Origin of the sequence: Burkholderia cepacia, from assembly GCF_001039005.1 — a bacterium.
GTDB classification, from domain to species: domain Bacteria; phylum Pseudomonadota; class Gammaproteobacteria; order Burkholderiales; family Burkholderiaceae; genus Burkholderia; species Burkholderia theae.
In genome coordinates this window covers 169,204-226,107 of record NZ_LDWR01000046.1, presented here as the reverse complement: position 1 = coordinate 226,107, position 56,904 = coordinate 169,204, and the positions used below count along the sequence as shown (strand labels likewise).

At 66.8% G+C, this 56,904-nt stretch carries 50 protein-coding genes, 1 other RNA gene and 1 riboswitch (2 of these 52 cut by a window edge); of the genes, 30 read left to right on the top strand and 21 right to left on the bottom strand.

The features are described 5' to 3' along the window. On the bottom strand, positions 1-772 hold the 5' portion of the coding sequence (locus tag VL15_RS26925) for a class 1 fructose-bisphosphatase (RefSeq protein WP_048249666.1). 242 nt of this gene lie to the left of the window's left edge; only the first 772 of its 1,014 coding nucleotides appear in the window; the start codon lies at positions 770-772; its stop codon lies off the left edge, out of view. Positions 773-1,052: 280 nt separating this feature from the next. After that, positions 1,053-3,746, bottom strand: coding sequence for an aminopeptidase N (gene pepN / locus VL15_RS26920; protein ID WP_048249664.1), 2,694 nt, complete (start codon positions 3,744-3,746; stop codon positions 1,053-1,055). 186 nt (positions 3,747-3,932) lie between these two features. On the opposite strand from pepN, the gene VL15_RS26915 reads away from it, so the two are divergent. Further along, positions 3,933-4,631: a DUF4136 domain-containing protein gene (locus VL15_RS26915; protein ID WP_048249663.1), complete on the top strand. Its 699-nt coding sequence runs from the start codon at positions 3,933-3,935 to the stop codon at positions 4,629-4,631. Positions 4,632-4,683: 52 nt separating this feature from the next. Here the strand turns inward: VL15_RS26915 and VL15_RS26910 are convergent, their stop codons facing one another. Both VL15_RS26910 and guaD read right to left on the bottom strand, forming a co-directional pair. After that, positions 4,684-5,256, bottom strand: coding sequence for a TMEM165/GDT1 family protein (locus tag VL15_RS26910; protein ID WP_048249662.1), 573 nt, complete (start codon positions 5,254-5,256; stop codon positions 4,684-4,686). A gap of 78 nt (positions 5,257-5,334) precedes the next feature. Beyond that, positions 5,335-5,472, bottom strand: a riboswitch (yybP-ykoY riboswitch). Positions 5,473-5,634: 162 nt separating this feature from the next. Continuing rightward, positions 5,635-6,951 carry a guanine deaminase gene (gene guaD, locus VL15_RS26905; RefSeq protein ID WP_048249661.1) on the bottom strand — a complete coding sequence of 439 codons (1,317 nt, stop codon included), beginning with the start codon at positions 6,949-6,951 and terminating at the stop codon, positions 5,635-5,637. 66 nt (positions 6,952-7,017) lie between these two features. On the opposite strand from guaD, the gene VL15_RS42150 reads away from it, so the two are divergent. Further along, the gene (locus tag VL15_RS42150) at positions 7,018-7,323 is read left to right on the top strand and encodes a hypothetical protein (protein ID WP_048249659.1); all 306 of its coding nucleotides are present in this window, start codon (positions 7,018-7,020) and stop codon (positions 7,321-7,323) included. A 32-nt stretch (positions 7,324-7,355) separates the two neighbouring features. Here the strand turns inward: VL15_RS42150 and VL15_RS26895 are convergent, their stop codons facing one another. The 5 genes from VL15_RS26895 to VL15_RS26875 form a co-directional block, all read right to left on the bottom strand. After that, the gene (locus tag VL15_RS26895) at positions 7,356-8,381 is read right to left on the bottom strand and encodes an adenosine deaminase (protein WP_048249658.1); all 1,026 of its coding nucleotides are present in this window, start codon (positions 8,379-8,381) and stop codon (positions 7,356-7,358) included. Between the two features lie 18 nt (positions 8,382-8,399). After that, positions 8,400-9,404 carry a xanthine dehydrogenase accessory protein XdhC gene (gene xdhC / locus VL15_RS26890; protein WP_048249656.1) on the bottom strand — a complete coding sequence of 335 codons (1,005 nt, stop codon included), beginning with the start codon at positions 9,402-9,404 and terminating at the stop codon, positions 8,400-8,402. 640 nt (positions 9,405-10,044) lie between these two features. Next, positions 10,045-10,557, bottom strand: coding sequence for a disulfide bond formation protein B (locus VL15_RS26885; RefSeq protein ID WP_048249655.1), 513 nt, complete (start codon positions 10,555-10,557; stop codon positions 10,045-10,047). A gap of 138 nt (positions 10,558-10,695) precedes the next feature. Then, on the bottom strand, positions 10,696-12,072 hold the full coding sequence (locus tag VL15_RS26880) for an amidase (RefSeq protein ID WP_048249653.1): 1,377 nt from the start codon (positions 12,070-12,072) through the stop codon (positions 10,696-10,698). 7 nt (positions 12,073-12,079) lie between these two features. Continuing rightward, on the bottom strand, positions 12,080-12,760 hold the full coding sequence (locus VL15_RS26875) for a GntR family transcriptional regulator (RefSeq protein WP_048249652.1): 681 nt from the start codon (positions 12,758-12,760) through the stop codon (positions 12,080-12,082). A gap of 280 nt (positions 12,761-13,040) precedes the next feature. Between VL15_RS26875 and VL15_RS26870 the strand changes: the two genes are divergently transcribed. Next, entirely contained in the window at positions 13,041-14,216 is a 1,176-nt protein-coding gene (locus VL15_RS26870) for a gamma-glutamyl-gamma-aminobutyrate hydrolase family protein (protein ID WP_048249651.1), read from the top strand. Positions 14,217-14,331: 115 nt separating this feature from the next. Beyond that, a complete protein-coding gene (locus VL15_RS26865; protein ID WP_048249650.1) occupies positions 14,332-15,030 on the top strand; it encodes a DUF2968 domain-containing protein in 699 nt (232 codons plus the stop codon). A gap of 75 nt (positions 15,031-15,105) precedes the next feature. Here the strand turns inward: VL15_RS26865 and VL15_RS26860 are convergent, their stop codons facing one another. Beyond that, positions 15,106-16,383: a hypothetical protein gene (locus tag VL15_RS26860; RefSeq protein ID WP_329955966.1), complete on the bottom strand. Its 1,278-nt coding sequence runs from the start codon at positions 16,381-16,383 to the stop codon at positions 15,106-15,108. A 20-nt stretch (positions 16,384-16,403) separates the two neighbouring features. Here VL15_RS26860 and VL15_RS26855 point away from each other — a divergent pair, with 20 nt between their 5' ends. Further along, a complete protein-coding gene (locus tag VL15_RS26855; protein WP_048249731.1) occupies positions 16,404-17,699 on the top strand; it encodes an MFS transporter in 1,296 nt (431 codons plus the stop codon). A gap of 83 nt (positions 17,700-17,782) precedes the next feature. Here VL15_RS26855 and VL15_RS26850 read toward each other — a convergent pair whose 3' ends face one another. After that, positions 17,783-19,621: a tetratricopeptide repeat protein gene (locus tag VL15_RS26850; RefSeq protein WP_419188698.1), complete on the bottom strand. Its 1,839-nt coding sequence runs from the start codon at positions 19,619-19,621 to the stop codon at positions 17,783-17,785. 130 nt (positions 19,622-19,751) lie between these two features. On the opposite strand from VL15_RS26850, the gene VL15_RS26845 reads away from it, so the two are divergent. Then, a complete protein-coding gene (locus VL15_RS26845; protein WP_048249646.1) occupies positions 19,752-21,398 on the top strand; it encodes an FAD-dependent monooxygenase in 1,647 nt (548 codons plus the stop codon). A gap of 8 nt (positions 21,399-21,406) precedes the next feature. On the opposite strand, the gene VL15_RS26840 is transcribed toward VL15_RS26845, so the two are convergent. From VL15_RS26840 to VL15_RS26825, 4 genes are read right to left on the bottom strand one after another with little or no spacing between them, the layout of a single operon-like run. Further along, positions 21,407-21,658, bottom strand: coding sequence for a formate dehydrogenase subunit delta (locus VL15_RS26840; protein ID WP_048249644.1), 252 nt, complete (start codon positions 21,656-21,658; stop codon positions 21,407-21,409). A 7-nt stretch (positions 21,659-21,665) separates the two neighbouring features. Then, positions 21,666-24,617 carry a formate dehydrogenase subunit alpha gene (fdhF, locus tag VL15_RS26835; protein WP_048249643.1) on the bottom strand — a complete coding sequence of 984 codons (2,952 nt, stop codon included), beginning with the start codon at positions 24,615-24,617 and terminating at the stop codon, positions 21,666-21,668. Between the two features lie 17 nt (positions 24,618-24,634). Continuing rightward, positions 24,635-26,212 carry a formate dehydrogenase beta subunit gene (locus VL15_RS26830; protein WP_048249642.1) on the bottom strand — a complete coding sequence of 526 codons (1,578 nt, stop codon included), beginning with the start codon at positions 26,210-26,212 and terminating at the stop codon, positions 24,635-24,637. Next, a complete protein-coding gene (locus VL15_RS26825) occupies positions 26,209-26,709 on the bottom strand; it encodes an NAD(P)H-dependent oxidoreductase subunit E (RefSeq protein WP_048249641.1) in 501 nt (166 codons plus the stop codon). The genes VL15_RS26830 and VL15_RS26825 overlap by 4 nt, the downstream gene beginning before the upstream one ends. Positions 26,710-26,840: 131 nt before the next feature. On the opposite strand from VL15_RS26825, the gene VL15_RS26820 reads away from it, so the two are divergent. From VL15_RS26820 to VL15_RS26810, 3 genes are all read left to right on the top strand, one after another. Beyond that, positions 26,841-27,947 carry a substrate-binding domain-containing protein gene (locus tag VL15_RS26820; RefSeq protein ID WP_048249639.1) on the top strand — a complete coding sequence of 369 codons (1,107 nt, stop codon included), beginning with the start codon at positions 26,841-26,843 and terminating at the stop codon, positions 27,945-27,947. A 101-nt stretch (positions 27,948-28,048) separates the two neighbouring features. Further along, complete coding sequence (locus VL15_RS26815; protein WP_048249638.1) at positions 28,049-28,318, top strand: hypothetical protein; 270 nt, start codon at positions 28,049-28,051, stop codon at positions 28,316-28,318. A 377-nt stretch (positions 28,319-28,695) separates the two neighbouring features. Then, positions 28,696-29,049, top strand: a complete 354-nt coding sequence (locus VL15_RS26810) for a DUF4148 domain-containing protein (protein ID WP_048249636.1) — start codon at positions 28,696-28,698, stop codon at positions 29,047-29,049. Positions 29,050-29,325: 276 nt separating this feature from the next. Here the strand turns inward: VL15_RS26810 and ssrA are convergent. The 4 genes from ssrA to ompA form a co-directional block, all read right to left on the bottom strand. Next, positions 29,326-29,695, bottom strand: a transfer-messenger RNA (tmRNA) gene (ssrA, locus tag VL15_RS39260). A gap of 17 nt (positions 29,696-29,712) precedes the next feature. Further along, positions 29,713-30,429, bottom strand: coding sequence for a phosphoglycolate phosphatase (gph, locus tag VL15_RS26805; protein WP_048249635.1), 717 nt, complete (start codon positions 30,427-30,429; stop codon positions 29,713-29,715). A gap of 13 nt (positions 30,430-30,442) precedes the next feature. Beyond that, positions 30,443-31,141: a bifunctional 2-polyprenyl-6-hydroxyphenol methylase/3-demethylubiquinol 3-O-methyltransferase UbiG gene (gene ubiG / locus VL15_RS26800; protein WP_048249634.1), complete on the bottom strand. Its 699-nt coding sequence runs from the start codon at positions 31,139-31,141 to the stop codon at positions 30,443-30,445. Between the two features lie 154 nt (positions 31,142-31,295). Then, on the bottom strand, positions 31,296-31,967 hold the full coding sequence (ompA, locus tag VL15_RS26795) for an outer membrane protein OmpA (protein WP_048249633.1): 672 nt from the start codon (positions 31,965-31,967) through the stop codon (positions 31,296-31,298). A gap of 534 nt (positions 31,968-32,501) precedes the next feature. Between ompA and gyrA the strand changes: the two genes are divergently transcribed. The 16 genes from gyrA to cysM all read left to right on the top strand — a co-directional run bounded on the left by gyrA (position 32,502) and on the right by cysM (position 50,261). Further along, positions 32,502-35,105, top strand: coding sequence for a DNA gyrase subunit A (gyrA, locus tag VL15_RS26790; protein WP_048249632.1), 2,604 nt, complete (start codon positions 32,502-32,504; stop codon positions 35,103-35,105). Between the two features lie 83 nt (positions 35,106-35,188). Continuing rightward, positions 35,189-35,788: a DUF2059 domain-containing protein gene (locus VL15_RS26785; RefSeq protein WP_048249730.1), complete on the top strand. Its 600-nt coding sequence runs from the start codon at positions 35,189-35,191 to the stop codon at positions 35,786-35,788. A 156-nt stretch (positions 35,789-35,944) separates the two neighbouring features. Further along, entirely contained in the window at positions 35,945-37,027 is a 1,083-nt protein-coding gene (gene serC / locus VL15_RS26780; protein ID WP_048249631.1) for a 3-phosphoserine/phosphohydroxythreonine transaminase, read from the top strand. A gap of 33 nt (positions 37,028-37,060) precedes the next feature. Further along, positions 37,061-38,143 carry a prephenate dehydratase gene (pheA, locus tag VL15_RS26775; RefSeq protein ID WP_048249630.1) on the top strand — a complete coding sequence of 361 codons (1,083 nt, stop codon included), beginning with the start codon at positions 37,061-37,063 and terminating at the stop codon, positions 38,141-38,143. A gap of 186 nt (positions 38,144-38,329) precedes the next feature. Beyond that, a complete protein-coding gene (locus tag VL15_RS26770; protein WP_048249728.1) occupies positions 38,330-39,256 on the top strand; it encodes a prephenate dehydrogenase in 927 nt (308 codons plus the stop codon). A gap of 13 nt (positions 39,257-39,269) precedes the next feature. Beyond that, positions 39,270-40,574 (top strand): 3-phosphoshikimate 1-carboxyvinyltransferase, encoded by a 1,305-nt coding sequence (gene aroA / locus VL15_RS26765; RefSeq protein ID WP_048249629.1) that lies wholly within the window; start codon positions 39,270-39,272, stop codon positions 40,572-40,574. A gap of 13 nt (positions 40,575-40,587) precedes the next feature. Then, positions 40,588-41,274 (top strand): (d)CMP kinase, encoded by a 687-nt coding sequence (cmk, locus tag VL15_RS26760; RefSeq protein WP_048249628.1) that lies wholly within the window; start codon positions 40,588-40,590, stop codon positions 41,272-41,274. Positions 41,275-41,416: 142 nt separating this feature from the next. Then, positions 41,417-43,129, top strand: coding sequence for a 30S ribosomal protein S1 (gene rpsA / locus VL15_RS26755; protein ID WP_048249727.1), 1,713 nt, complete (start codon positions 41,417-41,419; stop codon positions 43,127-43,129). Between the two features lie 22 nt (positions 43,130-43,151). After that, positions 43,152-43,475 (top strand): integration host factor subunit beta, encoded by a 324-nt coding sequence (locus VL15_RS26750; RefSeq protein ID WP_006486894.1) that lies wholly within the window; start codon positions 43,152-43,154, stop codon positions 43,473-43,475. 210 nt (positions 43,476-43,685) lie between these two features. Then, positions 43,686-43,979 carry a lipopolysaccharide assembly protein LapA domain-containing protein gene (locus VL15_RS26745; RefSeq protein WP_048249627.1) on the top strand — a complete coding sequence of 98 codons (294 nt, stop codon included), beginning with the start codon at positions 43,686-43,688 and terminating at the stop codon, positions 43,977-43,979. Between the two features lie 53 nt (positions 43,980-44,032). Continuing rightward, positions 44,033-45,205, top strand: coding sequence for a lipopolysaccharide assembly protein LapB (gene lapB, locus VL15_RS26740; protein ID WP_048249626.1), 1,173 nt, complete (start codon positions 44,033-44,035; stop codon positions 45,203-45,205). A gap of 90 nt (positions 45,206-45,295) precedes the next feature. Beyond that, complete coding sequence (locus VL15_RS26735; RefSeq protein ID WP_048249625.1) at positions 45,296-46,696, top strand: UDP-glucose dehydrogenase family protein; 1,401 nt, start codon at positions 45,296-45,298, stop codon at positions 46,694-46,696. Positions 46,697-46,703: 7 nt separating this feature from the next. Beyond that, on the top strand, positions 46,704-47,654 hold the full coding sequence (rfaE1, locus tag VL15_RS26730) for a D-glycero-beta-D-manno-heptose-7-phosphate kinase (RefSeq protein WP_053077705.1): 951 nt from the start codon (positions 46,704-46,706) through the stop codon (positions 47,652-47,654). A 63-nt stretch (positions 47,655-47,717) separates the two neighbouring features. Further along, positions 47,718-48,710 (top strand): ADP-glyceromanno-heptose 6-epimerase, encoded by a 993-nt coding sequence (rfaD, locus tag VL15_RS26725; protein WP_048249624.1) that lies wholly within the window; start codon positions 47,718-47,720, stop codon positions 48,708-48,710. A 74-nt stretch (positions 48,711-48,784) separates the two neighbouring features. Then, positions 48,785-49,144: a ComEA family DNA-binding protein gene (locus VL15_RS26720; protein ID WP_048249623.1), complete on the top strand. Its 360-nt coding sequence runs from the start codon at positions 48,785-48,787 to the stop codon at positions 49,142-49,144. A gap of 214 nt (positions 49,145-49,358) precedes the next feature. Continuing rightward, positions 49,359-50,261, top strand: a complete 903-nt coding sequence (cysM, locus tag VL15_RS26715; RefSeq protein ID WP_048249622.1) for a cysteine synthase CysM — start codon at positions 49,359-49,361, stop codon at positions 50,259-50,261. A gap of 77 nt (positions 50,262-50,338) precedes the next feature. Here the strand turns inward: cysM and mltB are convergent, their stop codons facing one another. Then, a complete protein-coding gene (mltB, locus tag VL15_RS26710; RefSeq protein ID WP_048249723.1) occupies positions 50,339-51,556 on the bottom strand; it encodes a lytic murein transglycosylase B in 1,218 nt (405 codons plus the stop codon). Between the two features lie 168 nt (positions 51,557-51,724). Between mltB and VL15_RS26705 the strand changes: the two genes are divergently transcribed. Beyond that, complete coding sequence (locus tag VL15_RS26705; RefSeq protein WP_011351344.1) at positions 51,725-52,648, top strand: histone deacetylase family protein; 924 nt, start codon at positions 51,725-51,727, stop codon at positions 52,646-52,648. A 23-nt stretch (positions 52,649-52,671) separates the two neighbouring features. Here the strand turns inward: VL15_RS26705 and VL15_RS26700 are convergent, their stop codons facing one another. Then, a complete protein-coding gene (locus tag VL15_RS26700; RefSeq protein WP_048249722.1) occupies positions 52,672-53,592 on the bottom strand; it encodes an alpha/beta hydrolase in 921 nt (306 codons plus the stop codon). A gap of 218 nt (positions 53,593-53,810) precedes the next feature. On the opposite strand from VL15_RS26700, the gene VL15_RS26695 reads away from it, so the two are divergent. From VL15_RS26695 to VL15_RS26680, 4 genes are all read left to right on the top strand, one after another. Continuing rightward, positions 53,811-54,845, top strand: a complete 1,035-nt coding sequence (locus tag VL15_RS26695; protein WP_048249619.1) for a methionine ABC transporter ATP-binding protein — start codon at positions 53,811-53,813, stop codon at positions 54,843-54,845. Beyond that, positions 54,835-55,488: a methionine ABC transporter permease gene (locus VL15_RS26690; protein ID WP_048249617.1), complete on the top strand. Its 654-nt coding sequence runs from the start codon at positions 54,835-54,837 to the stop codon at positions 55,486-55,488. The genes VL15_RS26695 and VL15_RS26690 overlap by 11 nt, the downstream gene beginning before the upstream one ends. Before the next feature lie 29 nt (positions 55,489-55,517). Beyond that, complete coding sequence (locus VL15_RS26685; protein WP_048249616.1) at positions 55,518-56,312, top strand: MetQ/NlpA family ABC transporter substrate-binding protein; 795 nt, start codon at positions 55,518-55,520, stop codon at positions 56,310-56,312. A 228-nt stretch (positions 56,313-56,540) separates the two neighbouring features. Then, a protein-coding gene (locus tag VL15_RS26680; protein ID WP_047900131.1) for an electron transfer flavoprotein subunit beta/FixA family protein crosses the window boundary here: on the top strand, positions 56,541-56,904 show its start. It continues 386 nt past the right edge of the window; 364 of the gene's 750 nt are visible here — the first part of the coding sequence; its start codon is at positions 56,541-56,543; its stop codon lies beyond the right edge, outside the window.

The following is a 56,904-nucleotide window of genomic DNA, read 5'->3' as shown; positions in this document are numbered from 1 at the left end:
GGTTCAGGATACGGTGCACGTCGGCGACCATCGACGCGATCCAGCGCATGTTGAAGTTGTCGCCGCGCGGGCCGTCCTTGCCGGCGTTCAGTTCGTCGACGTAGCGCTTGACCGGGTCGTACCAGTGGCGCGCGTTCGATGCGTTGATCGCGTATTCGCGCGTGTCGGCCGGGATCTGCATGTTGCTTTGCGTGAGCACCCACGAGCCGACTTCGCGGTCGAGCGTGAAGCAGTTCACGCCGTTGCCGGTCGTCAGCACGAACACCGTCTGCGGGCCGTAGACGGCGTAGCCGGCCGCGACCTGCTGCGTGCCGGGTTGCAGGAACGACTCCTCGGTGGCCTGCTTGCCGTCCGGGCAGCGCAGCACCGAGAAGATCGTGCCGATCGACACGTTCACGTCGATGTTCGACGAGCCGTCGAGCGGGTCGAACACGAGCAGGTATTCGCCGCGCGGGTAGTTCGCGGGGATCGGGAAGAACGTTTCCATTTCTTCCGACGCCATCGCGGCGAGGTTGCCGCCCCATTCGTTCGCGTCGAGCAGGATCTCGTTCGACAGGATGTCGAGCTTCTTCTGCACTTCGCCCTGGACGTTCTCGCTGCCGGCGGTGCCGAGCGCTTCTCCGAGCGCGCCCTTCGACACGTTGTAGCTGATCGCCTTGCACGCGCGTGCGACGACTTCGATCAGCAGGCGCAGGTCGGCGGGGAGGTTGTTGGTCTCACGTTGCTGTTCGATCAGGAATTTCGACAGCGTGGTGCGGCGGGCAATGGACATGACAGACTCCGAAAGGCCAAAAGAATCCTTGAATGGCCGTAATTTTACCCGCCGCGCTTTCCGTGCCGCCGGCTTTTTTCGTCCGGTTACATGGCCGGGCGGCCGAGTCGGCCCGGTTTCAGGCGTCGGCGCCAGGCGGAATGCGCATGGCCGCGGCGGCCAACCGTGCGGTCGGACCCCGCGATCGGCCCCGGTGTCGGTTGCATTCGTGCAATAAAAAAGCCGGCGCCGCGACAGGCGGCGCCGGCTGTATCGCGCGTGCGCGATGCGGTCGATTGCGTTATGCGAGCGCCTTCTCGACGATCTCGCGCACGTCACGCGATTTCGCGCCGGCGGCGACCTGCTCGAGCGCTTCGCGCATCCGGTCGCGCAGGGCAGGCGTGTAGCGGCGCCACAGTTCGAGCGAGCGGGCGAGGCGCGCCGCGACCTGCGGGTTGATCGCGTCGAGCGCGAGCACCTGTTCGGCCCAGAACGCGTAACCCGAGCCGTCCGCCGCGTGGAATTGCGCGGGGTTGGCCGCGCAGAAGCTGAAGATCAGCGAGCGCGCGCGGTTCGGGTTCTTCAGGTTGAACGCGGGGTGCGCGAGCAGCTTGCGAACCTTCGCGAGCGTCGGCTGCGCGGGCGTGCCGCGTTGCGCAGCCTGCATCGCGAACCACTTGTCGATCACGAGCGCTTCCTTCTCGAAGCGACGATAGAAGTCGTCGAGCGCATGCTCGGCCGACCCGTTCCCGCCCGCGGCCGCCGCGGACAGCAGCGCGCCGAGCGCAGCCGCGCGATCGGTCATGTTGTTCGCCGCGTCGTACTGCGCGGTCGCGAGGCGCACGGCATCGGCCGGGTCGTCGAGTTCGGCGAGATACGCGAGCGCGAGGTTCTTCAGCGCGCGGCGGCCGGAGGCCTCCGGCGTCGGCTCGTATGCACCGGGCGTCTGGTGCTGTTCGTAGGCGGCGAGCCAGTCGGCGCGCAGCGCGGTCGCGAGCTGGCGGCGCACGAACAGGCGTGCGCGATGCACGGCGGCCGGGTCGGCCTCGGCCATCTGGTCCGCGAGATAGGTTTCCGACGGCAGCGTCAGCGCGAGTTCGCGGAACGCCGGCGACAGCGTCGCGTCGGTCAGTACGCGGCGGAACGCGGCGACGAAGTTCGCGCCGAGCGTGAGCGGTTCGTTCGCGGCGGCGCGTGCGGCGAGCGTCAGCAGCGCGCGCGTCGCGAGGCGCTGGCCGGCCTCCCAGCGGTTGAACGGATCGCTGTCGTGCGCGAGCAGGAACGCGAGATCGTCGTCGCTGTAGTCGTACTCGACGATCACCGGCGACGAGAAGTTGCGCAGCAGCGACGGCAGCGGTTGTTCCGGCACGTCGACGAACGTGAAGGTCTGCTCGGTATCGGTGAAGTCGAGCACGCGCGTCGTGCCCGCTGCAGCGGCTTCGCCGTCGAGACGCAGCGGCAGGTCGCGGCCGTCGCGGCCGATCAGGCCGATCGCAAACGGAATCAGCAGCGGCCCCTGCTGCGTTTCGCGCGCGGCCGATGACGCGTCGCCGTAACCCTGCGAGAGCGTGACCGTATAGCGGCGCGCGGCCGCGTCGTACGCGGTCTTCACCGTCACGCGCGGCGTGCCGGCCTGGCTGTACCAGCGCTCGAACTGCGCGAGGTCGCGGCCGTTCGCGTCGGCCATCGCGTGACGGAAGTCGTCGCAGGTCACCGCATGGCCGTCGTGGCGCTTGAAGTACAGGTCCATCCCCTTGCGGAAGCCGTCGCGGCCGAACAGCGTCTGGTACATCCGCACGACTTCCGAGCCTTTCTCATAGACGGTCATCGTGTAGAAGTTGTTGATCTCGACGTAGCTTTCCGGGCGCACCGGGTGTGCCATCGGGCCCGCGTCCTCGGCGAACTGCAACTGGCGCAGCACGCGCACGTCCTCGATGCGCTTGACCGCACGGGCTGCCGATTCGACCTCGTCGCCCGCGGCCATGTCGGCCGAGAATTCCTGGTCGCGGAACACCGTCAGGCCTTCCTTCAGGCTCAGCTGGAACCAGTCGCGGCAGGTCACGCGGTTGCCCGTCCAGTTGTGGAAGTACTCGTGGCCGACCACCGATTCGATGTTCGCGAAGTCGGTGTCGGTCGCGGTCTCGGGGTTCGCCAGCACGTACTTCGTGTTGAAGATGTTGAGCCCCTTGTTCTCCATCGCGCCCATGTTGAAGTCGCCGACCGCGACGATCATGAAGCGGTCGAGATCGAGTTCGAGGCCGAAACGCTTCTCGTCCCAGCGGATCGAGTGGATCAGCGAATCCATCGCGTGACGCGTCTTGTCGAGATCGGCCGGCTCGACCCACACCTGCAGCAGTTTTTCCTTGCCCGAGCCGGTTGTGATCTTCTCCTCGATCGCGACGAGCTTGCCCGCGACGAGCGCGAACAGGTAGCTCGGCTTGCGGAACGGGTCTTCCCATGTCGCGAAGTGGCGGCCGTCGGGCAGGTCGCCCGAGTCGACGAGGTTGCCGTTCGACAGCAGCACCGGGTACGCGGCCTTGTCGGCGCGCAGCGTCACCGTGTACGACGCCATCACGTCCGGGCGGTCGAGGAAGTAGGTGATGCGGCGGAAGCCTTCGGCTTCGCACTGCGTGAAGAAGTTGCCGCTCGACACGTAGAGGCCCGACAGCGTCGTATTCTGGTCGGGTGCGCAGGCGCTTTCGAGCGTCAGTTCGAATGCATCGGGGACGTTCTCGACGGTCAGCCCGTGCTCGTGTGCGCGCACGGCGCCATGCGGCGCGCCATCCAGCCATGCGCCGACGAATTCGAGCGCTTCGCCCAACAGCTCCAGGTGCGGCGCGGGTGCGGCGTCCGGGTTGCGGCGCACGCGCATCGTATTCCTGACGATCGTGCGGGCCGGCGCGAGATCGAATTCGAGCGCGACGGAGTCGATGAGGAAGGCCGGCGGCGTGTAGTCGGCGCGGCGGATCACGGTGGAGGAAGCGTTGTCGGACATGGTCGTCGAGATCGGTGGAGTGGGGGACGGGCCCGCGGCACGGGCCGGGCGAACCGGGCCATTGTACAAAGGCTTGCGGCTGCTTGCCGTGCGAACTTTTTACCGGTTCCGGGAGTCCGCGTATTATCGGCATCCCGTCCGGTTCGCGCGGTGCGACCAACGGGTGACGGATCGACGAGGATCAACATGAAACGCGAATGGATTTTTCGCGGTGCGGGCTGGGCGGCGGCGCTGTGCGTGGCGCTGCTGACGGGCTGCACCAGCTACGTGACGACCCAGGTCACGGCCTTCTCCGACTGGAGCGGCAGCGACGCGACACGCACCTATGCATTCACGCGCACCGATGCGCAGAAGAACAGCATCGAGCAGTCGACCTACGAGCCGATCGTCGCGAACGAGCTGTCCGCGTATGCGTTCCGGCAGGTCCCGCAGGCGCAGGCACGGTATCTGGTCGGGCTGACCTATGCGGTCGGCAGCGATCTCGTGACGGTGCCGCAGCCGGTCTATTACGACCCGTGGTTCGCGCCCGGGCCGTACTGGGGGCGCGGGCCGTGGGGCCCGTGGGGGCCCTGGGGGCCGATGCCGGCCGGCTATGTCGCGCAGACGTACCAGGTGTTCGATTACACGCTCGGCATCCGCATCACCGAGCGCGCGACGGGCAAGGAGGTCTACAACGTGACCGCACGCACGACCGGCGACAACGGCACGCTGCTGTACGCGATGCCGTTCCTCGCGCGCAGCGCGCTCGCCGATTTCCCGCTGTCGAACGGTGCGGTCCGCTCGGTCCGGCTGCCGGTCGACAAGCGCGGCGGGCCGGCGGCGCCGTCCGCCAACGAGCGTGCGGTGCCGGCTGCGCCGGCTTCGGGCGCGGCCGTCGCGAAATAACGCGGCGTTTGCCTCGGCGCGGCCGCCCGGCCGCGCCGGCCACCTCCGTTCGTCAGGCCCCGATGCCCAGCAGCGCCAGTGCGCCGAGCACGACGAACAGCACGGCCGCGATCCCGTGCACGAGCTTCGTCGGCAGACGGTGCGCGAAGCGGTCGCCGAGCAGGATCGCGGGCACGTTCGCGAGCATCATCCCGAACGTCGTACCGGCCACGACACCGATGTAGTCCTGGAAGCGCGCGGCAAGCGCGACGGTCGCGATCTGCGTCTTGTCGCCCATTTCCGCGAGGAAGAACGCCACGAGGGTCGCGCCGAACACGCCGAGCCGCGAACGGTTGGCATTCGCTTCGTCGGCATCGAGCTTGTCCGGCACGAGGATCCACAACCCCATCGCGATGAACGAGAACGCAAGCGCCCAGCGCATGATCGACGGCGTGACGAGCACGCCGAGCCATTCGCCGAGCGCGCCTGCGAAACCGTGGTTGACGAGCGTCGCGACGAGCACGCCGAGGATGATCGGCACCGGCTTGCGATAGCGCGCGGCCAGTACGAGGGAAAGCAGTTGGGTCTTGTCGCCGATTTCAGCGAGGGCGACGGCGCCGGTGGAGATCAGGAAGGCTTGGGACACGTATGGGGTTCCGCGGGCCGATGTTGTGCGTGCGAGCGACGATCCACGGTGCGCCGGGCCCTGATGCGGCGCACTGTGAACCATCGGTCTCGCCAGGCCTAGGTGGCTGCGCCCGCCATGGCCAAATGGCCAAGTCTGTTGACGGACGCCTCCGTCACGATGCGCGCCGGGGGCGCGGGACATCGAGCGGAGCGGCTACTCCCCAATGAGGGGCGAATTCTAGCACGGTGCGCGATGCGCGCGAAAGCGTGCCGGGTAGCGCCGTGCGAAGAGGCGGGGCGCGATCGGCGCGTGGCAGGCTGCGCGCTGCCCGGCATGCGCGGTGACGGGTGTGCCGCCGCGCCTGCCGGGACGAGCGCCCCGGCGCGCAGTGACGTGTTACGCGGTGGCGCGGCGTGCGGCGCCGCGCTCGTGGACGAGCTCGCCGGCCGCGTAGGTGCGGTACACCGCGCGGTCGTCGCCGAGCAGCGCGAACGCGAACAGCAATTCCTCGAGCGAATCCGCGCGTTTTGTGCGGCGCGCGAGCAGCGGCGTGGCCTGCGGATCGAGCACGACGAAGTCGGCCTCGGTGCGCGGCGCGAGCGTGCCGACCGTGTCGGCGAGGTCGAGTGCCTGCGCGGCGCCGGCCGTCGCGAGCCAGAACATCCGCGTGGCGGTCAGGTGGTGGCCCGACAGCCGCGCGACCTTGTGCGCCTCGTTCATCGTCTGCAGCATCGAGAACGACGTGCCGCCGCCGACGTCGGTGGCGAGCGTGACGGGCACGTCGTATTCGCCGGCCTTGTCGAAATCGAACAGCCCGCTGCCGAGGAAGAAGTTCGACGTCGGGCAGTGCGCGACGACGGTGCGCGTCTCGGCCATCCGGCGGCGGTCCTCATTGTCGAGGTGGATGCAGTGGCCGTACACCGCGCGCGGACGCAGCAGCCCGTAACGGTCGTAGATGTCGAGATAGCTGCGATGACCGGGGAACAGCTCGGCCACCCATTTCACCTCGTCGACGTTTTCCGCGACGTGGCTCTGCACGAACACGTCCGGATGGCGGCGCGCGAGTTCGCCGCACGCCTCGAGCTGCGCCTCGGTCGACGTCGGCGCGAAGCGCGGCGTCAGCGCGTACATCTGGCGGCCCTTGCCGTGCCAGCGGTCGATCAGCTCGGCGCTGTCGTCATACCCCGATTGCGCGGTGTCGCGCAGGAATTCGGGGCAGTTGCGGTCCATCAGCACCTTGCCGGCGATCATCCGCAGGTCGCGCGCGTCGCTCGCCGCGAACAGCGCGTCGGCCGACTGCTTGTGCACCGTGCAGTAGACGAGCGCGCTGGTCGTGCCGCAGGCGAGCAGTTCGTCGACGAAGAAGTCGGCGACTTCGCGCGCATGCTCGGGATCGCCGAACTGGCGCTCGGTCGGGAACGTGTACTTGTCCAGCCACGGCAGCAGGCCCGGCGCCGGCGACGCGATCATGTCCGTCTGCGGATAGTGGATGTGCGTGTCGATGAAGCCGGGCACGATCAGCTTGTCGCGCAGGTCATGGACGATCGCGTCGCGCGCGAGCGTCGCGGCGAGCTGCGCATACGGGCCGGCCGCGACGACCTTGCCGTCGTCGACGATCAGGAGGCCGTCGGTCTCGTAGTTCGCGGCCTGGCTCGATTGTGCCGGGTCGCCGTTGAAGGTCAGCAGTTGGGAACGAAAAGCGGTTTGCGTCATGACGAATGGTCCTGCATCAAGGTAAGGCGAACAGAAGAAAGCGATCGACGCCGCGCGGGCGACGGCATGGATGACGCCGTCCGCGCGGGGGCGGGACGGCGCTTCGCGAGCGGCCGCGGCGCACGGTGTGCGACACGGCCGGATGCGATTGCGCGGGCGTTCGTGGCGGCCGAAGCCGCCATCGCGTGGTTGCCGGCGAACCTCGCAACAATCGCGATCGCGACCGGTGCGGCGGCGCACGGAACGGCAAGCCGCGACGGCACGCGCGGGCAGGCGACGATCGCGCCGCATGCGTTCGCGCCGGGCGCACGCTTGCGATCGGCCCGGCGCATGGCCGAACCGGTTGTCGCGAAGCGGATGCCGTTGCCGTGATTCATCTGTCTAGCGCGCCTCGATGCCGGCCGTCACGCGGCCTGCCAGTACGCGTCGAGGCGCGCGTACAGTGCGTCGCGCTGCGCCGGGTCGATGAACGACGCCTCGAAGCCGTTGCGGATCACCGCATGGACTTCGGCATCCGTGAGGCGCAGCCCTTCGGCCGTCGCGAAGTAGTTTTCATTGACGTAGCCGCCGAAATACGCCGGATCGTCGGAGTTGATCGTCACCGCGACGCCGCGCTCGAGCAGCGCCTTCAGCGTGTGCTTCGCCATGTCGTCGAACACGCACAGCTTCAGGTTCGACAGCGGGCAGACGGTGAGCGCCGTGCGCGTCCTGGCGAGGCGTTCGACGAGTGCCGCGTCCTCGATGCTGCGCACGCCGTGGTCGATCCGGTCGACCTTCAGCACGTCGAGCGCTTCGTAGATGTAGGCGGGCGGGCCTTCCTCGCCCGCATGCGCGACGAGCTTCAGCCCGAGCGCGCGCGCCTTCTCGAACACGCGTGCGAACTTCGTCGGCGGATGGCCGAGCTCGGACGAGTCGAGGCCCACGCCGATCAGCCGGTGGAGATAGCGCTCGAACAGCGGCAACGCGGATTCGAACGTCGCGAGCGCGTCCTCTTCGGACAGGTGGCGCAGGAAGCACAGAATCAGTTTGCTCGACAGCCCGCGCTGTTCGGCATCGGCGAGTGCGCGCTCGATGCCCGCGACGACCGTCTCGATCGGCACGCCGCGCTCGGTGTGTGTCTGCGGGTCGAAGAACAGTTCGGTGTGGACGACGTGGTCGGCGAGCGCGCGTTCGCAGTACGCGGCCGTCATGTCGTAGAAATCCTGCTCGGTCAGCAACACGCTCGCGCCTGCGTAATAGATGTCGAGGAACGACTGCAGGTCGGTGAACGCGTAGGCGGCGCGCAGCGCGTCGATCGAGTCGTACGCGAGCTTCACGCCGTTGCGCTGCGCGAGCGCGAAAATCAGTTCGGGCTCGAGCGAGCCTTCGATATGGATATGCAGCTCCGCTTTCGGCGCGCGGGCAATCTTGTCCTTGAATGTCGGGGTCATGGCGTCGTTCTTGGTCGGTCAGTGGGTAGGGGAAGCCTGCGCGGGCGCGTTCGCCTCGACGGCCTGCAGCAATTGCGCAGCCACCGAGATCGCGATCACTTCGGGCGCCTTGTCGATGATGCCTTCGACACCGATCGGGCAGCGCATCCGCGCGACCTGGGCCGGGTCGATGCCGATGGCCGCGAGGCGATGATCGAACTGCACGCGTTTCGCGTGCGAGCCGGTCATCCCGAAGTACGCATAGTCGCCGCGCCGCAGGATGCGCTCGGCCAGCACGAAATCGAGTGCGTGGTCGTGCGTCATCACGACGAAGTAGGACTGCGGCGGCGCCGCGTCGACCGCGTCGGCCGGGGCAGCGGCCGCGTCGATCGCGAGGTTGCCGATGCCGGCGAGCGCTTGCGCCGGCGGGAACACCGCATCGGCGCCGTCGATCCAACGCACGTGGCACGGCAGCGTCGCCAGCACCTTCACGAGCGCGGTGCCGATGTGCCCGGCGCCGAACAGCATGACGGGGAACGCATACGGCGCGATCGTTTCGGTCATCAGCGACACGCCGCCGGTTTCCCACAGCAGGCAGTCGGCACGCGCGGCCGGCGATTCGGGCTCGCTCAGCAGCGGTGCGCCCGGCGAGGGGCCGAATGATACGCTACGCACGGTCGCGGCGCCGGCCGCGACACGTTTCGCCAGCGACATGATCCAGCCGAGATCGCCGACGTCGAGCCGCTCGAACGCGAGCACGACCGCGCCGCCGCAGCACTGGCCGAGGCTCGGGCCGAGCGCGAGCCGCTCGAGCTTGCGCGCGTGGGGTACGTGCGCGCCATCCTTCAGCAGATGCCGCGCGATCTCGATCGCCTTCCATTCCAGATGACCGCCGCCGATCGTATGGCGCGCCGTGTCGCGCGTGACCAGCATCTTGGTGCCGGCTTCGCGCGGCGCGGAGCCGTCGGTATGCGCGACCGTCACGAGCACGGCCGCTTCGCCGTGCGCGAGCAGTTGCTGCAGATCGCCGAGCCAGGCTTCCATCAGCACGCTCCGTTCGGCAAAACGCGGCACGACACGCGGCGCGGGCTGGCGGGCGCCGCGGCAACGAGGACGGACGGGAGCGGGGCAGGCCGGCCGCACGGCTGATGCGGTGCGGCGGCAGCGCACTGACGGCGCGCGCGAACGGCGCCGCCGGTCGCGCGGACGCCATGAGGGTGACGGATGCGGATGGTTTGCGTTGTCATGATGAATTCACTCGACATTGCGGATCGGGCGCGCGTTACGCAGGGGTGGTGAGACCGCCTGGCCTCGCGCACGTAGATCGCCATCCAGTCGCGAAGATAGCACCGCAATACGGCGGGAACATTGCCGGGCGGTGATCCGGGCTATCAGGAGGCGATCATGTCGATCATAGGCCCGTCGCGCGGTATCGGGGCGCCGATGCGTGCACATCGGGCCGAAACGCAGGCGTGACGGGGCGTGAGCGCGAAAGTCGCGCGACGCGCGTTCGCCCGGAAATCCGGGCGGCGGCGGAGTAGGTGTTTACACGCGGCCGGTCAGTTGCGGCCGGCTATGCGTGACCGGCAGAAGCGTCAGTCAGAGCCGCATGATGGCAAACCGGCGGCGCGCGACCCGGTCGATCGGGCCGCGCGCGCCTGAGGCCGCGATAGCAGCCGGTCGGTCAGGCCGCGAGCTTGCGGCGATGGCGCCAGAGGCTGGCGACGACGGCAAGCAGGATCGCGGCGAAGCCGATCAGCGCCCAGCCGGGCAGCAGGATGCCGAAGATCGGCGGGTAGACGGTCTCGCACAGCCCGGCGACCTTGAACATGCCGGGGAACCACTGTGCGGGCGGCAGGCTGTCGACGATCGGCTGCAGCGTGTCGAAGCCGCAGCTGAAGCCCGGATTCATCTGGATCGACAGGTGCCGCGCGGCCGTGCCGACGCCGCCGGCCGCGGCGACCGCGATCAGCAGCTCGAGCACCCAGATGACGCGCCAGTTGCGTATCCCGGCGGCCAGGAACGCGAAGATCCCGATCGCGGCGAAGAAATAACGCTGGATGATGCACAGCGGGCACGGATCTTCGTTCTTCACGTACTGCAGGTACAGCGCACCGGCCAGCAGGGCGATGCACACCCATCCGAGCAGCATCAGCAGGCGGCGTTCGCGGCGTAGCGCAAGCGTGTAGTCGTTCATGTCGGCGAGGTTCCTCGTGGGTCGGTCCGGAAAACAATCGCGCGATTTTAGCGCGAACGGTCTGGCACGAAACTGACAGCGCGTGTGCGGCACCCTGCCGCACCGCGCGTACTGCCCGCCGACGGTCGGTCTACGCGGTCAGCGGATCGTGTTCAGCACGGCCTCGACCGCCTGGCCGATCGCGAGCAGCGCGTCGTCGCGATGTGGTGCTGCCGCGAGCATCAGGCCGACCGGCGCCGCGTCGCGCGGATGGCACGGCAGCGACAATGCGCATGCGTCGAGGAAGTTGAACGCGCTCGGGTTGCGCAGGATCAGCGCATTGGTGCGCGTGAACGCGGCGTCGTCCGCTTCGAGTTCGGCGATGCGCGGCGGCACGACCGGCACCGTCGGCGCGACGAGCGCATCGAAGCGCGACCAGACCGTGTGCGCGGCTTCGTCGAGCATCGCGGCGCGCGCGGCAAGCAGATCGAGATAGTCGGCCGCGCTCGCGGGTTCGCCCTTCAGGATCCGCGTGAGCACACGCGGGTCGTACTGGTCGCGATGCTGCGCGAGCAGCGGGCGATGCCACGCGTACGCCTCGATCGGCGAGAAGCCGAAGCGGTTGATGTCCGGCAGCCGGTCGAGCGCGGGGAAGCGCACTTCCGTGACGATCGCGCCGGCGGCTTCGAGATGCTTCAGCGCGGTGTCGAGCGCGGCCGCGACGTCGGCATCGACGCCGTCCGTCACGTGGTTCGTCAGCACGCCGAGCCGCACGCCTTCGAGCGGCCGTGAGGCCGGCACGTGCGGTTCGAGACCCGCGAGCATCCGGTCGACCAGTGCGCAGCAGGCGACCGTCAGGCCGATCGGGCCGAACGAGTCGAGCGTGGTCGACAGCGGCACGCCGCCTTGCGTCGGGATCCGACTCGCGGTCGGCTTGAAGCCCGTCAGCCCGCACAGCGCGGCTGGAATGCGGATCGAGCCGCCCGTGTCGGTGCCGAGCGCGACGGCGGCCATCCCGTCGGCGACCGACGCGGCCGCGCCGGACGACGAGCCGCCGGAAATCCGCGCATCGCCCGGCACGTCGCGGTGGTACGGCGAGCGCGGATTGCCGAAGTGCGGATTCAGCCCGAGCCCCGAGAACGCGAACTCGCTCATGTTCGTGCGGCCGACCAGCACCGCGCCCGCGCGCTTGAGCCGCGCGACGGCGACCGCATCGGTGCGCGCGGCCGGCGCGCCGTCGAGCACGCGCGAACCCGCGCGCGTCACCTGGCCCGCGACGTCGAACAGATCCTTGACCGACACGGGGATGCCCGCGAGCGGCGACAGCACGGTGCCCGCGGCGCGCAGCCGGTCGTGCGCGTCGGCGGCCGCGCGCGCGTTGTCGGCATCGACCTGGGTGAAGACGGCGGCGCCCTGGCCAGAAGGATCGGCGATCCGGTCGAGCGCGGTGTCGACGAGCGCGCGGCTCGTGGTCCGGCCGGCGGCGAGGTCGGCGGCGAGCCGGGCGAGCGGGGGGAAGGGCGTGAAAGTGGTCATGGGCGGCTCAGGGGCGAAGATGTTGAAGAAGCGTGGAGCGGAACGAATCGATATGGCCTTCGACGGCCGCGCGCGCGCCGGCGGCGTCGCGTGCGGCGAGCCGTTCGAACAGCTCGCGATGCTCGTGCTGGACGTCGGCGAGATGGTGCGGTTCGGACAGCGTGACGAACCAGAAGCGCAGCGAGCGCTCGTGCAGCGCGCGGAGGATCTCGGCAAGGACCGCATTGCGCGCGGCCGCGGCAATCGCCTGATGAAACGCACGGTCGAGCTCCATCATGCCCTCGACGTCGTGCGTATCGACGCAGGCCTGTCCGTCGTCGAGCAGCGCGGCCATGCGCGCGAGATCGTCGGGCGTCGCATGGCGCGCGGCGAGTTCGGCGCAGTGCGCTTCGTTGATGCGCCGCACGTCGATTACCGCGACGATGTCGTCGAGCGACAGCGGCTGCACCATCAATCCCTTGCGCGGCATCACGGACAGCAGCCCTTCGAGCACGAGCCGATGGACGGCCTGGTGCACCGGCGTGCGGCCGATTCCCGTGCGCGCGACGAGGTCGGCTTCGTTGAGCGCGGCGCCCGGCTTCAGGCGCATCGTGATGATGTCGCGCTGGATCAGCGCATAGGCGCGGTCGGCGAGACTCGCCGCCGGCGCGGCGGGCCGGTCACGGATGACGTCGGTCAGCGCATTCATGCGGGTTGCGGCGCGGCGGCCGGATGGGGCGCGATCATGGCGCGGGCGATCGGGAAGCGTGGACGATGGCTGGATATTATTGTGATATATCACTGGTGTCCAGTGCGGACGATGGAGCATCGGTGTCGTCCGCACGCGAACCGGGACGCTCCCCGGTGCGGTTTGCCACCGGCTTGCAACAATATCGACAGGATGTTGCAGGTTTACCGCGCGATCGTGCACTGAAGCATAATGAATCCTCGTCTATCCATACGCGTGAGCGACGTACCAGACCATCGTCATGAGCGAAAACACGCCTTCCCCGGCCGGTCTGCCCGGCAACTCTTCCGTTTCTTCCGATTCCCTCCGTTCCGATCCGGCGAAAGCGCCCGATGCGCCGGCAGCACAGGCCGCCGCGCAGAACGTTGCTGTAGACGGCGCGTCGCCGGTCACGGCCGCGTCCGAGCCGGGCGCCCCGGGTTCGACGAACGCCGCCGGCGCCGTGCCGCCGAAGCCTGGCGCGCCGCCGCCCGGCTTCGGCGCGCCGCCCGATTTCGATACGCCGCGGCCGCCGCCCGCGAGCGCGCAGAATGCGCCGCCGGCGTACCTGAAGCAGAGCGACACGCCGTGGTCGGTGTTCGGCCGGATCGTGGCCGCGCGTGCGCGCCGGTGGTTCGACCGCGCGGGCCAGCGCATCACGCAGCGCACGCTGCGCATCGGCGTGTCGGCGCGGATCTTCCATCCGGAACCGGGCGCGAAGGGGCTGCGAGGCAAGACGCTGCAGTATCTCGAGGAATCGATCGCACACTGGGTGATGTCGCGTGACGTGCTCGTGTTCATGATTCCGACCGTCGGCCACCAGGGCATGATTCACCCGAGCAACATCCGCCTGCGCGACTACGCGAAGCATCTCGACGGCCTGCTGCTGCAAGGCGGCGCCGACGTGTCGCCGCAAACCTACGCGGCGTCGGACGCGCGCCCCGAATGGCCGGGCGATCGTGTGCGCGACATGTACGAACTCGAGCTGCTGCACGAGTTCGTCGAGTCCGGCAAACCTGTCCTTGGCGTGTGTCGCGGTTGCCAGCTGATCAACGTCGCGTTCGGCGGCTCGCTGTATCAGGACATCGCGACCGACGTGCCGACCGCGAACGTGCACGTGAGCGAGCATTACGACCAGCATCGTCACGCGATCCGCTTCCCCGATTCGTCGACGCTCGCGAACATGTTTCCCGGGCGCAGCGAAGCGATCGTCAACTCGATCCATCATCAGGCGATCCGCGATCTCGGCCGCGATCTGAACATCGAGGCCGTGTCGGCCGGCGACGGGATCATCGAGGGCATCCGCCATCGCCGTTCGCCGTTCGTCGTCGGCGTGCAATGGCACCCCGAGTTCCATCGGGCGGGCGGCTCGGAGCTGCTCGACTGCACGCCGCTGCTCGATGCATTCCTGCGCGCGGCACGCGAAACTCGCCTGTAGAAAGCCGGATTTTTTACATCGCTCGACGGCCGGCCGCATCCCGATAAATTCGAGATGCGGCCTTTTGGTTTTGAACGATAATCGCGAGTTCCGATTCGTTCGCCGGAGTCTGACGTTGGCTTTCCGAAACTTTTCCCCTGCACGATGCGCAACGTGGATCGTTGCACTGGCCACCTGCACGCAAGCAGGTGCGGCCTGGTCCGCCGACGCGACCGCGCCGGTTGCCGGTACGCGTCCGGCGGTGACGAGCCTGAGTGGTGATGCGTCTCGAGCTGCGTCCGCCGCGGCCGCGACGGACGCCACCGTGCAAGGCAATGTCGCCGAGCTGACGCAGATGCTGCACGACGGCCGGATCGTCGAAATGCGCACGACATACAACGGCAGCTACGGTGCGAGCCTGATGTTCGATCCGCGCGAGATGACGTACTACGTCGCGCTGTTCCAGGACAAGAATCTGTGGCGCGTAATCCGATCGCAGGAGAAGAACCGCGCGGAGATGGTGTACGCGAACTTCGTCCAGCAAACCGTGCAGCTCGCCGATATCGAAATTCGCCGTACCGAGCTGCAGGCGCAGAAGGCGTTTCTCGAACGCGTGATCGCGCTGCAGGCGAATCGTGCGCAGCAGTTGCAGGCCGACCTGAGCGTCGCGCGCAGCCAGCAGGCCGAAGTCGCGCAGCGGCAACGGTCGGCGCAGGAGCAGACGCAGGCGCTGCAGGTCGAGAAGCGGGCCGCGCAGCTGCAGTTGCGCGATCTGCAGGAGCAGGTGCGGCAACTCGAGAAGCAGACCGAGACGGGGCTGCCCGCGCACAAGTAACGATTCGTCAGACGGACGCACAGACGAACGAAACCCGGCGAAGCGATCTTCGCCGGGTTTTTTATTGGGCGGTCGTCAGCGCGCGAACGCGTCCGGCGTGTCGGTCACGCGGCGGTGGGACAGTTGCGACGTCCAGTCGAAACCGGCGGCGGGCGCGTGCGCCGCGCGGGCAGGCTGGATGGCGCCCAGCGCGCTTGCCATTGCGATCAGCGTGAGCGGATCGTCGAGCGTGTCTGTTGTGCGTGGTGGCGGGGGGAGCCGATCGCGTGTGCGAGTGTTGGCCGCATCGCGTTGGATCGGCGGACGTGCGGCCAGGTGCGACACGGTCGCGGTCCGGGCCGGTGCTGTCGTCGTGCGTTCGCCGTTTGTCCGATGCGGCGACGCAGCGGCGGTGCGCTGCACGTCGGACGTTGCCTTCGGATGATGCGATGGCGGACGACGTGCGGCACCGTGCGTGGCCGACGATGCTTCGGCTATTTTCGCGACCGGGGTCGCCACCGTGCGCGACGGCGTTGCATTCGTCGACGTACCCGGATGAACCGCGGCGACCCGCACGGTGCCGGTCGATGACGTGGCGTGATCCGGCGCAACGGTAGCCGTATGAATCGCGTTCGCAGGCCCGAAACCCGCGGGCGATTCATACGCGGCAATCAGCCAGCCGATGATGCCGAGCGCGCCGATACTCCAGCAGGTTGCGTACATCGCACGCCGGTCGCGAGCGCCGTTGGCGTTACGTCGGGAGTGCAGGCCGGCCGCCGCGGTTTCGTGCGCAACCGGCGACCTGGCCGAAGTCGGCGCGGCCGTCGCCACCGGCAGCGGCTGCCAGCGGCATGCGCGGTGCGGTCTGTCGACGTCGATGCAGGACGTCGTCAGTGTCGCGAGGCAATGCTTGTCGGGCCGCGCACCGGGCGCGCCGCGAAAGGTCCATTCGCGGCCGAACGGCGGTACGCGATCGAGCGGAGCGGCGCGAGGGCGGGCGAGCGCGCCTTCGACGGGGACGAGGGGCGATGGGGTCATGAGGGCGGTATGTCGTGCGATACGGGTGACCGTGCCGGCGCGGCGCGGAGTGTCGTCGCAAATCGTGACATTGTGGTCAGCCGGCGCAGGTCGGTCGATCAGATCAATCTGATTTTTGCTTGCGTTTTCGGACGACTCGTACGAGTCGAATGCCGCGACGGCAACCGCGGGGGCGGCACAAGGCAAATGTCGGCTTGGCGTGGCATCATTCGCGAACCATGTCGGTGCGCGCGTCGTTGCGCGGCGTGCCGCCGGCGGGCAGCGATGCCCGTGCGCACCGATCAGGGCCGGCGCGCAAGGGCATCGTCGGATCCATGCGGCGCGGATTCGCGCCATCCGAGCTGAGCGAGAAAAACATGTCCACAGCGTCACACGCCATCGCGCAGGAATCGAAATTCCGCACCGTGTTCCGGGTCGTCAGCGGCAACTTCCTGGAAATGTACGACTTCATGGTCTACGGGTATTACGCGTCGGCCATCGCGAAAACCTACTTTCCGAGCGGTAACGCATTCGCGTCGCTGATGCTGTCGCTGTCGGTGTTCGGCGCGGGCTTCCTGATGCGACCGGTCGGCGCGATCGTGCTCGGCGCGTACATCGACCATCACGGCCGCCGCAAGGGGCTGATCCTGACGCTCGGGCTGATGGCGCTCGGCACGCTCACGGTGGCCGCGGTGCCCGGTTACGCGACGATCGGCGTGCTTGCGCCGGCGCTCGTGCTGCTCGGCCGGCTGCTGCAGGGCTTTTCCGCGGGCGTCGAACTCGGCGGCGTGTCGGTCTACCTGTCTGAGATCGCGACGAAGGGCCACAAGGGGTTCTATACATCGTGGCAGTCGGGCAGCCAGCAAGTGGCCGTCGTGTTCGCCGCGTTCGTCGGCGTGCTGTTGAACCGTGCGCTGCCGGCCGAGGAGATGACCGCGTGGGGCTGGCGCATTCCGTTCCTGATCGGCTGTCTGATCGTGCCGTTCCTGTTCCTGATCCGTCGTTCGCTGAAGGAGACCGACGAGTTCCTCGCGAAGCGTCATCGTCCGACGATGGGCGAGATCATGCGCTCGATGCTCGACAACTGGGGCATCGTGGTCGCCGGCATGGGGATGGTGATCATGACGACGGTGTCGTTCTACTTGATCACCGCCTATACGCCGACCTTCGGCAAGGAAGTGCTGCACCTGTCGTCGCTCGACGCGCTCGTCGTGACGGTCTGCGTGGGGATCTCCAACCTCGTGTGGCTGCCGCTGTCCGGCGCGTTGTCCGATCGCATCGGTCGTCGCCCGGTATTGATCACATTCACAGTGCTCACGCTCCTGACGGCTTACCCGGTCGTGCTGTGGCTCGTCGGCGATCCGTCGTTCCTGCGGCTGCTCGCGGTCGAGCTGTGGCTGTCGTTCCTGTACGGGTCGTACAACGGCGCGATGGTCGTGGCGCTGACCGAGGTGATGCCGTCCGACGTGCGCACGGCAGGCTTCTCGCTCGCGTACAGCCTGGCAACGACGATCGGCGGCTTCACGCCGGCGATCTCGACGCTGCTGATTCACGAGACGGGCAACAAGGCGGCGCCGGGGCTGTGGCTGAGCGTCGCCGCGATTTGCGGGCTGATCGCGACGCTCGTGCTGTATCGCACGCCTGAGGCGCGCAATCAGTACAAGGCGGCCTGACAGGCACCCGCACATCGCGCGGCGCCGGCCGCGTGCATCACATTGAAAAGGGAGCGCGCCGCGCTCCCTTTTTTCGTCTGCGTTCAGGCTTCGCGCAGTGCGCCGGCGACCGCGGCCGCCACGTCGAGCCATTGTCCCGGCGCGGGCTGGCGGGCGATCCTCGCGTGCGGATACCACGGGCAGTCGTCGCCGGTGAACCAGCGCCAGTCGGGCGCGAACGGCAGCATGACCCACAGCGGCTTGCCGAGCGCGCCCGCGAGGTGCGCGACCGCCGTATCGATCGTGACGACGCCGTCGAGCCGCTCGATCAGCGCGGCTGTGTCGGCAAAGTCGTTCAGCCGTCCGTCGAGGCGATGTACGCGCGGATGCGCGTCGACGCGCGCGCGTTCGTCGTCGTCGAGCGCGGGCTGCAGCACGATCCAGTCGATGTCCGGCAGCGCGAGCAGCGGCGCGAGCGCGTCGAACGGCATCGAGCGGTTTTCCTGCGCCTGCCGGCGCCCGGACCACGCGAGGCCGAACTTGCGCTTCGATTGCCCGCCGAGCGAGCCGCGAAAGCGCCGGCGGGCGCCTTCGGGGGCGTCGAGGTAGCGCGAGCCGCCGACGATGTCGTCCGGTTGAAGCCCGAGCAGGAACGGCAGGCTCATCAGCGTGCAGGCGACATCCGCATCGGGCGGCTTTGCGGCACCCTGTGCGACGAGCGTCACGCGCCAGCGTGACGCGGCCGGTGCCAGCAGCGGGACGAGTTCCGGCTGGACTTCGAGCACGACGCGCGCGCAGCGTGCGCGGGCAAGCGGCACGAAGCGGACGAACTGTAGCGTGTCGCCGAAGCCCTGTTCCGCGCGGATCAGCAGCGTGCGTGACGCGATCGGCTCGCCTTGCCAGCGCGGCAGTGTGCCGAGCGGTGTCGCGCCCGGCGTCTCGTGGCGCGCTTCGTACGCGGGCAGGCCGCGCGTGAAGTCGCCGAGCGTCAGCAGCGTGACCGCGCGGTGCAGCCGTGCGAGCGTGAGATCGGGCGCGACGCGCAGCGCCTGGTCGAATGCGCGCAGCGCCATCTCGTGCGCGCAGAGCGCGTGATGCGCGTTGCCGAGGTTCAGCCAGGCCAGGCTGAACGACGGATCGAGGCCGACGGCGCGCTCGTAGTAGGGCAGCGCGTCGCGGTGGCGCGCTTGCGCGCACAGTGCGTTCGCGAGCCCGAACAGCGCGAGCGGAAACGGCGGATGCAGCGCGAGTGCGGCTTCGAACGCGGTGGCCGCTTCGACGTGCCGGCCGACCGCATCGAACGTGTTGCCGAGATTGAAATGCGCGGCGACGAAGCGCGGCTGCGCGGCGATCGCGGCCTGGAAGTGCGCGATCGCGTCGTCGGCGCGGCCCATCGCGCTCAACGCCATCGCGAGGTTGTTGTGCGCGCCCGCATGCCCGGGCCGCAGCTCGAGCGCGCGACGGAAAGCGGCGAGCGCGTCGTCGTGGCGGCCGAGCGCATTCAGCGCGTTGCCGAGATTGTTGTGGATCGACGCGTCATCGGGCGTGAGCCGGAGCGCGCGGCCGAACGCATCGATCGCATCGTCGTGGCGCTGCAGCGCCGCATACGCGTTGCCGAGGTTGTAGTGCGCGAGCGGAAATTCGGGCGCGAGCGTGAGCGCGTTGCGAAAGCGATCGATTGCTTCGTCGAGGCGACCGAGCGCTTTCAGCGCGTTGCCGAGATTGAGCTGCAGCGCGGCGTCGCCCGGACGCAGCGCGACGGCGCGGCCGACGAGATCGGCCGCTTCGGCGTGCTGGCCCTGCTGGTGCCGAAGCACGCCGAACAGGTGCAGCGCGTCGGCGTCGGCGGGGTTGACGTCGAGCGCGGCGCGATAGCCGTGCTCGGCGTCGGCAAGCCGGCCCGCGCGGTGTGCGGCGTATGCTCGGTCGAATGCGGATTCCATGACGCGAAAGCTGGCGGAAAACGCGTATTTTCCCACACAGCGCGCCGGCGCCGCGTATCGGCCGGTCGGCATATGGCCCCGTCACGCGGAGCGGCGTAGACTTGCAGGGTCGCGTGTCATCGAGGTTCTCATGACTGACACCCTGCCTGATATCCCGCCCGTGCTGATCGTCGGCGCGGGGCCGACCGGTCTTGCCGCGGCGATGAGCCTCGCGCGGGCCCGTGTGCCGGTGCGCATCATCGATCGGCTCGCCGCGCCCGCGCCGTATTCGCGCGCGATCGGCATCCAGGCACGCACGCTCGAACTGCTAGAACAGCATCGCGCGGTCGAACCGTTTCTCGCGCTCGGCCATCGCGCGCATGCGGCCACGCTGCATGCCGACGGCCGCGTGATCGCGCGGCTCGATTTCGATCCGTTGCAAACGCGCTATCCGTATCTGCTGTTTCTCGACCAGAGCGTCACCGAGCGCCTGCTCGCCGAGCACCTGGCCCGGCTCGGCGTGACGGTCGAGCGCGGCACGACGCTGACCGCGTGCGCGGGCGGCGGCACATCGCTCGACGTGTCGCTCCGTGGCGCCGACGGGCGCGACGAGTCGTTCGCGCCGTCGTACCTGATCGCTGCCGACGGCGCGCACAGCACGGTCAGGCATCTGCTCGGCCTGGGTTTTGCCGGGCATGCGTTCGAACAGACTTTCCTGCTCGCCGATTTCGCGGCGATACCCGACTGGCCGGACGAAGAGATCCACCTGTTCACCACACCCGAAGGTATTGCGGGCCTGTTTCCGATGGGAGGCGGCCGTTACCGGCTCGTGGCCGACCGGCCGCCCGGCAGCGACGCGTCGCCCGATGCACCGGCCCCGTCGCTCGCGGAGTGCGACGCGATCGTGCGTGCGCGTGCCGGTGCGTCGATCTCGCCGAGCGATCTCGCGTGGTCGTCCTACTTTCACCTGCACAGCCGGATGGTCGATCGGCTGCGGCACGGCCGCGTGTTCTTCGCGGGCGACGCCGCGCACGTCCACAGCCCGGCCGGCGCGCAGGGCATGAACACCGGCATTCAGGAAGCGTTCAATCTCGGCTGGAAGCTCGCGCGCGTGCTTGGCGCAGGTACGTCCGAGCGGCTGCTCGACACGTATCACGCGGAGCGCCATCCGATCGAGCGCGAAGTGTTGCGGCAGACCACTCTTGTCACGCAGATCGTCGAAGCCGATCGCGGCGCGATGAAGCTGCTGCGCGATCATGTCGTGCCGCTGCTGGCATCGTTCGGGCCGATGCGCGACGCGGTGCGGCGGTCGGTCAGTGAGCTCGGCGTGCAGTACCGGAAGAGTCCGCTCACGCTGGAGCGCGTGCTCGACGGCGGCCCGCGTGCCGGCGAGCGGGCACCCGATGCGCTCGTGCACGTGATCGACGGGCCGCTCGGTCAGGCGCCCGGAACGGCGCGGTTATACGACCTGCACGATCCGGCGAGCTTCACGCTGCTGCTGCTCGAGGAGCCGGTGACTGCCGATGCCGGCGAGGCGCCGCCGATGGAGGCCGATGCGCAGGCGCTCGTGCAGGGGCTCGAGCGGATCATGCCGGATGCGGTGCGCGAGTGGCGCGTCACCGATGCCGAAGGCGACGGTACGGCGGGGCTTGCACAGGTGTACGGCCGCTCGCGGCCGTCGTTCTACCTGTTGCGACCCGACGGCTACGTCGCCGCGCGCGGGCGTACGGCGACCGACGCGAACGCATTACTGCGCCACTGCGAAAACTGGTTCGCGGGCATGTCGCCGCCCGCGTAGCGGCGCGGTCAGGCGCTCGCCGCGACGGGCACGAGCGACGCGCGGTGCGCGGCGATCGCGTCGCGCACGATCGGCGCCGCGCGTTGTGCGGCTTCGTTCGACGGATCGTCGAGTGCCGCGAGAAACGCGCGGCGCATCCGCGGCTCCCAGAAGCGCCGGATATGTTCGGCGATGCCGGTCAGCGCTTCGTCGCGATCGGGCATCGATTCGAAGAATGCGCCGATCTGGTTGGCCATGTCGATCAGGTGTCCGTTGTCCATCGCATCCTCACTTGCCGGTCGTCACGGCGGCGGGCGCTGCCGCGCGGCGCTCGAGCAGGTCGACCTGTTCCGCGCTGAAGCGCGCGTATGCACGCTGCCAGTCGGATGGCTGGGCAACCGGCATCACCTGCACGGCCGTCACCTTGTATTCGGGGCAGTTCGTCGCCCAGTCGGAGCTGTCCGTCGTGATCACGTTCGCGCCCGATTCGGGGAAGTGGAACGTGGTATACACGACGCCCGGCTGCATGCGTTCCGTCACGAGTGCACGCAGCACCGTATGCCCGGCACGCGATTCGATGCCGACCCAGTCGCCGGCGCGGATCCCGCGATCCTGCGCGTCGTGCGGATGGATCTCGAGGCGGTCCTCTTCGTGCCACTGGACGTTTTCGGTCCGGCGCGTCTGCGCGCCGACGTTGTATTGCGACAGGATGCGGCCCGTCGTCAGGATCAGCGGATAGCGCTGCGTGACCTTTTCCGGCGTCGGAATGAACTTGGTGATCACGAACCGGCCCTTGCCGCGCACGAACGCGTCCGTATGCATGGTCGGCGTGCCTTCCGGCGCGTGCTCGTTGCACGGCCACTGGATGCTGCCGAGTGCGTCGAGCTTCGCGTACGACACGCCCGAGAAGGTCGGCGTGAGCCGCGCGATCTCGTCCATGATTTCCGACGGATGCGTGTAATGCATGTCGTAGCCGAGCGCTTGCGACAGCAGCAGCGTCACTTCCCAGTCCGCGTAGCCCGCGAGCGGCGGCATCACCTTGCGCACGCGCGAGATGCGGCGCTCCGCGTTCGTGAACGTGCCGTCCTTCTCGAGGAACGTCGAGCCGGGCAGGAGCACGTGCGCATATTTCGCGGTTTCGTTCAGGAAGATGTCCTGCACGACGATGCATTCCATCGCCGACAACGCGGCCGCGACGTGCTGCGTGTTCGGATCCGACTGGACGATGTCCTCGCCCTGGCAGTAGAGCCCCTTGAAGCTGCCGTCGAGTGCCGCGTCGAACATGTTCGGGATGCGCAGCCCCGGTTCCGGCTGCAGCGTGGCCGACCACGCCTGTTCGAACTGCGTGCGCACGATCGTGTCGCTGATGTGCCGGTAACCGGGCAGCTCGTGCGGGAACGAGCCCATGTCGCACGAGCCCTGCACGTTGTTCTGGCCGCGCAGCGGATTGACGCCGACACCTTCGCGGCCGATGTTGCCGGTCGCCATCGCGAGGTTCGCGATGCCCATCACCGTCGTCGAACCTTGCGCGTGTTCGGTGACGCCCAGGCCGTAGTAGATCGCGGCATTGCCGCCCGTCGCATAGAGGCGCGCGGCGGCGCGTACCTGCTCGGCCGGCACGCCCGTCACGTCCGCGGTCGCCTCGGGCGAATTGTCGGCGTGCGATACGAAGTCGCGCCATTGCTCGAAGGCGCGCGCCTCGCAGCGCTCGGCGACGAATGCATCGGCGACGAGCCCTTCGGTGACGATCACGTGCGCCAGCGCGTTGACGATCGCGACGTTGGTGCCGGGGCGCAGCTGCAGGTGGTGCGTGGCCTTGATGTGCGGGCCGTCGACGACGTCGATGCGACGCGGGTCGATCACGATCAGCTTCGCGCCTTCGCGTACGCGCCGCTTCATCCGCGAGCCGAACACCGGGTGGCCGTCGGTCGGGTTCGCACCCATCACGACGATCACGTCGGCCTGGCCGACCGACGCGAAAGTCTGCGTACCGGCCGATTCGCCGAGCGTCGTCTTGAGGCCATAGCCGGTCGGCGAATGGCACACGCGTGCGCAGGTATCGACGTTGTTGTTGCCGAACGCGGCGCGCACGAGCTTCTGCACGAGGTAGGTTTCCTCGTTCGTACAGCGCGACGACGTGATGCCGCCGATCGAATCGCGGCCGTACTTCTGCTGCAGCTTGCGGAACTGCGTTGCCGCGTAGGTGAGCGCTTCCTCCCAGCTCACTTCGCGCCACGGGTCGGTGATCTTTTCGCGGATCATCGGCTTCGTGATGCGGTCCTTGTGCGTCGCGTAGCCCCATGCGAAGCGTCCCTTCACGCACGCGTGACCCTCGTTCGCGAGGCCGTTCTTGTGCGGCGTCATGCGCACGACCTGCGTGCCCTTCATCTCGGCCTTGAACGAGCAGCCGACGCCGCAGTACGCACAGGTCGTGACGACCGAGTGTTCGGCCTGCCCGAGCTGCACGACGGATTTTTCCTGCAGCGTGGCCGTCGGGCATGCGGCGACGCAGGCGCCGCACGACACGCATTCCGACGCCATGAACGATTCGTTTTCACCCGCGGCGACGCGCGATTCGAAGCCACGCGCGGCGATCGTCAGCGCGAACGTACCCTGTGTTTCCTCGCAGGCGCGTACGCAGCGGTTGCAGACGATGCACTTCGACGGGTCGTACGTGAAGTACGGGTTCGATTCGTCCTTGCGGTCGTCCAGGTGATTCGCGCCGTCGAAGCCGTAGCGCACTTCGCGCAGCCCGACGACGCCCGCCATGTCCTGCAACTCGCAGTCGCCGTTGGCAGGGCAGGTGAGGCAGTCGAGCGGATGGTCGGAGATGTACAGCTCCATCACGTTGCGGCGCAGCGACTGCAGCCGGTCCGACTGCGTGCGCACCTTCATGCCCGCTTCGGCAGGTGTCGTGCACGACGCCGGATAACCGCGCCGGCCTTCGATCTCGACGAGGCACAGCCGGCACGAGCCGAACGGCTCGAGCGAATCGGTCGCGCAGAGCTTCGGAACGTTGACGCCGGCTTCGATGGCCGCGCGCATCACCGACGTGCCGGCCGCCACCGTCACCGGCTGGCCGTCGATTTCGAGCGTGACGTCGGTGTCCGCATACCGTTGCGGCGTACCGTAGTCGGTATCGTCGAACGGGTCGCGGGTGCGCGCTTGGGCGGCGCTCTTGCACGCGCATTGGCCTGAGCCGCAGCCGCCTTGGCGGACGTTGTTCGTGTCGAGTGACATGCAGGGCTCCTTCTGGGTCAGGCCGCAGCCTTGACCGGGCCCGACGCGGCATCCTTGCCGGCAGCGAGCCCGAAATCTTCGGGGAAATGGTCGAGCGCGGACAGCACCGGGTAGGGCGTCATGCCGCCCATCGCGCACAGCGAACCGGCCAGCATCGTGTCGCACAGGTCGCGCAGCAGCGTGACCTGCCGCTCCGACGTATCGCCGTGGCGGATGCGCGCGATCGTCTCGACGCCGCGCGTCGAGCCGATCCGGCACGGCGTGCACTTGCCGCACGATTCGATCGCACAGAACTTCATCGCGTATTCGGCAAGCTCGGCGAGGTTCGACGTGTCGTCGTGCAGCACGATGCCGCCGTGACCGACTACCGCGCCGATCGCCGTGTACGCTTCGTAGTCGAGCGGCACGTCCCACTGGTGATCGGGCAGGTAGGTGCCGAGCGGGCCGCCGACCTGCGCGGCGCGTGCGGGCCGGCCGCTTGCCGTGCCGCCGCCGAAGTCGAACAGCAGCTCGCGCAGCGTGACGCCGAACGCGAGCTCGACGAGGCCGCCGTGACGGATGTTGCCCGCGAGCTGGAACGGCAGCGTGCCGCGCGAGCGGCCCATCCCATAGTCGCGATAGAACGCGGCGCCGCGCGCGAAGATCACCGGCGCCGTCGCGAGCGTGATCACGTTGTTGATGACGGTCGGCTGGCCGAACAGGCCGGCGAGCGCGGGCAGCGGCGGCTTCGCGCGCACGACGCCGCGCTTGCCTTCGAGCGATTCGAGCAGCGCCGTTTCCTCGCCGCACACGTACGAGCCCGCGCCTTTCGCGACGTGCAGCTCGAACGCGTGCGCGGAGCCGAGCACGCGTTCGCCGAGCCAGCCGGCTTCGCGCGCGCGGACGATCGCGGCTTCGAGCGTGGCGATCGCGTGCGGGTATTCGCTGCGCACATAGATGTAGCCGACCGTCGCGCCTGTCGCGATGCCCGCGATGATCATCCCTTCGATCAGGCAGTACGGATCGCATTCCATCATCAGGCGGTCGGAGAACGTGCCCGAATCGCCTTCGTCCGCGTTGCAGACGATGTACTTCTGCGCGGCGCGCGCGTGCCGCACCGTGCGCCACTTGATGCCGGCCGGGAATGCCGCGCCACCGCGGCCGCGCAGCCCCGATTCGATCAGCGTCTCGCACGCGGCATCGCCGTCGAGCGCGAGCGCGTTCTTCAGGCCGGCGAGGCCTTCGTGTTGCAGGTAGTCGTCGATCGACAGCGGATCGGTCAGGCCGATGCGCGCGAACGTGAGGCGCTGCTGGCGTGCGAGATAGGGCAGCGCGTCGACGAGGCCGACGCCGCTTGGATGCGCGCCGCCTTCGAGCCAGTTTGCGTCGAACAGGGACGGCACGTCGGCGGCCGACAGGTTCGCATAGCCGACGCGGCCGGCGGCCGTGCCGACCTCGACGAGCGGCTCGAGCCACAGCAGCCCGCGCGAGCCGTTGCGAACCAGCTCGATGGCGACGCCGCGTCGTTCGGCTTCCGCCGCGATCGCGGCGGCGAGTGCGTCGGCGCCGAGTGCCAGCGCAGACGAATCGCGGGGAACGTAGATGCGGATCGTCATGCGGCCTCCGGCGTGTGGGCGACCGCATCGGCAAGCAGCGCGTCGAATTTTTCCGGCGTGACCTTGGCGTGAAGCACACCGTTCACCGTCAGCGACGGCGACTGCGCACACAGTCCGAGGCAGTAGACCGATTCGAGCGCGACGGCGTCCGGCGCGTGTGCATCCGCGGCATCGCCGTGCGCCGCGTCGAACCGGCAGCCCGTGCGGGCTTCAGCGTGCGCGGCCAGCGCTTCGCAGCCCATGCTGCGGCACGCCTCGGCGCGGCACATCTGGATCGTGACGCGCGCAGGCGGCGCGGTGCGGAAGTGGTGGTAGTAAGTCAGTACGCCGTGCACTTCCGCGCGCGACAGATTGAGTGCCCTGGCGAGCGGCGCGACGCAGCCCGGCGGCACGTAGCCCGCGTCGTCCTGGATCGCGTGCAGGATCGCGACCAGCGACCGGCCGGCGCGCGCATGGCGCTCGACGAGCGCGTCGGGCGCATGGGGATTCGGGGACATCGGTTATGCTCCTCCAAAGTCTCATATGCGCTCAGAATTCATATAGTGCGCATTGCGGCTTCGTTCTGATTGATTTCGACCAACGATAAGCGGAAGATTTCGCGGTCGCAATAGGAAATCGGAGTGCATAATTGATTCGAATCGAATGCGACGCGTATCTGACCATACGCGACACGGAAGGTCGCACCGCCAGCCTGTCGGACGTCGCGCCATTGCTGGAGCTCGTGGCCGACACGGGCAGCATTGCGCAGGCCGCCCAAGCGAAAGGGCTGTCCTACCGGCACGCGTGGGGCATGTTGCGCGCGCTGGAAGCGTGCATCGGCGGGGAGTTGATCGAAACCGCGCGGGGCAAGGGGTCGACGCTGTCGGAGCTCGGCCAGGCCGTCGTCGATGCGCAGCGCCTCGCGCGCAGCCGGCTCGACGGGAACCTGCGGATGCTGGCGGCCGAGGTGGCCAGCGACCTGAGCCGGCGGCTCGCGCAGCGCGACGGCGCCGTGCGCATCCATGCGTCGCACGGCTACGCAGTCGCGACGCTCGTTTCCGCGCTCGTCGATGCGCAGGCGGCTGTCGACATCAAGTATCGCGAGAGTGTCGAGGCCGTGCAGGCGCTTGCACGCGGCGAATGCGACCTGGCCGGCTTCCATCTGCCGCGCGGTACGTTTCGCGCGCAGTGCGCGCAGATCTACCGGCCGTGGCTCGACGACACGCGTCACGTGCTGATTCACCTGACGCGCCGCCAGCAGGGGCTGTTCGTGCCGCGCGGCAACCCGAAGCAGGTCCGCGGGCTCGCGGATCTCGCGCGCAACGACATCCGCTTCGTCAACCGGCAACCAGGGTCAGGCACGCGCATGCTGCTGGATCTCGCGCTGCGCGCGATCGGCATCGATCCCGAGCGTATTGACGGCTATGCGTCGGCCGAACTCACGCATTCGGCGATCGCCGCATTCGTCGCGAGCGGGATGGCCGATCTCGGCTTCGGCGTCGAGCCGGCCGCCCATCATTTCGGGCTCGACTTCATCCCGGTCGTCGACGAGGACTATTACTTCGCGTGCGAACGCGCGCAGCTAGACACGCGGCCGCTCGCCGATGTGCTGGCGCTGCTGCGCGACGCTCGCTTCGTCGAGCGCGTCGCGCATCTCGACGGTTACGATCCGGCTGCGTGCGGGACGCTGACGAGCATCGCGACGGGGCTGGCCGGCGACGACGGCACGAGCGTGCCGGACGGCAATTCCCGGTAACGGGGACGCGATCGGACCGCGCTGCAGCGGCGGGGGATTTGCGCTACGCTTGCCGCTTGATCAACGTTCCAACAAGCACGCCGTTCAGGCGTCATCCCGCCATGAAATTTTCCGTTCCCCTCGCCGCGGCAGCGTTGACCGCGGGGCTGCTGGTTACTGCTTCGCCGTTTGCGCTCGCGCAGAATTCCCCGGGGGTGCCCGGCGGCATCCTGAACGAGCAGTTTCGCCTGAACGAGCATCCGCAAATGCCGTTCGCGGCGTCGGCGCCGTCGCAGAAATACCAGGGCAGCAAGAAGTCGGCGTTGCGTCGCAAGGGAGACTTGGGCGACCCGAACGGCTGCAACCTGAAGTGCCCGATGGATAGCCAGTAACGCGCGGACAGGCGCGTCCGTACCGTGGTCATGCGGCCCCGGTTCGACAGGCAGACACGCAACCCATGCACCGGGTTGGCCGCCTGAACTGCGACTGCATGAATCCCGTACGATTCCGATTCTGTTCGAGCCTCGCGAAGCGTTGCCGCTTCGCGGGGCTCGCGCTTTTCAGCGAGGCTCGATGCGACGCAATGCCGGACGAAGCCGGGGTTCACGCATCGCGGCCCGGTGGGTAATCTAGGGTTAACCCTAGAATCAGGAAGGATGTCTTCCAGAAATCTGCCTTATTCTTAAGCATCCGCCTACATAAACTTCGGGTTGTCAGCGATGAACAAGGTGTTCACCGCGAACACAGACAAATCTGGAGGTAGGTCATCATGAAGTCGCTCGTTCAAGCTGTTGTCGTTGCCGCCGCTCTCGCTGCCCCGGTTGTGTCGTTTGCGCAGTCGGGCTCGACGATCACCCGCGCGCAGGTCCGCGCCGAACTGGTCCAGCTTCAGCAGGCCGGATACAACTCCGCCCGCGGCGAAGATCCGCACTATCCGGAAGCGATCCAGGCTGCAACGGCGCGTGTTGCGGAGCAGCAGCGTAGTGCGCTGGCGCAAGCGCAAGGTGCCGACGCCAGCGGGTACGGTGCGCAGGCACAGGGCGCATCGGCATCGGGTTCGCGTGCAATGGGCGTGCGCCCGGCCACCGCTGAAGAAATGAAGTCGCTGTATCGCGGCAGCTAAGCCGCGTACCGCCTGGTGTGCATAAGCGCCGGGGGCGAATGACGCGTCGCCCCTCAGGCTGTGGCACCCGGGTTGGCCGTTGCCCGGCGCGACCGATGATTGCGCGGGCGCGGCAGAGCATCCGTCACCTCCTGCCGTCGGAACATCGGCGGCATTCCGCCCGGCCCGCCTGTGGCTGGGCGCTTTTTCGGAAGGAGCGGGGCGCATGCGTATCGCCGGCAACAAAAAACCCCGCAGACTTGCGTCATGCGGGGTTCGTGCGACGAGCGCGGAATGTGGTGGAGGCGGCGGGAATCGAACCCGCGTCCAGAAGCGCTCTACGACTAGTTCTACATGTTTAGTTCAGTCATTTGATTTAACCGCAGCGACGCGGACGAACACGCTGCACTTCGGCGATTCGCTAGATTTTCGACCCTGGCGTCGCGACGCCGACAGGGCTTAACTGACGTAAATGACCTCTGGCGGTATTGCTACCGGTCTTGCGACACTAGCCCGTCAGTGAACTAGGCAGAGGACGGCGGCCCTTAGGCTGCCAGTGCGAACGTATCGTCGTTTGCAGTTACGATTTTCCCATTGATTAACGAGGTGACGGGTCCTCGACATGCCCTAGCCGCTTCACAACCCCTGTCGAAACCAGGTCGCCCCCGCGGATAAGATCGATCATTATAGCCCAACATCGCGTAGCAGATCGCGCAGTTCCTGCGTCGTGTCGACGAGATGCTGGGCCTGCCAGTCGGATGGCGCGGCGCCGTCGCCGCAGTAGCCGTACGCGGCCGCGACCGTCGCCATGCCGGCCGCGCTGCCGGCCTGAATGTCGCGCAGGTCGTCGCCGACGTAGACGATGCGCGCGGGCGCGAGCGTCAGCTGGTCGGCCGCATGCAGCAGCGGGGCCGGGTGGGGCTTCGGGTGCGGCGTTGTGTCGCCCCCGACGACGCACGCGGCGCGCGGCGCGAGACCGAGCAGGTCGACGAGCGGTGCCGTGAGCCGCATCGCCTTGTTCGTGACGATGCCCCAGCGCACGCCGCGCGCATCGAGCTCGTCGAGCACGTCGCCGATGCCGGGAAACAGCGCCGTATGCACGCACAGATCCGTCGCGTAGTTGGTCAGGAACTCATCGCGCATCGCTTCGTAGCCGGGCGTTTGCGGATCGATGCCGAATGCGCCGCCGAGCAGGCCGCGCGCGCCGGCCGAAGCCAGCGGCCGCAGCACGTCGAGCGACGTTTCGGGCAGGCCGCGGACGCGCTGCATCTTGTTGACGGCAGCCGCGAGATCGGGCGCCGTGTCGGCGAGCGTGCCGTCGAGGTCGAACAGCACGGCATCGCAATGCAGCAGGCGCGGTTCGTCGAGTGCGGCCCGCGCGGTCGAAAGGGGAGTCGTCATGCCGGTCGGAGGGTCACGCGCCGCGGCGGCACGCGACGAGGTAGTTGATGTCGGTGTCGTTCGACAGCGCGAAACGCTTGCCGATCGAGTGATACGTGATGCCCTTGATCTCCACGATGTGCAGATCCGTCGCACGCACGAAGCCGGCCAGTTCCGACGGGCGGATGAAGCGCGCGTAGTCGTGTGTGCCCTTCGGCAGCATTTGCGCGATGTACTCCGCGCCGATCACCGCGAACAGGTAGGACTTCAGGTTGCGGTTCAGCGTCGAGAAGAACACCCAGCCGCCCGGCTTGACGAGCGTCGCGCATGCGGCGACGACATCGCCGGGCGACGGCACGTGCTCGAGCATCTCCATGCACGTGACGACATCGTAGGTGCCCGGTTCGCGGGCGGCGATCGCTTCGGCGGCGATGGCCTCATAGTCGACCGAGATGCCGCTTTCGAGGCTGTGCAGGTCGGCCACACCGAGCGCTTCGGTCGACAGGTCGATGCCTTTCACCTGTGCGCCGAGTCCGGCCATCGATTCGGACAGGATGCCGCCGCCGCAGCCGATGTCGAGTGCGCGCTTGCCGGCCAGATGCGCATGCGCATCGATCCAGCCGAGCCGGACCGGGTTCAGGTCGTGCAGCGGCTTGAATTCGGCATTCGGATCCCACCACCGATGGGCGAGGTCGCTGAATTTCTGGAGTTCGTGCGGATCGGCGTTGGTCATGTCGGCAAACGGGCTACGGAGGGAGGGCGGTGCTTAGGTTCGTCAGCCCCGAGTATATAAGAAGCGGACGAGCGGCGAGGCGGCGAGCGCCCGGACGGGCATCAACGAAAAAGCCCCGCCGGAGCGGGGCTTTGAAACGGTCGAAAACCGCGGCTTAGTTTGCCGGAACGGTCGTCGTCGTCGTTTGCTGCGTACCAACCACTTCGACTTCCACGCGGCGGTCCGGTGCGAGGCAGGCGATCAGCTGCTTGCGGTTCTTCTGGTTGCAGCCAGTCGTAACCGGGTTGCGCTTGCCCTTGCCTTCCGTGTAGATCTTGTTGGCCGGCACACCCTTGCTGACCAGGTACGACTTCACGGCTTGCGCACGGCGCAGCGACAGACGGTCGTTGTACTTGTCCGAACCGATGCGGTCCGTGTAGCCCGTTGCGACGACCACTTCCGTGTTCATGCCTTCGATCTTCGAAGCCAGTTCGTCCAGCTTCTGCTTGCCCAGCGGCTTGAGCGTTGCCTTGTCGAAGTCGAACAGTGCGTCAGCTTGATACGTGATCTTCTGGCTCGTGATGGCCGGAGCAACGACCGGAGCGACCGGCGGCTGCGGTGCCTGGGCGACCAGTGCGCCATCGCACTTCGCGTTGGCGGTGGCCGGCGTCCAGAATGCATCGCGCCAGCAGAGCTCGTTCGTGCCGTTCATCCACACCCATTCGCCCGTGCCGTTCACCCAGTTGTCATTGACGGCTTGACGCGACGCCGGCACCGACTGTGCCGAAGCGGATGCAGCCATAACTGCGGTAGCTGCAATGAACGCGAGCTTTGAAAGTTTATTCATATTTCTCCTCTCGAAATTGAGATTACCGCAGGTTTACTGCGAGCCTGTTGACGGTGACAAGTCATACATTGCTCGAAGTATAACATTGGTGCGGCACAAAAATGCGGCACCGCTCTGTGTAGACTTTAGACTTCGAGCAGCGTCTAACCCTCAGTGCGTTGGCATTTTGCCATATCGTTCCCTTCCTACGAAAAAAAATCCTCCCCACCCTAAGATCGCCTCAACGTTTGTGGTGCATGCGCAACACCGGCCTGCCGTAACTTTCAGAGATTGTCAAGAGTGTGTCCGGGAAATTGCGCGGATGAACGTATCTGTTTACTCGTGCGCGTGAAACAGGCATGACGAAATCGCCTGCGACGTCGAGTCGCAGGCGATTCCGGTCGGTTCGCCACCGCCGCGATTTTCGCTATTTATATATAGAGGGGGATGCGAATTGGCGGCTGATGGGCGCATGTTAGAATCTCGCGTTGCGTTGCGCATGCAGCGCCCACGCGAAAGGCGTTCGCCGTCTTCGCTCCGAAACGATACGGATACATGGATCAATTCGCCAAAGAGACCCTGCCCACCTCCCTAGAGGAGGAAATGCGCCGTTCGTATCTCGATTACGCGATGAGCGTGATCGTCGGACGTGCCCTCCCGGATGTCCGCGATGGCCTGAAGCCCGTGCACCGGCGCGTGTTGTTCGCGATGCACGAACTGAACAACGACTGGAACCGCGCGTACAAGAAATCGGCGCGTATCGTCGGTGACGTGATCGGTAAGTACCACCCTCACGGCGATACCGCGGTATACGACACGATCGTGCGGATGGCGCAGGACTTCTCGCTGCGTTATATGCTGATCGACGGGCAAGGCAACTTCGGCTCGATCGACGGCGACAACGCCGCGGCGATGCGTTACACCGAAATTCGCATGGCGAAGATCGGTCACGAACTGCTCGCCGACATCGACAAGGAAACGGTCGATTTCGAGCCGAACTACGACGGCAACGAAACGCAGCCGTCGGTCCTGCCGTCGCGCATTCCGAACCTGCTGATCAACGGCTCGTCGGGCATCGCGGTCGGCATGGCGACCAACATCCCGCCGCACAACCTGAACGAAGTCGTCGACGCGTGTCAGCACCTGCTGAACAACCCGGAAGCGACGATCGACGAGCTGATCGAGATCATCCCGGCGCCGGACTTCCCGACGGCCGGCATCATCTACGGCGTCGCCGGTGTGCGCGACGGCTACCGCACCGGGCGCGGCCGCGTCGTGATGCGTGCGGCCACGCACTTCGAGGAGATCGACCGCGGCCAGCGGATGGCGATCATCGTCGACGAGCTGCCGTACCAGGTGAACAAACGCTCGCTGCTCGAGCGGATCGCCGAGCTCGTCAACGAGAAGAAGCTCGAAGGCATCTCCGACATCCGCGACGAGTCCGACAAGAGCGGCATGCGTGTCGTGATCGAACTCAAGCGCGGCGAAGTGCCGGAGGTGGTGCTGAACAACCTGTATAAGGCGACGCAGCTCCAGGACACGTTCGGCATGAACATGGTCGCGCTCGTCGACGGCCAGCCGAAGCTGCTGAACCTGAAGGAAATCCTGCAGTGCTTCCTGTCGCATCGACGCGAAGTGCTGACGCGCCGCACGATCTACGAACTGCGCAAGGCCCGCGAACGCGGCCACGTGCTCGAAGGTCTCGCGGTCGCGCTCGCGAACATCGACGAGTTCATCGCGATCATCAAGGCCGCGCCGACGCCGCCGATCGCGAAGCAGGAGTTGATGGCGAAGCCGTGGGATTCGTCGCTCGTGCGCGACATGCTGACGCGCGCCGAAGCCGAGAATGCGTCGGCGGGCGGCCGCTCCGCGTATCGTCCGGAAGGCCTGAACCCCGCGTTCGGGATGCAGAGCGACGGGCTGTACCGTCTGTCCGAGACGCAGGCCCAGGAAATCCTGCAGATGCGTCTGCAGCGCCTGACCGGTCTCGAGCAGGACAAGATCATCGGCGAATACCGCGAAGTGATGGCGCAGATCGCCGACCTGCTGGACATCCTCGCACGCCCCGAGCGGATCACGACGATGATCGGCGAGGAACTGACCTCGGTGAAGGCCGAATTCGGCGATGCGCGCCGCTCGAAGATCGAGCTGAACGCGACCGAACTGAACACCGAGGATCTGATCACGCCGCAGGACATGGTCGTTACGATGTCGCATGCGGGCTACGTGAAGTCGCAGCCGCTGTCCGAGTACCGCGCACAGAAGCGCGGCGGTCGCGGCAAGCAGGCGACGCAGATGAAGGAAGACGACTGGATCGAGACGCTGTTCATCGCGAACACGCACGACTACATCCTGTGCTTCTCGAACCGCGGCCGCGTGTACTGGGTCAAGGTCTATGAAGTGCCGCAGGGCTCGCGCAACTCGCGCGGCCGGCCGATCGTCAACATGTTCCCGCTGCAGGATGGCGAGAAGATCAACGTCGTGCTGCCGGTCAAGGAATTCTCGGCCGACAAGTTCATTTTCATGGCGACGTCGCTCGGCACCGTGAAGAAGACGCCGCTCGAAGCATTCAGCCGTCCGATGAAGAAGGGCATCATCGCGGTCGGCCTCGACGACGGCGACTTCCTGATCGGCGCGTCGATCACCGACGGCGCACACGACGTGATGCTGTTCTCCGACGCCGGCAAGGCCGTGCGCTTCGACGAGAACGACGTGCGTCCGATGGGGCGCGAGGCGCGCGGCGTGCGCGGCATGCAGCTCGAGGACGGGCAGCAGGTCATCGCGATGCTGGTTGCCGGCAGCGAGGAGCAGACCGTGCTCACCGCGACCGAGAACGGCTTCGGCAAGCGTACGCCGATCACCGAATACACGCGTCACGGCCGCGGCACGAAGGGTATGATCGCGATCCAGACGTCCGAGCGCAACGGCAAGGTCGTGGCTGCAACGCTCGTCGACGCCGAGGATCAGATCATGCTGATCACGACGGCCGGCGTGTTGATTCGCACGCGCGTATCCGAGATTCGCGAGATGGGGCGTGCTACGCAAGGTGTTACACTCATCAGTCTCGATGAGGGTACCAAGCTCTCTGGCCTGCAGCAGATCGCGGAGGCCGAGGAGGGCGATGGCGAGGCCGACGAGGCGTCGGACGGCGAAGCCTGAAGAACGGATGAGACTCTGGCCGCCGCGGGCGCAAAGCGCCGCGGCCGGCGAGCAACCATTCATATTTCCAAAAGGGAGTGATGATGCAAAAGCAATTCAAGCAACTGGTTCTGCTGGCTGCACTGGTGCCGACGTTCGCGATGGCGCAAGCGCTGTCGAATTCCGCACCGGCGCCCGCCGCGGCAGCTGCGCCGATCGACGCCGACAAGAAGGCTGCGATCAAGGATCTGCTCGACGCGATCGACGCGCCGAAGCTCGTGTCGGCAATCGGCAACAGCGCCGAAATGCAGGCCAAGCAACTCGTGCCGGCGATCCTGTCGGACGCGCTGTCGGAAAACAAGACGATGAACGACAAGCAGAAGCAGGCTGCCGTTCCGACGCTGCAGAAGAACGCAGTGCCGAAGCTGGTTGACGGCGCAGGCAAGGTGTTCGGTACGCAGCAATTCCAGAACGACGCGATGTCGGCTCAGTACGACGCCTATGCGAAGTACTACAGCACGTCGGAGATCAAGGATCTGACGACGTTCTACAAGAGCCCGACGGGCCGCAAGTTCATCCAGGTTCAGGATCAGGTCGGTCGCGACGTGGTCAACGGCCTGATGCAGAAGTACATGCCGCAAGCGATCCAGGCGACGCGCACGCAGGCTGACAAGGAAGTTGCAGCAGTCAAGCCGGGCAAGTAAGCCGTCCGGGCACGCACCCGGCCATTCGGCCGGGTTTGGCGGGAGCCTGACGACAGTGCGATAATGGCCGTTTGCGCGCGAGCGCAAGCGGCCATTTCCATTCTGGCGCGGTTCTGCCGGCGGCAAGCCGGTCGCGTCCCTCCCGAGGTTTTCACGATGCGCGTCTTTAATTTCTCCGCCGGCCCTGCGGCGATGCCCGAGGAAGTGTTGCGGCAGGCCGCCGACGAAATGCTCGATTGGCACGGCAGCGGCATGAGCGTGATGGAGATGAGCCATCGCGGCAAGGAATTCATGTCGATCCACGAGGCCGCGCTGACCGACCTGCGCGACCTGCTCGGCGTGCCGGCAAGCCACCGGATCCTGTTCCTGCAGGGCGGCGGTATCGCGGAAAACGCGATCGTGCCGATGAACCTGCTCGGGTCGCGCAAGACCGCCGACTTCGTCGTGACGGGCTCGTGGTCGCAGAAATCGTTCGGCGAGGCGAAGAAGTACGGTACACCGCATCTCGCCGCGACCGGCAAGACGGAAGACGGCTTCACGCGTGCGCCCGCGCGCGCCGAATGGCAGCTGTCGGACGATCCGGCCTACGTGCATCTGTGCACCAACGAGACGATCGACGGCGTCGAGACGTTCGAGATCCCGGATCTCGGCGATGTGCCGCTGGTCGCGGACGTCTCGTCGCACATCCTGTCGCGCCCGATGGACGTCGCGAAATACGGCGTGCTGTTCGGCGGCGCGCAGAAGAACATCGGGATGGCCGGCGTGACGGTCGTGATCGTGCGCGAGGATCTTCTCGATCGCGCGCAGTCGATCTGTCCGTCCGCGTTCGAATGGAAGACCATCGCCGCGAACAACTCGCTGTACAACACGCCGCCCACCTACGCGATCTACATCGCGGGCCTCGTGTTCCAGTGGCTGAAGCGGCAGGGCGGCCTCGAAGCGATCGAGGCCCGCAATATCGAGAAGGCGAAGCTGCTCTACGACACGATCGATGCGAGCGGCTTCTATCTGAACAAGGTCGAGCCGGCAGCACGTTCACGGATGAACGTGCCGTTTTTCCTGGCCGACGAAACGCGCAATGAAGACTTCCTTGCCGGCGCAAAGGCGCGCGGGCTGCTGCAGCTGAAGGGCCACAAGTCCGTCGGTGGCATGCGGGCGTCGATCTACAACGCGGTGCCGCTCGAGGGCGTGAAAGCGCTCGTCGAGTACATGAAGGACTTCGAGCAGCGCGGCGCCTGACGGCGACGCTGTTCAAACAGCACGGCAAAACGCATGGACGACGAACTGAATTCCCGCCTGAAACCGCTGCGCGATCGCATCGACGCGATCGACGCGCAGCTGATCGCGCTCCTGAACCAGCGCGCCGCGGTGGCGCTGGAGGTGGGCGAGGTCAAGAAGCATTTCAACGCGCCGGTGTTCCGGCCGGAGCGCGAGCTGCAGGTGATCGCGCGGCTGCAGGACATGAGCGCGGGGCCGCTCGCGAGCGAGCACATCAGCGCGATCTGGCGCGAGATCATGGCCGCGAGCCGCGCGCTCGAGCAGACGATCCACGTCGCGTTTCTCGGGCCGGTCGGCACGTACAGCGAACAGGCGATGCTCGAGTATTTCGGCCAGTCGATCGAAGGGCTGCCGTGCCCGTCGATCGACGAGGTGTTCCGCTCGGTCGAGGCGGGCGCGTCCGCGTTCGGCATCGCGCCGGTCGAGAATTCGACCGAAGGGGCCGTGTCGCGCACGCTCGACCTGTTGCTGCAGACGCAACTGCTGATCAGCGGCGAACTCGCGCTGCCCATCCATCACAACCTGCTCACGCAAAGCGGCACGCTCGACGGCGTGAAGCGCGTCTGCGCGCATGCGCAGGCGCTTGCGCAATGCCAGCAATGGCTCGCGGCGAATGCGCCGCAGCTCGAGCGGCAGGCCGTGGCGAGCAACGCGGAGGCCGCGCGTCTCGCGGCGGCCGATCCGAGCGTCGCCGCGATCGCGGGCGACCGCGCGGCCGCGCACTACGGCTTGCAGATCGCGTTCTCGCTGATCCAGGACGATCCGCACAACCGCACGCGCTTCGTGATCGTCGGCAAGCAGCCGGCCGGGCCAAGCGGTCACGACCAGACGTCGCTGATCGTGTCGGTGAAGAACGAGCCGGGCGCCGTATTCAAGCTGCTCGAACCGCTTGCGCGGCACGGCGTGTCGATGACGCGCTTCGAGTCGCGTCCGGCGCGCGTCGGCACGTGGGAGTACTACTTCTACATCGACATCGAAGGGCACCGGGACGATGCGGCGGTCGCGGCCGCGCTCGCGGAGCTCGGCCAGAAGGCCGCGTTCCTGAAGATACTCGGCTCGTATCCGAGCGCACGCTGATGGGTGACGGCCCGTCGCCTGCATGCGCAGGCGCCGCGGCCGGGCGGGCAGGGCAGGCCGGTCGGCGCTGCCGAAGGCGGGTTCGGGCAGCACCCGGTGCAGGTTGCGCCGGGCGCGGGCCCGTTGCCCGGAATCTGGAATTCCGTGTGCGGGGCTTCGTTCCGTGCGCGTAACTTGGCTCTTGTCGTGTCAGGCTTTGCATTCAACAAACTGGTCATTTTCGGCGTCGGCCTGATCGGCGGATCGCTGGCTCGCGCGCTGCGCGAGCGCGCGCCGGGCGGCGCGGGCGAGATCGTCGGCGTGGGCCGCTCACGCGCATCGGTCGAGCGCGCGCTGTCGCTCGGCGTGATCGACCGCGCGGCGGCGCTCGACGACGACGCGCAGTTGCGCGACGCGCTTGCCGGCGCCGATCTCGTGCTGCTGGCCGCGCCCGTCGCGCAGACGGGCCCGTTGCTCGCGCGCATTGCGCCGTGGCTCGCCGATGCGACGATCGTCACCGATGCGGGCAGCACCAAGTCCGATGTCGTCGCGGCCGCGCGCGAAGCGCTCGGCGCGCGGATCGCGCAGTTCGTGCCGGGGCACCCGATCGCCGGTCGCGAGTCGAGCGGCGTCGAAGCCGCGTTGCCCGACCTGTACGTCGGCCGCAACGTCGTGCTGTGCCCGCTGCCGGAGAACGCGCCCGAATCGGTCGCGCGAATCGACGCGATGTGGCGCGCAACCGGCGCCGACGTGCGCACGATGAGCACCGAGCGGCACGATCGCGTGTTTGCGTCGATCAGCCATCTGCCGCACGTGCTGTCGTTTGCGCTCGTCGAGCAGATCCTCGGCGAGGCGGACGCGGAACTGAAATTCTCGTACGCGGCGGGCGGCTTCCGCGATTTCACGCGCATCGCCGCGTCGAGCCCGGAGATGTGGCGCGACGTGTGCGTTGCGAACCGCGCGGCGCTGCTCGACGAACTCGACGGCTACACGCGCGTGCTCACGCGGCTGCGCGCGGCGATCGACGCCGGCGACGGCGCGGCGCTCGAAGCCGTGTTCACGCGCTCGCGCGCCGCGCGCAAGGCATGGCAGGAGCGCGGCGGCAAGCCCGCTGCCGAACCGGACAAGAAATAACAGGACGATTCCCATGGACTATCTCGATCTCGGCCCGTACTCCAGCGCATCGGGCACCGTGCGCCTGCCCGGCTCGAAGAGCATCTCGAACCGCGTGCTGCTGCTCGCGGCGCTTGCCGAAGGCGAAACGACGATCACCAATCTGCTCGACTCCGACGACACGCGCGTGATGCTCGATGCACTCGGCAAGCTCGGCGTGAAGCTCGCGCGTGACGCCGACACCTGTGTCGTCACGGGCACGCGCGGTGCGTTTACCGCGAAGACGGCCGACCTGTTCCTCGGCAACGCGGGCACGGCCGTGCGGCCACTGACCGCCGCGCTCGCGGTGAATGGCGGCGAGTATCGCGTGCACGGCGTGCCGCGCATGCACGAGCGGCCGATCGGCGATCTCGTCGACGGCCTGCGGCAGATCGGCGCGCAGATCGACTACGAGCTGAACGACGGTTACCCGCCGCTGCTGATCAAGCCCGCGACGATCTCGGTCGACGCGCCGATCCGCGTGCGCGGCGACGTGTCGAGCCAGTTCCTCACCGCGCTACTGATGACGCTGCCGCTCGTGAGGGCGAAGGACGGCAAGACTGTCGTCGAAGTCGACGGCGAACTGATCTCGAAGCCGTACATCGACATCACGATCCGGCTGATGGAGCGCTTCGGCGTGACCGTCGAGCGCGACAGCTGGCAGCGCTTCGTCGTGCCGGCCGGCGTCCGCTACCGCTCGCCGGGGCGGATCATGGTCGAGGGCGACGCGTCGTCGGCCTCGTACTTCCTCGCGGCCGGTGCGCTCGGCGGCGGCCCGCTGCGCGTCGAGGGCGTGGGGCGAGCGAGCATCCAGGGCGACGTCGGTTTCGCGAATGCGCTGATGCAGATGGGCGCGAACGTGACGATGGGCGACGACTGGATCGACGTGCGCGGCATTGGCCACGACCACGGCAAGCTCGAGCCGATCGACATGGATTTCAACCTGATCCCCGATGCGGCGATGACCATCGCGGTCGCGGCGCTGTTCGCGAACGGGACGAGCACGCTGCGCAACATCGCGAGCTGGCGCGTGAAGGAGACCGACCGCATCGCCGCGATGGCGACCGAACTGCGCAAGGTCGGCGCGATCGTCGAGGAAGGCCCCGACTATCTCGTCGTCACGCCGCCGGAAAAGCTTACGCCGAACGCGGCGATCGACACGTACGACGATCACCGGATGGCGATGTGCTTCTCGCTCGTCAGCCTGGGCGGCGTGCCCGTGCGGATCAACGATCCGAAGTGCGTCGGCAAGACGTTCCCCGACTATTTCGACCGCTTCGCCGCGCTCGCCAAAGCCTGACCCGACTGTTCCGATGAAATCGACCCGACCCTTTCACCCGACTCCCGTCATCACGATCGACGGCCCGACCGCTTCCGGCAAGGGCACGGTCGCGGCGCTCGTCGCCGCGCACCTCGGCTTCCACCTGCTCGACAGCGGTGCGCTGTACCGCCTCGCGGCGCTTGCAAGCGTGCGCTACGGCATCGCGGCGGAGGACATCGACGCGCTCGTGAAGCTGATCGACGATCTCCACATCACGTTCCGCGAAGGCTGCGCGCAGCTCGACGGCGTCGATGTGTCGAACGACATCCGCGCCGAGGCGGTCGGCAACCGTGCATCGGCCATTGCCGTGCACGGGCCGGTGCGTACCGCGCTGGTCGCGCGCCAGCGCGCGTTCCGCAAGACGCCGGGCCTCGTTGCCGACGGGCGCGACATGGGGACGGTGATCTTCCCGGACGCCGTGCTGAAGGTGTTCCTGACGGCCAGCGCCGAGGCTCGCGCGACCAGACGGCATAAGCAATTGATGCAAAAAGGTTTTTCTGCTAATATAGATGACTTGCTCCGGGATCTTCGTGAACGTGATGCGCGCGACAGCAATCGCGCTGCCGCGCCGCTGAAGCCCGCGGCAGATGCCAGGCTGCTCGATACGTCGGCACTTTCGGTTGATGAAGCAGTCGACCAGGTGCTGCAGTGGTACCGGGCGCTCGGCCAGCCCGCCTGAGAAGGCGGGCAGCGGTAGGTGCTCCGCGCCGTAAGCGCGGAGCGTGTTTCGAACCCTTAACCCCGTGTGGACCTCGATCTGGCCCTTTCAGCCTGCCATTCCGGCCGGCGTGGCACAGCGATCCATGCACTATCAGATTTTTATGTCCGACCTGCAAACCTCCACCCCGAATACCGAATCCTTTGCGGCTCTGTTCGAAGAGTCGCTGACCCGCCAAGACATGCGCGCCGGCGAAGTGATTTCCGCCGAAGTCGTGCGCGTCGACCACAACTTCGTGGTCGTCAATGCAGGCCTCAAGTCCGAGGCTTACATTCCGATCGAGGAATTCCTGAACGATCAGGGCGAGGTTGAGGTGCAGTCGGGCGATTTCGTGTCCGTCGCGATCGACGCACTCGAAAACGGCTACGGCGACACGATCCTGTCGCGCGACAAGGCGAAGCGCCTTGCATCGTGGCTGTCGCTGGAAAAGGCTCTCGACAACAACGAACTCGTCACCGGCACGATCACCGGCAAGGTGAAGGGCGGCATGACCGTGATGGTCAACGGCATCCGCGCGTTCCTGCCGGGTTCGCTGGTCGACACGCGTCCGGTCAAGGACACGACCCCGTACGAAGGCAAGACGCTCGAGTTCCGCGTGATCAAGCTCGATCGCAAGCGTAACAACGTCGTGCTGTCGCGTCGTGCAGTGATCGAAGCAACCCAGGGCGAAGAGCGCGCGAAGCTGCTCGAGACGCTGAAGGAAGGCGCGATCGTCAACGGCGTGGTCAAGAACATCACCGACTACGGCGCGTTCGTCGACCTCGGCGGCATCGACGGCCTGCTGCACATCACCGACATCGCATGGCGTCGTGTGCGTCACCCGAGCGAAGTCCTGTCGGTTGGCCAGGAAGTCACCGCGAAGATCCTCAAGTTCGACCAAGAGAAGAACCGCGTCTCGCTGGGCATCAAGCAACTGGGCGACGATCCGTGGGAAGGCATCTCGCGTCGTTACCCGTCGGGCACGCGTCTGTTCGGCAAGGTCACGAACATCACCGACTACGGCGCATTCGTCGAGGTGGAATCGGGCATCGAAGGCCTCGTCCACGTGTCGGAAATGGACTGGACCAACAAGAACGTTGCGCCGTCGAAGGTTGTCCAGCTGGGCGACGAAGTCGAAGTCATGGTCCTCGAGATCGACGAAGACCGTCGTCGTATCAGCCTCGGCATGAAGCAGTGCAAGCCGAATCCGTGGGATGACTTCAGCCGCAACTTCAAGAAGGGCGACAAGATCACGGGCGCAATCAAGTCGATCACCGACTTCGGCGTGTTCATCGGTCTGCCGGGCGGCATCGACGGCCTGGTCCACCTGTCGGACCTGTCGTGGAGCGAAACCGGCGAAGAAGCCGTTCGCAAGTACAAGAAGGGCGACGAAGTCGAAGCCATCGTGCTCGGTATCGACGTCGAGAAGGAGCGTATTTCGCTCGGCATCAAGCAGCTCGAAGGCGACCCGTTCAGCAACTACGTTGCAATGAACGACAAGGGCTCGATCGTCGACGGCGTCGTGAAGACGGTCGATGCGAAGGGTGCGGTCGTGACGCTGACGGGCGACGTCGAAGGCTACCTGCGTGCGTCGGAAATCGCGCAGGATCGTGTCGAAGACGCACGCAACGTGCTGAAGGAAGGCGACAAGGTCAACGCGATGGTGATCAACATCGATCGCAAGTCGCGCGGCATCAACCTGTCGATCAAGGCGAAGGATTCGGCTGAGCAACAGGAAGCGATCCGCGGCCTGCAAGCCGACACCAGCTCGGCTGCGACCGGTACGACCAACCTCGGCGCGCTGCTGAAGGCGAAGCTCGACGGCCAGAACCAGTAAGCCTCACGAGGTCTGCTGAAGTATGACCAAATCCGAGTTGGTCGCGCAGCTGGCATCGCGATTTCCGCAACTTGTCCTCAAGGATGCGGATTTCGCGGTGAAAACGATGCTCGATGCGATGTCTGACGCTCTGGCGAAAGGGCACCGCATCGAAATTCGGGGTTTCGGCAGCTTCGGCCTCAACCGTCGCCCGGCACGCGTCGGACGCAACCCGAAGTCGGGGGAGAAAGTGCAGGTGCCCGAGAAGTTCGTGCCGCACTTCAAGCCTGGCAAGGAATTGCGCGAACGCGTCGACGGCCGCGCCGGTGAACCGCTGAAGGCTGACGATCCGGACGACGAGCGTTGAGCGTCGTTCGGTTTGACCGGAACCCGTCCGGCGAAGGCTGAAAAGAAAAGCGCCCCTTGCGGGCGCTTTTTTCATTTCCGGCGACCGCGGCGCAACGGGCGCGTGCAGGATCTGCGCAGCCGCGGAAACGCTTCCTTTACAATACGGGTCGATTCGGTGCGGCGAAGGGGAGTCGCGCGCCGCGGCAAACCTCAACAAAGAGAGGGCTTCATGAAGTTTATCGTCTGGCTGATCCGGGTATTGGTGTTCGTGCTGCTGCTGGTGCTTGCGCTGGCCAATACGCAAACCGCGACGCTGAATTTCGTTGCCGGCTACGCATGGCAAGCGCCGCTGATCCTGATCGGCCTGGCATTCTTCGCCGTGGGGCTGCTGGCCGGCCTGCTGTCCGCGCTGCCTTCGATCTTCCGCCTGCGTCTCGAGAACGGGCGCCTGAAGCGCGATCTACGCGCGGCGCGTGAAACGCCGACCGTCGTCGACCAGCCGCCGATGCCGCCCGTCATTTAACACGGACGCCGCGCGACAATCGCGCGGTTTTCGTCTCTGCTTCGATATCTCGCATGGATCTGGATTTCTGGTGGTTGCTCGCGATTCCGGTCGCATTTGCGCTCGGTTGGGCGGCGTCACGCTATGACCTGAAGAATCTCCTGTCGGAGAGCGCCAACTTGCCGCGATCGTATTTTCGCGGCCTGAACTTTCTGTTGAACGAACAACCCGACAAGGCGATCGACGCATTCATCGAGGTCGCCAAGCTCGATCCCGAGACGGTCGAGCTGCACTTCGCGCTCGGTAACCTGTTCCGCCGTCGCGGCGAAACCGACCGTGCGATTCGCGTGCACCAGAACCTGCTGAGCCGCACGGACCTGCCGGTCAACGAGCGCGACCACGCGCTGTACGAGCTCGGTCAGGATTTTCTCAAGGCAGGCCTGCTTGATCGCGCCGAGGAGGCGTTCCACAAGCTTGCCGATGGCGACTACGCGCTCGGCGCACAGCGGGCGCTGCTGACGATCTATGAGATCGAGAAGGACTGGAACAAGTCGATCGATACCGCGAAGCGTATCGAGTCGATGAGCGACAAACCGCTCGGCGCCGAAATCGCGCAGTTTCACTGCGAGCTCGCGCAGGACGCGCTGCACCGCAAGAACGCAGCCGCGGCCGCCGAACAGCTGCAGCTCGCGCTGACCGTGAACCCGCAGAACGTTCGCGCGACGATCCTGTCCGGCGACGCCGCGCAGGCGGAGGGCAACCACGCGGCCGCGATCGAGCACTGGAAGCGCGTCGAAGCGCAGAACCCGGCGTATCTGCCACTCGTCGCCGACAAGCTGATGAAGGCCTATGTCGCGCTCGGCAAGAACGTCGAAGGCGCCGAGCTGCTGATGGGGTATGTCGACCGCTATCCTTCGAACGACCTGCTCGACGTCGCGTATCAGCACATCGCGGGGTTGCGCGGCCAGGACGCGGCGCACACGCTCGCACGCACGCAGATGGAGAAATCGCCGAACCTGTCGGGGATGCTGCACCTGCTCGATGCGCAGATCGCGGCGGCTGACGAGCCGCGTCGTAAGGAACTTGAAATGATGCGTGCGCTGATCAAGCAGCGCACGAAAAATCTGCCACGGTATACGTGCCAGAATTGCGGTTTCCGGGCACGGCTCTTTTACTGGCAGTGCCCCGGATGCAGCGGCTGGGAAACCTATGCGCCGCGCCGCGTCGAACCTGCGATGCCGGGTTGATCCCGGCACGCGGAACCAACGCGCTGCGGTTGCCGCCGGGCTCGTCCCGGCGGCCAAGTTAGTCAATTACCGGGAAGTACCGGAACATCTATGAAAATCACCATCATCGGCACCGGCTACGTCGGTCTAGTCACGGGCGCATGCCTCGCGGAGATCGGTCACGACGTCTTCTGTCTCGACGTCGATCCGCGCAAGATCGACATCCTGAACAACGGCGGGATGCCGATTCACGAACCGGGGCTGCTGGACATCATCGCGCGCAACCGCGCGGCGGGGCGGCTGCGTTTCTCGACCGACATCGAGGCGAGCGTCGCGCACGGCGAGATCCAGTTCATTGCGGTCGGTACGCCGCCCGACGAGGACGGCTCGGCCGACCTGCAATACGTGCTCGAGGCCGCCCGCAACATCGGTCGCCACATGACGAGCTTCAAGGTGATCGTCGACAAGTCGACGGTGCCGGTCGGTACCGCGCAGCGCGTGCGCGGCGTGGTCGACGAGGCGCTTGCCGCACGCGGGCTCGCGGGTAGCGTCGCGCATCGCTTCTCGGTCGTGTCGAACCCGGAGTTCCTGAAGGAAGGCGCCGCGGTCGAGGACTTCATGCGTCCGGACCGGATCATCATCGGCGTCGACGACGACGAGACGGGCACGATCGCGCGCGAGAAGATCAAGAAGCTTTACGCGCCGTTCAACCGCAACCACGAACGCACGATCTACATGGACGTGCGTTCGGCCGAATTCGCGAAATATGCGGCGAATGCGATGCTTGCGACGCGCATCTCGTTCATGAACGAGATGTCGAATCTCGCCGACAAGGTCGGTGCCGACATCGAGGCCGTGCGTCGCGGGATCGGCTCCGATCCGCGCATCGGCTACCACTTCCTGTATGCGGGCGTCGGTTACGGCGGCTCGTGTTTCCCGAAGGACGTTCAGGCGCTGATCCGCACGGCAGGCGAGAACGGTCAGCCGCTGCGCATCCTGGAAGCCGTCGAGGCGGCCAACCATGCGCAGAAGGACGTGCTGATCGGCAAGATCGAGCAGCGCTTCGGCGCCGATCTCACCGGCCGCGAGTTCGCGGTCTGGGGCCTGGCGTTCAAGCCGAACACCGACGACATGCGCGAGGCGCCGAGCCGCCGCCTGATCGCCGCACTGCTCGAGCGCGGCGCGACCGTGCGCGCGTACGATCCGGTCGCGGTCGACGAGGCGCGGCGCGTGTTCGCGCTGGATTTCGACGGCAATCCGGACGCGCTGGCGCGGCTGCATCTCGTCGATACGCAGGACGTCGCCGTGACGGGCGCGGACGCGCTCGTGATCGTGACCGAATGGAAGGAATTCCGGAGCCCCGATTTCACGCGCCTGAAGGCCGAACTGAAGGCGCCGGTGATCTTCGACGGGCGCAACCTGTACGAGCCGGACGCGATGGCCGAACTGGGCATCGACTACTACGCGATCGGACGGCCGTATGTCGATCCCCGGTCGTCTTCCCGTGGCTGACCCTACGATGAATACTCTTCGCGAAGTCGTTCCGGTGCCGCGCGCGCAGCTCGCGCGCTCGCGCGTGCTTGTCGTCGGCGACGTGATGCTCGATCGTTACTGGTTCGGCAACGTCGATCGTATTTCGCCGGAAGCGCCCGTGCCGGTCGTGCATGTGCAGCGTCAGGAAGAGCGGCTCGGCGGCGCGGCGAACGTCGCGCGCAATGCCGTGACGCTCGGCGGCCAGGCCGGGTTGCTGTGCGTCGTCGGTTGCGACGAACCCGGCGAGCGGATCGTCGAGCTGCTCGGCAGCAGTGGCGTGACGCCTCATCTCGAGCGCGACCCGGCGCTGCCGACCACGATCAAGCTGCGTGTGCTCGCGCGCCAGCAACAACTGCTGCGCGTCGACTTCGAGGCGATGCCGACGCACGAGGTGCTGCTCGCGGGGCTCGCGCGCTTCGATGCGCTGCTGCCGCAGCACGACGTCGTACTGATGTCGGATTACGCGAAAGGCGGCCTCACGCACGTCACGACGATGATCGAGAAGGCGCGTGCGGCCGGCAAGTTCGTCCTGGTCGACCCGAAGGGCGACGACTGGGCGCGCTATCGCGGCGCGTCGCTGATCACGCCGAATCGCGCGGAATTGCGCGAAGTGGTCGGGCAGTGGAAGTCGGAAGACGATCTGCGTGCGCGGGTTGCGAAGCTGCGCGCGGAACTCGACATCGACGCGCTGCTGCTCACGCGCTCGGAAGAGGGAATGACGCTTTTTTCCGCCACCGGCGAACTGCATGCACCGGCGCTCGCGCGCGAGGTGTTCGACGTGTCGGGCGCGGGCGATACCGTGATCGCGACGGTCGCGACGATGCTCGGCGCGGGCGTGCCGCTCGACGATGCCGTGGTACTCGCGAATCGCGCGGCAGGCATCGTGGTCGGCAAGCTCGGCACGGCCACGGTGGACTACGACGAACTGTTTCACTGAGCGCATTCGGCGGCGCGACGAGCGCGCCGCACGAGTGGCTCGCATTTTTCAGGCAGGACGATCATGACCCTCATCGTCACCGGCGCAGCCGGTTTTATCGGCGCGAACATCGTCAAGGCGCTCAACGAGCGCGGCGAGACGCGCATCATCGCGGTCGACAACCTGACGCGCGCGGACAAATTCCGCAATCTCGTCGATTGCGAGATCGACGACTATCTCGACAAGACGGAATTCGTCGAACGCTTTGCGCGCGGCGATTTCGGCAAGGTACGCGCGGTATTCCACGAAGGCGCCTGTTCGGACACGATGGAAACCGACGGCCGATACATGATGGACAACAACTTCCGCTACAGCCGCGCGGTGCTCGACGCATGCCTCACACAGGGCGCGCAGTTCCTGTACGCATCGTCGGCCGCGATCTACGGCGGCTCGACGCGTTTCGTCGAGGAGCGTGACGTCGAGGCGCCGCTGAACGTCTACGGTTATTCGAAGTTCCTGTTCGACCAGGTGATCCGCCGCGTGCTGCCGGCCGCGAAGAGTCAGATCGCCGGCTTCCGCTATTTCAACGTGTACGGTCCGCGCGAGACGCACAAGGGGCGCATGGCGTCGGTTGCGTTTCACAACTTCAACCAGTTCCGCGCGGAAGGCAAGGTGAAGCTGTTCGGCGAGTACAACGGTTATGCGCCGGGCGAGCAGACGCGCGATTTCGTGTCGGTCGAGGACGTGACGAAGGTGAACCTGTTCTTCTTCGATCATCCGGAGAAATCGGGCATCTTCAACCTCGGCACGGGCCGTGCGCAGCCGTTCAACGATATCGCGTCGACGGTCGTGAACACGCTGCGCGCGCTCGACAACCTGCCGCCGCTGACGCTCGCGCAGCAGGTCGAGCAGGGGCTGATCGAATACGTGCCGTTCCCCGATGCGCTGCGCGGCAAGTACCAGTGCTTCACGCAGGCCGACCAGACGAAGCTGCGCGCGGCCGGCTACGACACGCCGTTCCTGACCGTGCAGGAAGGCGTCGACCGCTACGTCCGTTGGCTATCCGGCCAGGTTTAAGCGGACGCGCTGCATCGATAGACTGGGTCTCACGGTCGGCAGCCGCCGGCCGTTTTTCATCGGAGATCCAGCACATGATCAGGAAATGGTTTGCCGCAGCGGCCATGTTCGGCGCGATCGCGTCGGCCTGGGCGGCCGTCGACGTCAACACGGCGAACGAGGATGCGCTCGTCGGCATCAAGGGCATCGGCCCGGCGCGGGCGAAGGCGATTCTCGACGAACGCGGCGCACGCGGTCCGTTCAGGAATGCGGACGATCTCGCGTCACGCGTGAAAGGCATGGGCGGCCATACCGTCGAGCGACTTCAGCAGGAAGGGCTGACGATAGGCGCGGCCGGCTCAGGCGCGGCCGGTTCAGGCACGGCCACACCGGCCGCGGGCAAGCCGGCGGCGGCAAAGCCTGCCGCCGCGCCTGCCCGCACCGCGCAGAAGTAACGCGCAGCGCGCGACAGACACAGAGCTCCTTCAGTCGCCGTCGTTGCGACGGCTTCCCGCGGCATGCCGCGGGTTTTTTGCGTGCGCACCGCGTGCGCGGCGCTTACGCGTCGCGCGGCACGCGTATTCCATCGTCTCAAAGGGGTTGCCGGCGCGAGCGGCGGTGCTGGTTTACAATCGATCGATTGATCGGCCTCGCACTCACGGTATCTCCATGGCTTACAAAACTATCGAAGACACGATCGGCAATACGCCGCTCGTGCAACTGGTCCGCTTGCCGGACGACGAGATTCGCGCGCGCAACAACGTGGTGCTCGCGAAGCTCGAAGGCAACAACCCGGCCGGTTCCGTGAAGGATCGCCCGGCGCTGTCGATGATCAGCAAGGCCGAGGCGCGCGGGCGCATCAAGCCGGGCGATACGCTGATCGAGGCGACGAGCGGCAACACGGGCATCGCACTGGCGATGGCCGCGGCGATCCGCGGCTACAAGATGGTGCTGATCATGCCGGAGGATCTGTCGGTCGAGCGCCGCCAGAGCATGGCCGCTTACGGTGCCGAAATCGTCCTGACGCCGGTGAAGGGCGGGATGGAACTGGCGCGCGATCTCGCGGACCAGATGCAGCGCGAAGGCAAGGGCGTGATCCTCGACCAGTTCGCGAACCCCGACAATCCCATTGCGCACTACGAAGCGACGGGCCCGGAGATCTGGCGCGATACCGAAGGGCGCATCACGCACTTCGTGTCGGCCATGGGCACGACGGGCACGATCATGGGTACGTCGCGTTACCTGAAGGAACAGAACCCGGCGATCGAGATCGTCGGTGCGCAGCCGGAAGACGGCTCGCGCATTCCGGGCATTCGCAAGTGGCCGGAAGCGTACATGCCGACGATCTTCGATCGCAGCCGTGTCGACCGCGTCGAGAGCGTGAGCCAGGCCGCGTCGGAAACGATGGCGCGCCGGCTCGCGGCGGTCGAAGGCATCTTCGCGGGCATTTCGTCGGGCGGCGCGTGCGAAGTCGCGATGCGCATCGCGCGTCAGGTCGAGAATGCGACGATCGTGTTCATCATCTGCGATCGCGGCGACCGCTACCTGTCCACGGGCGTGTTCCCCGCGTGAGCGCGGGGTCGCATGCGTCGCGCACGAGATAAAAAAAACGCCGCACGAGCGGCGTTTTTTCTTTGGGTGGGCCGTGCTTACTGCGACTGTGCGTCGGCGTCGGCCGGGCTCAGCGCGCCGCTGGCTTCCATCTGCGCCTTCACGGCTTCGCCGAGCTGGTACACGGTGAGTGCGTAGAAGAAGCTGCGGTTGTAGCGCGTCAGCACGTAGAAATTCTTGAGACCGAGCATGTATTCCGTCGCGCGCCCCGGCGACGGCAGGTCGACCACGGTCACGGGCGTGCCGGCTTCGGTGGTGATGTTGACCGTCGGCTCGTTCAGCGTCATGCCAGCGCGCAGCAGTTGCGACAGCGCCCAGTGCGGTTCGGGCTGGCCGTCGGCGGCGGCTTGTGCAATGCCCAGGCTGCCCGTGTCGGGCGTGATCTGCCAGACCACCGGGCGATCGGTTTCCCAGCCGTGCTGCTTCAGGTAGTTCGCGACACTGCCGATCGCGTCGACCGGGCTGCTGCGCAGATCGACATGGCCCGTGCCGTCGAAGTCGACCGCATATTCGCGGATGCTGCTCGGCAGGAACTGCGGAATCCCGATTGCGCCCGTATACGAACCGAGCACGGTGGTCGGATCGAGCTGGTTGTCGCGAGTCCAGACCAGGAAATCCTCGAGGTTCTTGCGGAACGTCGCCTGGCGACTGTCGCGATTCGGCGTGTCCGGGTAGTCGAATGTGAGCGTCGTCAGCGCGTCGAGCACGCGGAAATTGCCCATGTAGCGGCCATAGATCGTCTCGACACCGATGATGCCGACGATCACCTCGGGCGGCACGCCGAATTCTGCGGAGGCGCGCTGCAGCGTTGCCTGGTTCGCCTTCCAGAACTTCACGCCCGCGTTGATGCGGATCGGCTCGATGAAGCGCGAGCGATAGACGCGCCAGTTCTTGACCGTCGGCGACGCGGCGGGCTTCACGAGCTTGACGGCCGTCGCCGAATAGCTGATGCGCGAGAACAGCGCATGCAGGCTCGTGGAGTCGAAGCCGTTGCGGCTGACCATCTCGTCGATGAACGCGTCGACCTTCGCGTTGTTCGCGTAACGCTGCGGAACGATTTCCTCTTCGAAGGTCTGGCCCGGTGGCGACGGCTGCTGGGGCTGTGCCTGCGCGACGAGCTTGCCTGCGGACTTCGCGGGTTGCGTCTGCGCGCCGGCAGGCGTGGCGCCGAGGGCCGCGACGACGGCGGCGGCAACGAGCGGGCCGCGAACACGGAACAGCGCGGAGAGAAGGGCGGCAGGCTTGCTGGAATTCATGTCGAAGCGGGCGGACAGGGCGATTGTGTTCGGCGCAGTATACCTGCGCATCCGGCGCGTCGGGGCGAAGCGGGCCCCCGTTGTGGTAAGTTAGCGGCGAATTCGCGGCAGACGATGGACATCATTGATGGAGACCTGCGGCGCACCGCGCGCTGCCGATGACAGCTTATGGCAACCGCTTTCTATACGCACCCCGACTGCATGCTGCACGAGATGGGGGAATGGCATCCGGAATGCCCGGCCCGATTGTCGGCGATCCAGGATCAACTGATTGCGAGCCGCATCGACGACCTGATCGTGCACGAAACCGCGCCGTTCGCGAGCGAAGTGGCGCTGGGCCGTGTGCATACGCAGGCGCACATCGACTACATCCGGAGCATGACGCCGGTCGACGGCTACGTCGAGATCGATCCCGATACGCTGATGAACCGCGATACGTGGCGCGCGGCACTGCGTGCGGCCGGCGCCGCGATCGCGGCGACCGACGCGGTGATCGAAGGCCGCTACGCGAATGCATTCTGCGGCGTCCGCCCGCCTGGCCACCATGCGGAGCCCGCGCGCGCGATGGGTTTCTGCTTCTTCAACAACGTCGCTATCGCCGCGCGGCATGCGCTCGACGTACACGGTCTCGAGCGTGTCGCGATCATCGATTTCGACGTGCACCACGGCAACGGCACCGAGGCTGCGTTCGCGAACGACGAGCGCGTGCTGATGTGCAGCTTCTTCCAGCATCCGCTGTACCCGTTCTCGGGCGTCGATCACCAGGCGCCGAACATGGTCAACCTGCCGATGCCCGCGCGCAGCAACGGGATGGCGATCCGCGAAGCCGTCGACATGTTCTGGCTTCCGCGTCTCGACGCGTTCAAGCCGCAGATGCTGTTCGTGTCGGCCGGCTTCGATGCGCACCGCGAGGACGACATCGGCAACCTCGGCCTCGTCGAGGCCGACTTCGAATGGCTGACCGCGCAGATCGTCGACGTCGCGCGCCGTCATGCGCAGGGCCGTATCGTGAGCTGCCTCGAAGGCGGCTACAACCTGTCCGCGCTCGGGCGCAGCGTCGTCGCGCACCTGCGCGTGCTGGCCGGCATCTGACCGGCCGGCCGGGCCGCGCGCGCTCAGCGCGTCGGCACGCGCGCGTGAATCCACGCGATCAGCGCGTCGATCACGCGGTCGCGTTCGAGATCGTTCATCGTTTCGTGGAAGCCGCCTTCGTATAGCGTCAGCGTACGATCGGGCGAGCCGACGCGCGCGCCGAACGCGCGGCTGCCGTCGGGTTCGGTCAGCTTGTCCGCGGTGCCGTGATAGACGAGTACCGGTACGCGCAGCGCGCCGCGGCCGCTTTCGATCCGCGCCATCGCGTCGAGAATTTCCGCGCCGGTGCGTGCGGGCACCGCGCCGTGATGCACGAGCGGATCGGCGCGATTGGCTGCGACGATGGCCGGATCGCGCGACAGCAGCGCCGCATCGATCCTGATCGCGGGGAAGGTGGGCCATGCGCGGCTGATGATACGGCTCACCGCCAGCATCCAGCGCGGCACGTCGCGCCCCGGCGCGAGCGCCGGGCTCGACAACACGAGGCCCGTCAGCGCGTGGCCACGGGCCGGCGCGCGTTCGATCGCGTACAGCGCCGCGACCGCGCCGCCCATGCTGTGTCCCATCAGGAACAACGGCGAATGACCGCGCGCCGCTTCGGCAACCAGTGCATCCGCATCGTTCAGGTAGCCGTCGAAGCGTTCGACCCACGCGCGTTTGCCGGGCGACTGGCCGTGCCCGCGCAGGTCGATCGCGAGCACGTCGATGCCGGCCGCGTTCAGCCGGCCGGCGAGCGCGGCATAACGGCCCGCGTGTTCGGCGAGGCCGTGCACGAGCGCGATCGTCGCGCGCGGCGGCACCGTGTCGTCGCCGGCCGGCCAGCGGTACGACGCCAGTTCGAGCCCGTCCGCGGTACGCAGCCGGCCCATTTTCGGCGCGGGCGGCGACGAAGGCGCCGATCCGGCGGTGGCGGGCGCGGCGGCCGGCGTGGTGGTGGCGGTCATCTGGCGTGTCCCCTGTTCGTTGGCATGCGTGTTCCGGATCATAGTCGCGGCATTCCTGCGGCGGGCCAGCAGCGCCCCTCTAATTTCTTGTAGTTATGAAAAGATCGAAATCGATTATTAAGGGGAATGAGGGGTTTGCGGTAAAATCGGCGGTTATTCCAGATCCATCGGCGGCCGACTGGCGGGCCAACTCGCCAGCCGGCCGCCGTTTTGTTTACATGATCGAATTACGCAATCTTTCGCAGCGTTTTCCCGGGCCGAGCGGCTGGGTCGAGGCGCTGCACAACGTCAACCTGACGATTCCGCAGGGCGAGGTGTTCGGCATCATCGGCCGAAGCGGCGCCGGCAAGAGCACGCTCGTGCGCACCATCAACCTGCTCACGCGGCCGACCGAAGGCAATGTCGTCGTCGGCGGGCGCGATCTCACGCTGCTGCCGGCAGGCCAGCTGCGCGAGGCGCGCCGCGAGATCGGCATGATTTTCCAGCACTTCAACCTGCTGTCGTCGCGCACGGTGTTCGACAACGTCGCGTTGCCGCTCGAGCTGGCCGGCGCAAGCCGTGCCGACATCGAGGCTGCCGTGCTGCCGCTGCTCGACCTCGTCGGGCTGTCCGCGCAGAAGGATCGTTATCCGGCGCAGATCAGCGGCGGACAGAAGCAGCGCGTCGGCATCGCACGCGCGCTCGCGAGCCAGCCGAAAGTGCTGTTGTCGGACGAAGCGACGTCCGCGCTCGATCCCGAGACCACGCGTTCGATCCTCGACCTGCTGAAGCGCATCAACCGCGAACTCGGCCTGACGATCGTGCTGATCACGCACCAGATGGAAGTGATCAAGCAAGTGTGCGATCGCGTCGCGGTGCTCGATGCGGGGCGCGTGGTCGAGGAGGGCCGTGTGATCGACGTGTTCCTGCAGCCGCATCACGAAGTGACGCGCGCGCTGATCGGCGACGTGATCGCGCAGGAACTGCCGCCCGCGCTGAAGGCGCGTGTGGCCGAGCGGCTGAAGACGGGCAGCGGGCATCTGCTGCGGCTCGCGTTCACGGGCTCGGGTGTCGACCAGCCGATCCTGTCGGAGACGATCCGCCGGTACGAACTCGATTTCAACATCCTGCACGGCCAGATCGACGAGATCCAGGGGCAGGCATTCGGTTCGCTCGCGGTGCTCGCGGGCGGCGAGCCGGGCAAGGTCGGGCAGGCGCTCGCGTTCCTGCGCGAGCAAGGTGTGGTGGTAGAGGAGCTTTCGTATGTTGAGTGAGATGTTCGATATGTTCGTGCAGTCGTTCTGGGAGACGCTGATCATGGTCGGCATCTCCGGGGCGGTCGGCGCGCTCGTCGGGCTGCCGCTCGGCGTGCTGCTCTACCTGACCGACCGCCAGGGCGTGCTGCAGAACCTCGCGGTGAATCGCGTGCTCGGCGGCATCGTGAATGCCGTCCGTTCGACGCCGTTCATCATCCTGCTGGTCGCGGTGATCCCGTTCACGCGGCTCGTCACGGGTTCGTCGATCGGCACGGCTGCGGCGGTCGTGCCGCTGACGCTCGCGGCGGCACCGTTCATTGCGCGTCTCGTCGAGACGGCGCTGCGCGAGGTCGACCGCGGGCTGATCGAGGCCGCGCAAGCGATGGGCGCGACCACGTCGCAGATCGTATTCAAGGTGCTGTTGCCCGAATCGCTGCCGGGCGTCGTCGCGGGCCTGACGATCACGTTTGTGTCGCTGGTCGGTTACTCGGCGATGGCCGGCGCGATCGGCGGCGGCGGGCTCGGCGATCTCGGGATCCGCTACGGCTACCAGCGTTATCTGCCGGAAGTGATGTGGACGGTGGTCGCGATCCTGATCGTGTTCGTGCAGATCGTGCAGTCGTTCGGCGACTGGCTCGTGCGTCGGCTGAGCCACAAATAAGACCAGATTGATCCGTTAGGGGAGACACGATGCAACGACGCTTCATGTTGAAGTTCGCGGCGGCACTCGGTGCGGCCGCGCTGTTCGCGGGCGCGCACGCGCAGGCCGAAACCATCAAGGTGGGCGTGACGGGCGGACCGCACGCGCAGATCATGGAAGCGGTGAAGAAGGTCGCGGCGAAGAGCGGCCTCGAGATCCGCATCGTCGAATTCTCCGATTACGTGCAGCCGAACGCCGCGCTCGCGGCGGGCGACCTCGATGCGAACAGCTACCAGCACGATCCGTATCTGCAGGCGCAGGTGAAGGATCGCGGCTACAAGCTGATCAAGGTCGCGGATACCGTCACGTTCCCGATGGGCATCTATTCGAAGCGCGTGAAGTCGCTGGCCGAACTGAAGCCGGGCGCGCGCGTCGCGGTGCCGAACGATCCGACCAACGGCGGCCGAGCGCTGCTGTTGCTGCAAAAGCAGGGCCTCCTGAAGCTGCGCGCGGATGCGGGGCTGAAGGCGACGCCGCTCGATATCGTCGACAATCCGCGCAAGCTGAAGATCGTCGAACTCGATGCGGCGCAGATTCCGCGCTCGCTCGGCGACGTCGACGCGGCCGCGATCAATACCAACTACGCGATGGAAGCGGGGTTGAAACCGAAACAGGACGCGATCGCGATCGAGGGCCCGAACGGTCCGTACGCGAACATCCTCGCGATTCGCGAGGCGGACCGGAACAAGCCGTGGGTCGCGAAACTCGTTGCCGCCTATCATTCGGCCGACGTGAAGCAGTTCATCGAAGGCAAGTTCGGCGGCGCGGTCATTGCCGCCTGGTAACAGGCGCAGCACGGGGCGCCCGGCGAGATTAGAGTCGATGATCGAAACCCCGGGCTTTGCGTCCGGGTTTTTTCTCTTTTAAAATAGAACGATCGTTCGCTATCATTGGCGCGTCGCCAAGAAGCGGTATCCTCGACAGCCACGATGGTTGGGTCCGCTTGGCCGCGCAGTCACGAGGCCTCGCTATAAAATGGCCTCTGGTCGTATTCGTAACTTTGGAGCGTGTGCATGAAAATCCTGGTGCCAGTGAAAAGAGTGGTCGATTACAACGTGAAGGTCCGCGTGAAGTCGGACAACACGGGTGTCGACATCGCGAACGTGAAGATGTCGATGAACCCGTTCGACGAAATCGCCGTTGAAGAAGCCGTGCGCCTGAAGGAAGCGGGCGTCGCGACCGAAGTGATCGCCGTGTCGGTGGGCGTCACGCAGGCGCAGGAAACGCTGCGCACGGCGCTGGCGATCGGCGCGGATCGCGCGATCCTCGTCGAATCGACCGACAGCGTCGAGCCGCTGGCTGTCGCGAAGATCCTGAAGGCGCTGGTCGACAAGGAACAGCCGCAACTGGTGATTCTCGGCAAGCAGGCGATCGACG

What these genes read in the sequence shown, in the direction of transcription:
- pepN (WP_048249664.1), bottom strand. Translation starts at nt 3,746, where the DNA reads ATGTCCGACAACGCTTCCTCCACCGTGATCCGCCGCGCCGACTACACG.
- VL15_RS26915 (WP_048249663.1), top strand. Translation starts at nt 3,933, where the DNA reads ATGAAACGCGAATGGATTTTTCGCGGTGCGGGCTGGGCGGCGGCGCTG.
- guaD (WP_048249661.1), bottom strand. Translation starts at nt 6,951, where the DNA reads ATGACGCAAACCGCTTTTCGTTCCCAACTGCTGACCTTCAACGGCGAC.
- VL15_RS42150 (WP_048249659.1), top strand. Translation starts at nt 7,018, where the DNA reads ATGGATGACGCCGTCCGCGCGGGGGCGGGACGGCGCTTCGCGAGCGGC.
- VL15_RS26895 (WP_048249658.1), bottom strand. Translation starts at nt 8,381, where the DNA reads ATGACCCCGACATTCAAGGACAAGATTGCCCGCGCGCCGAAAGCGGAG.
- xdhC (WP_048249656.1), bottom strand. Translation starts at nt 9,404, where the DNA reads ATGGAAGCCTGGCTCGGCGATCTGCAGCAACTGCTCGCGCACGGCGAA.
- VL15_RS26885 (WP_048249655.1), bottom strand. Translation starts at nt 10,557, where the DNA reads ATGAACGACTACACGCTTGCGCTACGCCGCGAACGCCGCCTGCTGATG.
- VL15_RS26880 (WP_048249653.1), bottom strand. Translation starts at nt 12,072, where the DNA reads ATGACCACTTTCACGCCCTTCCCCCCGCTCGCCCGGCTCGCCGCCGAC.
- VL15_RS26875 (WP_048249652.1), bottom strand. Translation starts at nt 12,760, where the DNA reads ATGAATGCGCTGACCGACGTCATCCGTGACCGGCCCGCCGCGCCGGCG.
- VL15_RS26870 (WP_048249651.1), top strand. Translation starts at nt 13,041, where the DNA reads ATGAGCGAAAACACGCCTTCCCCGGCCGGTCTGCCCGGCAACTCTTCC.
- VL15_RS26860 (WP_329955966.1), bottom strand. Translation starts at nt 16,383, where the DNA reads ATGGCGCGAATCCGCGCCGCATGGATCCGACGATGCCCTTGCGCGCCG.
- VL15_RS26855 (WP_048249731.1), top strand. Translation starts at nt 16,404, where the DNA reads ATGTCCACAGCGTCACACGCCATCGCGCAGGAATCGAAATTCCGCACC.
- VL15_RS26850 (WP_419188698.1), bottom strand. Translation starts at nt 19,621, where the DNA reads ATGGAATCCGCATTCGACCGAGCATACGCCGCACACCGCGCGGGCCGG.
- VL15_RS26845 (WP_048249646.1), top strand. Translation starts at nt 19,752, where the DNA reads ATGACTGACACCCTGCCTGATATCCCGCCCGTGCTGATCGTCGGCGCG.
- VL15_RS26840 (WP_048249644.1), bottom strand. Translation starts at nt 21,658, where the DNA reads ATGGACAACGGACACCTGATCGACATGGCCAACCAGATCGGCGCATTC.
- fdhF (WP_048249643.1), bottom strand. Translation starts at nt 24,617, where the DNA reads ATGTCACTCGACACGAACAACGTCCGCCAAGGCGGCTGCGGCTCAGGC.
- VL15_RS26830 (WP_048249642.1), bottom strand. Translation starts at nt 26,212, where the DNA reads ATGACGATCCGCATCTACGTTCCCCGCGATTCGTCTGCGCTGGCACTC.
- VL15_RS26825 (WP_048249641.1), bottom strand. Translation starts at nt 26,709, where the DNA reads ATGTCCCCGAATCCCCATGCGCCCGACGCGCTCGTCGAGCGCCATGCG.
- VL15_RS26815 (WP_048249638.1), top strand. Translation starts at nt 28,049, where the DNA reads ATGAAATTTTCCGTTCCCCTCGCCGCGGCAGCGTTGACCGCGGGGCTG.
- VL15_RS26810 (WP_048249636.1), top strand. Translation starts at nt 28,696, where the DNA reads ATGAAGTCGCTCGTTCAAGCTGTTGTCGTTGCCGCCGCTCTCGCTGCC.
- gph (WP_048249635.1), bottom strand. Translation starts at nt 30,429, where the DNA reads ATGACGACTCCCCTTTCGACCGCGCGGGCCGCACTCGACGAACCGCGC.
- ubiG (WP_048249634.1), bottom strand. Translation starts at nt 31,141, where the DNA reads ATGACCAACGCCGATCCGCACGAACTCCAGAAATTCAGCGACCTCGCC.
- ompA (WP_048249633.1), bottom strand. Translation starts at nt 31,967, where the DNA reads ATGAATAAACTTTCAAAGCTCGCGTTCATTGCAGCTACCGCAGTTATG.
- gyrA (WP_048249632.1), top strand. Translation starts at nt 32,502, where the DNA reads ATGGATCAATTCGCCAAAGAGACCCTGCCCACCTCCCTAGAGGAGGAA.
- VL15_RS26785 (WP_048249730.1), top strand. Translation starts at nt 35,189, where the DNA reads ATGCAAAAGCAATTCAAGCAACTGGTTCTGCTGGCTGCACTGGTGCCG.
- serC (WP_048249631.1), top strand. Translation starts at nt 35,945, where the DNA reads ATGCGCGTCTTTAATTTCTCCGCCGGCCCTGCGGCGATGCCCGAGGAA.
- pheA (WP_048249630.1), top strand. Translation starts at nt 37,061, where the DNA reads ATGGACGACGAACTGAATTCCCGCCTGAAACCGCTGCGCGATCGCATC.
- aroA (WP_048249629.1), top strand. Translation starts at nt 39,270, where the DNA reads ATGGACTATCTCGATCTCGGCCCGTACTCCAGCGCATCGGGCACCGTG.
- cmk (WP_048249628.1), top strand. Translation starts at nt 40,588, where the DNA reads ATGAAATCGACCCGACCCTTTCACCCGACTCCCGTCATCACGATCGAC.
- rpsA (WP_048249727.1), top strand. Translation starts at nt 41,417, where the DNA reads ATGTCCGACCTGCAAACCTCCACCCCGAATACCGAATCCTTTGCGGCT.
- VL15_RS26750 (WP_006486894.1), top strand. Translation starts at nt 43,152, where the DNA reads ATGACCAAATCCGAGTTGGTCGCGCAGCTGGCATCGCGATTTCCGCAA.
- VL15_RS26745 (WP_048249627.1), top strand. Translation starts at nt 43,686, where the DNA reads ATGAAGTTTATCGTCTGGCTGATCCGGGTATTGGTGTTCGTGCTGCTG.
- lapB (WP_048249626.1), top strand. Translation starts at nt 44,033, where the DNA reads ATGGATCTGGATTTCTGGTGGTTGCTCGCGATTCCGGTCGCATTTGCG.
- VL15_RS26735 (WP_048249625.1), top strand. Translation starts at nt 45,296, where the DNA reads ATGAAAATCACCATCATCGGCACCGGCTACGTCGGTCTAGTCACGGGC.
- rfaE1 (WP_053077705.1), top strand. Translation starts at nt 46,704, where the DNA reads ATGAATACTCTTCGCGAAGTCGTTCCGGTGCCGCGCGCGCAGCTCGCG.
- rfaD (WP_048249624.1), top strand. Translation starts at nt 47,718, where the DNA reads ATGACCCTCATCGTCACCGGCGCAGCCGGTTTTATCGGCGCGAACATC.
- VL15_RS26720 (WP_048249623.1), top strand. Translation starts at nt 48,785, where the DNA reads ATGATCAGGAAATGGTTTGCCGCAGCGGCCATGTTCGGCGCGATCGCG.
- cysM (WP_048249622.1), top strand. Translation starts at nt 49,359, where the DNA reads ATGGCTTACAAAACTATCGAAGACACGATCGGCAATACGCCGCTCGTG.
- mltB (WP_048249723.1), bottom strand. Translation starts at nt 51,556, where the DNA reads ATGAATTCCAGCAAGCCTGCCGCCCTTCTCTCCGCGCTGTTCCGTGTT.
- VL15_RS26705 (WP_011351344.1), top strand. Translation starts at nt 51,725, where the DNA reads ATGGCAACCGCTTTCTATACGCACCCCGACTGCATGCTGCACGAGATG.
- VL15_RS26700 (WP_048249722.1), bottom strand. Translation starts at nt 53,592, where the DNA reads ATGACCGCCACCACCACGCCGGCCGCCGCGCCCGCCACCGCCGGATCG.
- VL15_RS26695 (WP_048249619.1), top strand. Translation starts at nt 53,811, where the DNA reads ATGATCGAATTACGCAATCTTTCGCAGCGTTTTCCCGGGCCGAGCGGC.
- VL15_RS26690 (WP_048249617.1), top strand. Translation starts at nt 54,835, where the DNA reads ATGTTGAGTGAGATGTTCGATATGTTCGTGCAGTCGTTCTGGGAGACG.
- VL15_RS26685 (WP_048249616.1), top strand. Translation starts at nt 55,518, where the DNA reads ATGCAACGACGCTTCATGTTGAAGTTCGCGGCGGCACTCGGTGCGGCC.